Here is a 43,929-nt window from a genome sequence, read left to right as displayed (position 1 = left end):
AACGCATACCATGCTTTTCTTTCGCATCTGCAAAAACACGTTCGACCGTCTCTTTGCGTTTCGCATATATCTGTTTGATTTCATCGTGATGACGTAGATGTTCTGCCTCTTCTAAGTAAGCTTCCCAAATATGACGTTGTATAAGCTTTTGATGGTTTTTGCTTTCCGTACATTGCAATAGAAATGGACATTTCTTTTATGGTTTGGCGGATGGAACGTATGCCGAAGATGTATTGTATGAAGACCATCTTAAACAAAATTACGGGGTCGATACTTGGACGGCCGATCCCTGAATATAGGTTTTCAACCAAGGGATAGATGAACGAAAAATCAATGGCAGACTCTATCTTCCGCACTAAATGATCTTCAGGAACTAATTGATCAATTGTCAGCATTTCTAATTGTCCACGATCATTTGATTGTTTCTCGTCATCATGGTACGTCACCTCGAAAAGTATTTATCTTATACTATTTACTTATTTCTATTCTAAAAGAAAAAGACTGTCGACAAACTCGAAAATTTTCGAGTTTGTCGACAGTCTGAAATAACCCATTAAGGGTTATTTTTTTTGCATTAGGTTGAATAATTTTAAGAATCTCGAATATGTTGTATTAACAAGTGGACAACCACTAGTGAAGGGAGCAACCGAAATTGACGATACCTATTTGGATTTATGCAGTTGTGGTTGGCATAGTAATTAGTGCTCTGATGGCGATAAAAACGGGACGTGAAGAGCGACAAGTGGAATTGGAAAATATTGAGCAAGAAGGGGAAATCTATATAAAACGCCTTGAACGTGAGAAGGAAATGCGTGAAGACCTTAAGGCGACAGGGGAATAAGAAAAGAGGAAACACTCAAGTAGTGTTTCCTCTTCTTTATTATTCTTGTGCAGCTGTATCAGTGGTAGTGGTAAGAGCGTCCTTTAAGTCTTTATCGTTTACCTTTACTTTTGCTGCTTTTAATTCACGTTCCATTGCTTTATTGATTTCTTCACTTGTTAATTTTGAAGATTTAACTTCATACTCAAGGTCTTTCTTCATGTCATCAAAAGATTTTTTCTCTTTTTTCTCTGTCACTTGAATAATATGATAACCGAATTGTGTTTTAACAGGCGCACTAATTTCGTTAGCTTTAAGGGCATAGGCAGCTTTAATAAAATCTGCATCATATTGTCCTTTATTGGTATTGTTGATGGTGCCTAAATCGCCACCATTTTGTGCGGAAGCAGTATCTGTTGAATATTCTTTTGCCACATCTTCGAATTTTGCCCCGCCATCCAATTTAGCCTTTACTTCTTTTGCCTTTGCCTCATCAGCAACAAGAATATGCCGAGCCTTTATTTCAGGTTGATAACTGTCGTAGTAATCCTTTAATTCTTTATCAGTTACTTTAACATCTTTTAACGCTGCTTTTTCTTGCATCATTCCAAGCTTCATTGTCTTCTTTAAATCCGCTTCACTGGCATAGCCATATTGAGCAAGTGTTGATTCGAAGTTGGAACCAAGCTGTTCTTTTAATTCATTCACTTTTGCATCTAATTCTTCATCGGTAATTTTGTATTTCTTGGAAAGAACCTTCTCATAAACAAGTTGCTGAAGGGCTTGATTTCCATACTTGTCCTTCATTGTATTGTAAAGGTCTTCTTGTGTCACATCTCCAACAGAGCTTTCTGCTACTGTATCAGAACCACTTTGATTACATGCACTTAATGCAAGTACCCCGCCAGCTAATGAAAGGGCCAATATCCATTTTTTCATGATGAATCTCTCCTAAACAGTTAAATTCTTGTGGGTCTGTTTGTCCACAATGTTTACTATAACATAAATGGTGACCACTGCAAAAATAAAAGATGTGAGCATATATAGAAATTTCAAAAAATGTCTTTCGGACTTTTCCATAAAAAATAAGCTAAGTGCCTAAACGAAATGAAACCTTCGTGAATAGTATATCTTAGCAAATGAAAAAGGAGGTATTACGATGAGTGCAGGATATGGAGCAGGATTTGCTCTAATTGTAGTCCTTTTCATCCTATTGATAATTGTTGGGGCTTCTTGGGTTTATTAATGGAATAGAATCAAGCTTGAAAGGGGGGAAACATACATGTCTGGAGGAGCAGGTTACGGTGGAGGATTTGCTTTAGTGGTAGTTCTTTTCATTCTTTTGATTATCATTGGAGCATCTTGGATCTACTAATAAAAAATGAAAAAACTAAAAGCGATGAGATAAACTCATCGCTTCGCTTTTTTCATTTTGATCAACCATTTCGCATAATCTCTATAAAAGGATTATGTATATAAAATTTCCAGATATGATGAGATCAGTAATATCGTTATTAGGACATTAATGGTGCGAAATACCTTATGTTGTTTTTCTTCAGGTATTTCCTTTTGAATGCAGAGAGAATTGGTCATTTTATTTACATAAAACAAAATAAAAATAGCGAAGACAATAAAAACGGAGATCATCAATGATTCCCTCCCAGATGATTTACTATGATAACGAGCAATTAGAGTGGAGCTCGTTGTGGGTAAAAAAGTAGGTGTATCCACGTTTCTCTATACAATATCAAAAAAAGCAAAAAAAAGATAGTCAAAAAGGTTGGAAGAATGTTAGACTTTTTTTCTACCCGTCCAAATCTAAAACATGACTGTTGCGGATTTGGGATGAAAATGTTTAAAAAAGGTTTACCCTACACTTTAAAAGGTGAATAATGAAAATAGGGTAATGTAAAGGGTCGAAAAGAGGGCGATAACATGGTTGAACAGGATTTGCTGTTGCAAAGGATTAATCTTCTTGAGTATCATCAGAAACTGTTGGTGACTCTGCTTGGTAATCCTAAGCTAGAATTTTATAAGTTAATCATTGAAAACGGGGTATCTAAGCAAGAAATTGACAATTTCTACTGTTTATGTGACCAATTAAGCGTGAAATTAGCAGAACAAAAAGCGGAAGGATATGTATATTTTCATCCGCTTTTTGACGAATTATTAGCTTCCTTACCAGTTAACCTGAAGATGGAAGCAGTCATTAAGGCATGCCTTAAACAGAAATTGTATGAGCCTCTTTTTCAGGAGTTTAATAAATACTTATAATGATTCGTTACACTAGCTCTTGTTCCGTTTTTTTGACCTTTTTTAGAGTTCCATCTTTCTCTGTGAACTCACTTTCAATATTATGAAAAGAACGTTCGAAAATTTCCATAAAATCATCGCCGTAAATATTTCGAACAATTGCCATCATTTCAATAATATCGGGAAACTTACCATATAACTCCCGTAATGGTAAAGCACCAGAAAAGGCGGCATTCCCGCTTGGCTGATAGGATTCCATTGATTGGAGTAATATCTCTTCACCTTGATCTGTAAGCTGAATATACGTATTTCGCTTGTCATTTTCCCTTTTAGAAAATTTCAGCAAACCTCTTTCTTCTAATTTTTTTGAAAAATTAAAAGCTGTTGAGACATGCATGACTCCAAACTTTGCCACATCAGAGATGGAAGCGCCATTTAAATGATAGGCGATCCAAAGAATATGGTGTTCATTAATATTCAAATCAAAGGGTTTAATCCATTGTTGCCAGTCTTTCTCAATCGATTTCCATAATGCTTTGCTTAATTGTGTAATTCTCTGACTAAAAATCATTGCTTCCTTCATCGAATATTGTTTCTCTGTCATCCCCAATTTCACCTACTTTTATATTTCTCTAGTATCATTATGCCAATAAAATAAAAATTAATAAAGGTGTAAATTCACAAAATTTTTAGAAATTAGTAAAATCTTATATTGATTTTTAAATTTCTTTGTGAAAGTCGATGCGATTATCGAAATTTAGTGATGATGATATAAAAGCTCTAGTTACTATTTGACGTTTTCGAATAGCAATCTTCATTACTTAGATACTTGTTCATAGGAATGGACGGCAAATCATATAAATAGTTACAACGATTGTTCGTATTTTCAATTTTGTAGGGGGACAATAGTGATGAAGATGGTAACAGTGACATTTTTTATCTTAAGCGCAATCCTTTTTTTAGGAACCATTAAATTTTTGTTTGAATTAAAAAGGCCAGGTGTCTATCCGCCAAAACAAGTAGTCAAGAAAAGAGCAGCTGCTTTAGCTGGAGGCGGAGGGATTTGTTTACTTTTGGCTTTCCTGCTTTCGAATTTTTCCTAGAAATATTCGAATATGTTAATTTAAGAAAAGAACCCCTCGAGGTTCTTTTCTTAATAGATCCCGTGCATTATTTTTGAATGACGGAAGCTGATGATAATTTAGTTCTTTTCATGATCGATTGAGCTACTGGATACAAAATAACCATAATGACAGTGTTTAGTACAATGGCTGGTAAAACACCCACTGCAAATAGTGCAGCAAAAGGACCTGGCAACCCTACTAATAAGAAGGCTGATCCTAAAAAAACTGTACCTGAGACCAATGTTCCCACTGCTGTTAATACACTTGCAGAAATAATTGGTTTGGTGAATTTTCTTATTAGTAAAAATAAACCAAAAAAGAGTAATGCAGTGACGATTTTATCAATCATATTTGGAATCTGTCCGTTTGGAAACCCAGTTGTCAATGCTGACAATATTCCAGTCACAATGCCCATCAGTGTGACACTTTTTATTTCTGGTACAAGGATAATACCTAAAAACATCATGGCAAGCATCATATCCGGCTTGATTCCAAGAAAACTGGGCATGACCGTATGCAAGACTACACCAATCCCCGCTAAAAGTGCTAAAACTACTAAATTTTTTGTATTCAATTCTCATCTCTCCTCTGCTATCCTAAGCTATTTGTTCCTCCTGCAGTGCACTCATTGCCTGCAGCGAAAAACTTACCATCATTATAGCATATTACGATAATATTGATAAAGAAAAAATTTTCAGATAATTAACAAAAAACATAATAAAGTCAAGCTAAATCTGTTTATTAATATTTGCAGCCATGTCTTGTAAAGTTTGCGGCGTATAATCACTTTGATTGTTTTTCCAAACAGCACCAAAGCCGTCTCCTTTGCCGTAACGTGGAATCAGGTGCATGTGAAAATGAAATACGGATTGTCCAGCTAATTCACCATTATTATTGAGTGTGTTTAAACCAATTGGTTCGAATTCTTTCTTCAATGCCGTGGCAATAGAAGGAACCACTTCAAAAAGGTTTTGGGCGATTTCAGGTGTCAATTCATATATGTTTTCCTTATGTACCTTTGGAATGACGAGGGTATGCCCTTTTGTCACTTGACTAATATCTAAAAAGGCAAGAACATGTTCATTTTCAAAAACCTTTGCTGCTGGAATTTCACCATTAACAATCTTACAAAAAATACAATCACTCATTACCGAGACAACCCCTTTAAGAATAGTTTGTATTATTTTACCACATATCTTGGAATTAGAAAAAGGCAGGATCCGCATGGAATCCTGCCCTCTCGAAGGGGATTGCTTCAAATTTGCGTTCATTTTAGGAGTGTTCTTTGATAAACACCTCATTTTTCGTAGAGTGTTTTTTTATAAAGAGACATCATTGTTCAAGCTGACCATCCCCTATAGTGTTTTTATATGTTTTCCCAACTTATAAAAACAGGTAAGTGATCTGCGGTAAACACCTCATTTAAAGTTTATTTTTTAAATAAACAGTTGGTGTTACTAGAACTCAAAATGGTTACTATGCACTTTGTACAAAACAACCATCCCCTTTTCTGAAACGAATAGAAGCTCACTTGTTTGAAAGGAAATTGTCTTTAGCAGACACCTCATCTCAAATGTAGATGAATCTCTTCATCAAAGTAAGTTGTTTCCCCTTCGAATATTATGATGTCCGTTCCTCCAAGAAATATACAAAGAAATATACAAAAATTGTATCCCTATTTTTATCAATAGGAATTTGATAAAATGTTAACCATAATCTCCTATGGAGGAAGGACGTTGCAAATGGCTTTATTAACGATTGATCAACTTGTTGGAGGGTATACAAGGAACCCGGTATTAAAGGATGTTTCTTTTGAAGTAAACGAAAAAGAAATGGTCGGTTTAATTGGATTAAATGGTGCTGGAAAGAGTACAACCATTAAACATATTATTGGATTAATGGAACCGCATCGTGGGACGATTAAAATTAATGGACTATCATTTCTGGAAAATAAAGAGGCCTATCGAAAAATGTTTACGTTTGTTCCAGAAACACCTGTACTATATGAGGAACTAACACTTGATGAGCATTTAAAATTAACTGCCATGGCATATGGGCTTGATGAGTCGACCTATAAGGAACGAATTACCCCATTGTTATCGGAGTTTCGAATGGAAAAGCGGTTAAAATGGTTTCCTGCTCACTTTTCAAAAGGAATGAAACAAAAAGTGATGATTATGTGTGCATTCCTTGTTCAGCCTTCGCTTTATATCGTAGATGAACCATTTGTCGGTCTTGATCCGCTAGGGATCCAGTCGCTGCTCGACCTGATGAAGAAAATGAAACAAAATGGGGCAGGTATATTAATGTCGACACACATTCTGGCTACGGCTGAGAAATATTGTGATCGCTTTGTCATACTACATGAAGGAAAAATCCGTGCCAAAGGAACACTTGAAGAGTTAAGAGAACAATTCTCGATGCCAACAGCCTCTTTAGATGATTTGTATATTCAATTGACGAAGGAAGAAAATTATGTTTGATGAGAAGAAGCTTTGGAGGGACCGCGCGGGCGGTCGGATGAAAGACTTAGGCAGATATTTACGCTATATTTTTAATGGACATCTGGTCATTGTTTTATTATTTCTGATTGGAACAGCAGCCTTTTATTATCAACAATGGCTTGAAACGCTGCCAACAAATTTCCCAGCGGAGCTGATCTTGGCTGTGTTCATTGGTTTTTTCATTACGGTCAGTCCTACATATAATTTCCTTCTTGAGGCGGACAAAGTATTTTTATTACCTCTTGAGGATAAGTTAAAGGGATACTTACTTCGCTCAGGAGTAGTGAGCGTTGTTTTACAAGGCTACATATTATTAATGGTTCTTGCTGTATTCATGCCGATGTATGCACATGTTAGCAGGAGTGGGTTTGGCTCGTTTATCCCGTTTTTCATCGTGTTACTTATGGTTAAAGTATGGAATGTTGCCGTCACGTGGAAAATTCATTATTATGTTGATTTATCTGTACATAGATGGGACATGGTTGCCCGCTATTTCATGAATGCTGTATTTTCATATCTTTTGTTTAAACAAGCACACCTTTTAATCCTCTTGTGTATTGCTTTGATTATGGTTTTTTATTTTTACAGCTTTCACACAAGAACGAGGAAAATGGGCCTAAAATGGGATCAATTAATCGATCAAGAAGAAAAGAGAATGGCTTCCTTTTATCGTTTGGCAAATCTGTTTACAGATGTGCCGAAATTAAAGGAAACCGTCAAAAGAAGAAAGTGGCTTGATTGGTTGATCAGCAAGATTCCATTTATACAAGAGAAAACGTATTTATATTTGTTTTCACGAGCTTTTTTGCGCTCATCCGATTACTTAGGCTTATTTGTTCGGTTAACGGTTATTGGCGCACTTGCCATCTATTTTATTTCATTTGGTCTGGGACAAATTTTGCTGGGGGTTTTATTTTTATACCTAACAGGCTTTCAATTATTGCCGTTATGGAATCACCACCAAAATAAACTCTGGGTGGATTTATACCCTGTAGCACAAAAATTTAAGTCGGGCGCATTTCATTTTCTGTTGATGACGATATTATCGGTTCAAGCCTTTATTTTTACTATACTTGTCTTGATAAAAGGTGAATGGGGGACATCGATTCTGACATTACTTATAGGTCTTGTCTTTAGTTATATATTTGTCTTTTATTACAGTAAAAATCGATTAAAAGCATAAGCAAGGAATCCCCTTTTCGCCGAAGGGGATTTTTTTTGAAACTATTAGGCGGGTTTTATCGTATGAATGCATAAAATGAACTATGGGGGGGGTTGACCTTGAACGAGTATGAACTGAAAGTTTACGAAGAAATTGAAGAATGGAAAAGAAAATTAACAAGACGGTCCGGGATGGTGAATCGTATCTCAAAAAAAGCGCAAGGGAAGATCAATGAATGGATTCCTGAAAAAGTGCATGAGATGCTGACGGAAAGTATCAAAGCAATGGTAAAGACTACATTATTCGGCTCCCAGGCTACGACTAATAAAGATCAGGCACGAGGGTTAACACTTGCCGAACGAGATGAACTGGCCCGAAATAAAATTTCTATCTATCAAAAGACGGCTGTAGTGGAGGGAGCGGGGACAGGTGCAGGTGGAATATTACTGGGTCTTGCTGACTTTCCGTTACTTTTAACCATTAAAATGAAATTTTTGTTTGAAGCAGCGTCTATCTATGGATTTAATACAAAGGAGTATGAAGAAAGATTGTTTATTCTTCATGTTTTTCAGCTTGCTTTTTCGAGTGATGACATTCGTAAGAATACGTTAGCCGACATTGAAAATTGGGAAAGTCGCAAGCAAGAAATTGTAGAAATGGATTGGCGCAAGTTTCAACAAGAATATCGAGATTATATTGACCTCGCTAAACTCTTCCAGCTTGTGCCAGGTATTGGTGCGTTTGTTGGGGCATATGCCAATAACAATCTTCTCAAACATTTGGGCGACACAGCGATGAATGCCTACCGATTAAGATTACTACAAAAATCCCCTGAAATTTAGGATGACAGGGGATTTTTGCGTACTTATTGGTTATGGATGCTGATCGCAGCTGTTCCAAGTGTTTTGGCGGCAATTAACATCGCTTTTTCATCAATATCAAATTTTGGATGATGATGGGGGTACCCAGGATGATCTCCAACGGGTTTAGCACCAGTGAAAAAGAAGGTCCCTGGAATTTTTTCTAAATAATAGGAAAAGTCCTCACCGCCCATTTGCAGTTCGGTTTCTTCAATGGTATCAACTTCTGGGACATCCTGCGCACAATCAATGAGAAAGGCCGTTTCTTTTTCATGATTGACGACGGCTGGGTAACCTCTGAAGAAGGTATACTCATACGTGCTATCAGACAGATAGCATGTGCCATCTGTAATCCGTTTTATTTCTGCTTCGATAAATTGCCGAATTTCTTCTTTAAAGGTCCGAACCGTCCCAATAAGTTTCGCCTTGTCGGCAATGACATTAAAGGCATTTTCAGCTGTAAAAGAAGCAACTGTTACAACAGCGGATTCCACTGGATTGACTTTCCGACTGACAATTTGTTGGAGGTTTAGAACGAGCTGTGAAGCAGTAACAATGGCATCCTTTGTTTTATGAGGCTGGGCCCCGTGCCCACCTTGTCCTTGTATTTCGATTTCAAACCGATCAGCAGCGGCCATAAGGGGTCCTGTTCGATATTGGATTGTTCCGGTCGGTGCACTTGCCCATAAGTGGGTACCAAAAATCACATCTACCCCCTCTAAACAGCCGTCCGCAATCATCGGAGCAGCCCCACCTGGTGCATATTCTTCCGCATGTTGATGAATAAAAACATAGGTGCCTTCAAGTTCTTCCCGAAGTTCATATAATGTTTTCGCAAGGACGAGTAGAGTGGCAGTATGACCGTCATGTCCACAAGCATGCATGACCCCGGGAACTAATGACTTGTATGGAACATTCTTTTGATCCTGAATTGGTAACGCATCAAAGTCTGCTCGTAAGGCAACTGTTTTACCAGGCTGTTTACCATACACGGTAGCTATCACCCCATTGCCGCCGACATGACCCTTTACGTCAATCTGCAACTTTTCATAATAGGCTTGAATATACTTAGCGGTATTATATTCTTGAAAAGATAATTCTGGATGCTGGTGCAGGTAGCGGCGGATGGAGACCATTTCGTCATAATAACCTTCTAACTTAGTAAAAAGTTTATTTCTCATATGTAATCCCTCCGTGTATTGATATTGAAATTGTATTTTCAAACTATTTTAACACTTTAAATCTATTATATAGATTTTTATCGTGTTTTTCTTTATACTTTTAAAAGTATTTTATATAGACAGTGTGAAAGGAATAGGGGAATGATTGGTAAAAGCAAAGCAAATTATTTATTCGTTTTTTTGATACTCGCCGTGGTCATCGCGGGATTTACATCGATTAAGGTAGCAGCCCATAGTATTTTTTGGATGGATGATCAAGTAGCAGGCTTGTTAGCGCACACGCCAAATGTATTCGTTCCATTTTTTATTCTCATAACTGAAATGGGGGATAAGATCGGGATTGGCATCGTCGCACTACTGATGTTAGCTTGGTTATTAATAAGAAGGAGAAATTATCTTGGAGCAGCCGTTCTAGCCTTATCGATTGCCTTAGGGAATGAAGTTAGTAATTTACTAAAAGACCTTTTTGTCCGTCCAAGGCCGGAACTGGAGCATTTAGTTAAGGTTGAAAGCTACAGCTATCCTAGCGGACATGCGATGGTTGGTATGGTAGTTTATTTCATGATTGCCTATTTATTAATGGAGGGGAATCGTTCAAAAACGACTAAGATCATCATTGGGAGTTTTGCAACTATTTTACTGCTTCTCATTGGGGCAAGCCGAATTATTTTACATGTCCATTATCCTTCGGATGTATTAGGGGGCTATGCATTAGGATTTATATGGGTAACTATTTGGCTTTTCATTTACAAATACTTAAAGAAACGGATTAAATGAGTAGAGGCCGACATGTCGGCCTCTATTTAAATTAAGAACATAGCGACAATCGTGGTGACGATGAGCCCGATAAATACGGGGATCAGGTTCCGTCTAGCCAGTTCGAATGGATCCACGTTACAAATGGCGGCAGCGGGAATTAATGCCCATGGGACGAGAGTACCTCCCCCAACCCAGATCGCAGCAATTTGCCCAAGTGCTGTCAACGTTGCAACCCCTTTACCGATGGCGACAGCGAACAAACTAGCGATTGATCCGGCAAGAGAAATTCCCGAGAATCCCGAGCCATCTAATCCTGTGATTGCACCTACTGTGGTTAAGGTCACAGCCCCGACTGCCTTACTTAATGGGACAATATTCGCAAGGGCTATCCCCAAGTCATTTACGATACCTTGTGAAGCTTTCGGTAAATAATCCCCAATAATTTTTGTGAAACCGCTATCACCTAAATAGAAGAAAGCAGCAATCGGGATAACGGGACCGAAAACCTTAAAACCAAACTGGAAGCCCTCAATTAGGAATTGGGTTGTTTTTTCAAGCCCCTTGTTTTTATGACTTGTTAAAGTGATGAAAAGGAGAATTAGGATTGAGGTACCGCCAACCAAGGCTGTAGCATCACCACCGGTTAAATCAAGAATCGACATGGCTGCCACGTCTGCAGCAAATAAGAGTGGAACTAGGATTGCAAAGAAACGCCTTTGGGTGAGGGATAGGAGGGCAGGTGCTTCACTTTTCTTAGCAGTTGAATCCTCTATGCTTGTTGATGCTACTGTCAATTTCCCTCGTTTCATATCTCTCTTTAAAAAGTAGAAGGCCGTAACCGTTGTAACAAGACCCATAATAAACACTAACGGAATACTAGCATTTATGACTTCCTGGATGGGAATACCGGCTGCGTCCGCCGTAAGCTTAGGTGCGGCTTGAATAACAAAATCCCCTGATAATGCAATTCCATGTCCGAACAAATTCATTGCCATTGCCACACCGAGTGCTGGAAGACCTGCCCTTAATGCCACCGGCAGGAGGACCGCACCTAGTAAGGCTACTGCAGGGGATGGCCAAAAGAACCAAGAGATAACCATCATTAAGATTCCAATTGTCCAATAGGCAAGGGTAGGATTGCGAATTAATTTTCTAAAAGGTGAAATCATAACATCATTGATCCCAGTAGATGTCAGTGTGTGACTCATCGCCACAATAATCGAAATAACAAGAATCGTAGACAATAACTCTGTTATTGCATAACTAAAGCTGGTGAAAATACTGCTAACGGAATGACTTAAACTGCCTGTAGCGGTAAGAGCAATGAGGAAAATCCCTATGATACAAACAATCGTTGTATCCCTTCGCATGACCATAAATCCAATGATTAACACAATAAAGGTCACATATATCCAATGAAGAGCTGTAAGCTCGATTAGCATTCACATTCTCTCCTTTCTATCCAAGGGCTATAGCCCTGTTGGATGTAATACAGAATATGAAAATGGCAACAAGTGGTGAGAGTGAGAAAAAGAAATATTTTTAGGTAAATAAACAAAAAAGAATGGAACAAATAGTCCATTCTTAAAAATTTGTTATGTCGTTATGGTGAAATTACTTACATAGGGTGCGCTTGTGAAAATTTTTGGCTGTTCATCCATGCCTGCAAATTTATGCTTAGCTCCATCGAAGAATGAATCGGATTTCTGCCACTTTTGATAAAAGGCTTCATTCTCCCAACAGGTCAGGATGACATAGGTATTGGATGATAAAGGTCTAAGTAGTTTATAAACCATTAATCCAGGCTCGCATTTTATCTGCTTAGATTGGTTTTTAAATTGATGCTCGAATACCGGGCGCCCTTCATCTGTCACAGCGATGTTGTTCATGACAACAAAACCCTCGTTTTTTAGTTTTCCGTGTGATTCTATTACTTCATATCTACGTGCTTGTTTAAATACTGTTCCAGTATTAGTTTCGTGAAGTAATAATGCCCCATCTTCATTGACCATGGTCACCATTTCCTCATTCGGATAGTTGGATTCCATTCGTTTTAAAAAGTCGAGTGTCCCTACTGTCATATAGACATTCATTTTTTTACTCCCCCCATAATAATAATACTCTTCTACTAGTTTATACTTTGTCTATTTCGATATGCCTTGTGTTAATTAAAGCAAATTCTCCATTATAAAAACGACTTTTTTTTGACAGTTATTATCGTTAGCTATACACAAATAGGATTAATCGCTATAGTGAAGACAGTCTATGTAAAAAAAATTGGATTTCAACGTTTTTAAAATTAAGTTCAATATATTAAAATGGAAAACAGACATGTCTATGAAAGGTGGACTATAGTAATGACAAGAATTATGAATGAAACATTTTTAAAAGCAGCAAGAGGAGAAAAAACAGACCATGTTCCGGTTTGGTACATGCGCCAAGCAGGTCGTTCTCAACCGGAATACCGTGAGATTAAAGAAAAGTATTCCTTATTTGAAATCACACACCAACCAGAGCTTTGCGCGTATGTCACTCGCCTGCCTGTCGAGCAGTATAATGTCGATGCTGCCATTTTATATAAAGATATCATGACACCGCTTCCTGCTATTGGTATGGACGTTGAAATAAAGGGTGGGATTGGACCCGTAATTGATAATCCGATTCGTTCCTTAGCCGATGTTGAAAAACTGGGAGAGATTCATCCAGAAGAGGATGTCCCCTATGTATTAGATACAATCAAATTATTAACTCAAGAGCAATTGTCTGTACCGTTAATTGGTTTCTCTGGGGCACCGTTTACACTTGCCAGCTATATGATTGAGGGCGGTCCATCAAAGAACTACAATAAGACAAAAGCGTTCATGTATTCTGAGCCAAAGGCTTGGTTCGCCTTGATGGATAAGCTTGGCGATATGATCATTACATATGTGAAGTCCCAAATAAAGGCAGGAGCAACGGCCATCCAGATTTTTGATTCATGGGTTGGGGCATTAAATGTCGAGGACTACCGCTATTTCATCAAACCGATTATGAATCGAATCTTTGCATCATTAAAAGATGAAAATGTGCCATTAATTATGTTCGGGGTTGGAGCAAGTCATCTAGCTTTGGAATGGAATGACCTTCCGCTTGATGTGGTAGGACTAGATTGGCGTTTGCCGATTCATCAGGCAAGAGAAATGGGTATTCATAAAACTGTCCAAGGCAATCTTGATCCGGCCATTTTATTAGCACCATGGGAAGTTATTGAGGAAAAAGCAAAGGCCATCTTGGATCAAGGAATGGCGCAAGACGGATACATCTTTAACCTAGGTCATGGGGTATTCCCTTCTGTCAATCCAGAGACGTTAAAAAGATTGGCATCGTTTATTCATGAGTATTCGGCATCCAAATTAAGTCGTTAATCTTTCGTAGTTCTTAACATTGGTAAGACGTCCGATTTTTTGGCACAATAAGGTGATAATGTTTGGATAGATGATAAGAGACTTAAAATGAGGTGCGAAATATGACAAAAAAGAAAATGGGTCTGTTAGTAATGGCGTACGGTACCCCAAATTCAATAGAGGATATAGAAGGATATTATACGCATATCCGCCATGGTCGGAAACCAACTCCTGAAATGCTCGATGATCTCCGTACTCGTTATGAAGCGATCGGGGGAATTTCTCCATTGGCAAGAATCACACTTGATCAAGCAGAATTGCTGGAAGAACATCTAAATCAAATTCAAGATGAATTTGAATTCAGTATGTACCTTGGCTTAAAACATAATAAACCGTTTATTGAAGATGCCGTTAAGAAAATGTATGATGACGGAATTGAAGAGGCCGTAAGTATTGTGCTTGCTCCACATTTTTCTACCTTCAGTGTAAAATCCTATAATGGACGAGCTGAAGAAGAAGCAAAAAAATTAGGCGGACTGAAAATAAGGACGATCGACAGCTGGTACCAAGAACCGAAATTTATCGGCTATTGGGCTGATAAAATAAAGCAAGTGTTTGAACAAATGCCTCCAGTGGAAAGAGATCATGCAGTGTTAATTGTTTCGGCACATAGTTTACCAAAGAAAATTCTCCAATTTGGGGATCCATATCCGAGCCAACTTCAAGAAACTGCTGATTTAATTTCAGCGCAGGCTGGAGTGAAAAATGTAGAAATTGGATGGCAAAGCGCAGGGAATACTCCAGAGCCTTGGATAGGACCAGACGTCCAAGATCTTACCAGGGACCTTTTTGAGGCTCATCACTATACGGCCTTTGTGTATGCACCAGTGGGGTTTGTATGTGACCATTTAGAGGTTCTTTATGATAATGACATTGAATGTAAAACGGTTACAGATCAATTAGGGGTAAGTTATTATCGCCCTGAAATGCCCAATGCTAAGCCGGAATTTATTGATTGTTTAGCTACCGTTGTTCTAAAAAGATTAACGGAGTAAGTAAGTGGTCGGAAATTATATATGGAAGTAGGTGACATCCGTGGCGGAAGATAACCGGAAAGTTATCATTGTTGGAGGAGGTATTGCTGGACTTACAGCAGCTTATTATCTTCAAAAAACAATTCAAGAACATAAACTTCCAATTGAAATTCAACTTATCGAATCATCCCACCGTCTCGGCGGTAAAATGCAAACCGTTATTAGAGACGGATTTACGATTGAGAGGGGACCAGATTCATTTTTAGCAAGAAAAACAAGTATCATTCGCTTGGCAAAAGAAGTCGGCATGGATGACAAATTAGTTCCTAATTCCACGGGTAAATCATATGTTCTTGTTAATGAGAAACTTCATTCAATGCCCGGTGGTTCGATCATGGGAATTCCAACAGAAATAGGACCTTTTCTGACAACAGGTCTATTTTCAATTCCTGGTAAACTAAGAGCTGCAGCTGATTTGATTCTACCTCGTTCTGAAAGCGGAAAAGATCAATCATTAGGACAATTCTTTAGAAGAAGATTAGGCGATGAAGTGGTTGAAAATTTAATTGAACCATTATTATCGGGAATTTATGCTGGTGATATTGATCAATTAAGCCTAATGTCGACCTTCCCGCAATTTTATGAGGTGGAACAGAAATATCGAAGCCTGATCATGGGAATGAAAAAGACGGCGCCTGCTCCAGTCCAAAGGCCTGAGAATAATGACAGGAAAAAAGGTAGTTTCTTAACGTTTAAAACAGGGCTGCAATCCTTTGCCGAAGCAATTGAAGCAAAACTTGACCCCGATACGATTTTAAAAGGGCATCGCGTTGATAAAATAATTAAATCTACACACGGCTATGAGGTGTATCTCAATAATGGTGAAACGGTAAAAGCAGATAGTATTATTGCCGCAACACCGCATAAGGTAACGCAGTCGATGTTTTCCGATTACCCCCTTTTTGACCCATTTAAAACCGTTCCATCGACTTCTGTTGCTACCGTAACATTAGCTTTTCCAAAGGAAGCGATTAAAAGGGATATTGATGGAACAGGGTTTGTGGTTTCAAGAAATGGAGATTATTCTATTACTGCTTGCACGTGGACCCATAAAAAATGGGAGCACTCTACACCTGAAGGGAAAGCACTCCTTCGTTGTTATGTTGGAAGATCGGGCGATGAAACGATTGTGGATTTGTCTGATGATCAAATAATAAAAATTGTCCTGGATGATTTGAAAAAGACAATGGATATTACCATGGACCCTGAGTTTGCCATCGTGACAAGATGGAATAATTCGATGCCGCAATACACAGTTGGCCATAAGCAACGCCTAGCAACCATTCTAGACAGGATTAAAGCAGAATTGCCAGGAGTGTTTCTTGCAGGCTCATCCTATGGAGGAGTTGGGGTTCCTGATTGTATTGATCAAGGGGAAGCAGCCGTTCAGAGTGTGTTAGATTACTTGAAAATGGAAAATAATGCAGAAGAAGCTGTTCATTTCTAACAGCTTCTTCTTTTTTTAATTCATACTTGCCAATAAATATAAATGGTTGTATACTCTTAAAGTATTAACTGACCGAAATATTCATTTGGTCATTTTTTTTACAGGATTGTCTCATGAGATAATCCTAATTTCTAAAGATAAAATGACTAAATGAACAAATTAGTCAAAAATAAAAAGGAGGCATCTTAGGTGAAAAACATCTTGTTAAAGGAAGAGCTTTTTTCGATTTTAAAAAATAAAAAAGTCTTAATTCCGATTATCGCAGTTATGTTTGTCCCTGTCTTATATGCCGGTATGTTTTTGTGGGCATTCTGGGATCCGTATGACAAGCTTGACGAACTGCCTGTGGCGATTGTGAATGAAGATGCTGGTGCAACACTTGATGGAGATCACCTAAAGCTGGGTGATGACTTAGTTGCGAATCTAAAGAAAAGTAAAGATTTTGGTTTTGAATTCGTCGATAAAAATGAAGGCTATGAAGACCTAAAAGACCAAAAATATTACATGGTGATTGAAATTCCGAAAGATTTCTCTAAAAATGCAACTACATTACTGGATGAAAATCCGAAAAAGCTTGAACTAATTTATACGCCTAATGAGAGTTTTAATTTCTTGTCAGCACAAATAGGTGGTACAGCGATTGAAAAAATCAAAACAGCGGTTGCTGAAAAGGTAACAGAGACGTACGCTGAAACGATGTTTGATAAAGTTACGGAGCTGGCTGACGGAGTAGTGAAAGCGAGTGACGGGGCAGGACAATTAAGCGATGGTTCTGTGGACTTAAATAAAGGTGCAGGGGATATAAACGCAGGTTTAGCAACGCTTGCTGAAAAATCAATCGAGTTTAATGATGGAATGAAATCTGCAGCTTCTGGAGTAAATCAACTTGCTGAAGGTAATAAAACCTTAAACGATGGTCTTGGTCAATTATTGATTGGGCAAAAACAACTTCAAACTGCTTCTGTACAGCTTGAAAGTGGTAGCAAGGATTTACAAACCGGTATTAAAACAGCAAAAGAAGGTATTCAGATTGTAAATGGTAAAATGCCTGAGGTTGTTGGTGGAACAGCGCAGATTAAAGATGGTGCAAACACTCTTGTAACAAAGTTAAGTGAGTGGCAGCAAGGATCAAAAACAGCTGTGGCAGGTGCTGAGTCTTTAAATCAAGGGATAAAGGATTTAAAGGCGCAGTTAACTCCTTTCTTAAGTGCATTACCACCTGATCAAAAAGTAGCATTAGAACAGGGATTACAGGCCCTTGAAAATGGCAGCACTCAATTAAAGGATGGAACCAAAACTTTATCCGATTCAGCCGGCCAATTGTCTAATGGTGCAAGTGTCTTGACTGATAAGCTTGGTGTATTAAACAATGGTCAACTCCAATTGCAACAAGGCATCGCACAATTATCAGCTGGAAGTACTTTACTTGAAAATGGTGCGAATAAGTTAGTTGCGGGGCAACAGGATTTTAATGCGGGAATGAATCAGTTTGGTCAGAAATTTGTAGAAGCAAAAGCAGGAGCAGATAAACTTACAAGTGGATCTTCTTCTCTTATTAGTGGAATGAATCAATTAACTGATGGCTCAACCGCAATGACTTCAGGTGCTGGGCAACTGGCAGATGGTTCAGCCCAATTAAAAGACGGCACAACGACTCTTTCTTCAGGTGCTAAGGAACTAGCTGATAAGCTTTCAGCTGGTGCTGAAGAGGCTTCACAGGTACACGCAGATGATAAAACCTATAATATGATGGCGGATCCCGTTAAACTTGATAATGAAAAAATTAATCATGTACCGAATTATGGAACAGGCTTTGCCCCATATTTTCTTTCATTAGGTTTGTTTGTCGGGGCATTACTATTATCAATTGTCTTCCCGCTTCGTGACACAGCTGTTACACCTGCTAGTGGGTTTAACTGGTTTTGGAGTAAGTTTGCCATCATGGCGGGGATTGGAGTTTTTCAAGCAATTCTAGCGGACGTGATTCTTTTAGCGGGGTTAGGGCTTGACGTTCAAAGTATCCCAAGATTTATCCTATTTTCTATTATTACAAGTTTAACGTTTGTTGCGTTAATTCAATTGCTTGTGTCAGCACTGGCAGATGCAGGACGTTTTCTTGCTATTGTCATTTTAATTTTTCAATTAACAACAAGTGCTGGGACATTCCCACTTGAGTTAATTCCAAACTTCCTACAGCATTTTAACGTATTATTGCCAATGACCTATTCGGTTCAAGGCTTTAAAGCTGTTATTTCAAGTGGAGATTATGGTTTCATGTGGCAAAATAGTATGATTCTGTTGAGTTACCTTGTTGGATTTGCTCTAGTAACGATTGGCTATTTGACGATGAGACATAAACATCAAAGTAAGCATCAAACACAATTATTGAGTGAATAAACACAATTATTGAGTGAATAAACACAATTATTGAGTGAATAATTACTAACCAGCCGGCTGTGTTCGGCTGGTATTTTTCTTTTACATGAAATGCAGTTCATTTTTGCGTATATTAAAAGTAGACGTTTGATTTGGAGGGATACAGTTGAAATTAACAGTAATTGGTTGTTGGGGTGGTTACCCAAAACAGAATGAGGCCAGTTCAGGATATATACTTGAACACGAAGGATATCATTTATTAATAGATTGTGGAAGTGGGGTTTTGTCCAAACTGCAAAACATCATTCAGCCTGAACAATTGGATGCAGTGATCGTATCGCACTATCATCCAGACCACATTGCCGATATTGGTGTTCTACAGCATGCAAGACTCATTCAGGGCTTTCTAGGTATCGATATGCCGACCTTACCGATATATGCTCATGAATTTGATCAACACGAATTTGCTAAATTAACCTATAAACAGATTACAAAAGGGATCGCCTACGACCCAACTATAACAATGAAGTTAGGACCGTTCCAGGTTTCATTTTTAAAAACCAACCACCCTGTCCCTTGCTATGCGATGAGATTTGAGGCTGCTGGTAAGGTCTTGGTCTATACGGCTGACAGCTCCTTTAAAGAAGAATTTATCGAGTTCAGCCGCCATGCCGATGTGTTGCTTTGTGAATGTAATTTTTATGGACATCAGAATGGTCAATCAGCAGGGCATATGACTAGCATTGATGCCGGTCAATTAGCAGAACGGGCAGCTGTTAAACAATTAATTCTCACCCACTTGCCGCACTACGGAAACAAAGTGGATCTAATTACGGAAGCATCTGGAGAATTTACTGGTATAATAAAGCTTGCAAACGAATTTCTATCTATTTCACTATAAGAAGGGGCAGAAAATTATGTTATTTATTGATAATAAGGGCATCACTGATCCTCAAATTAATCTGGCGATTGAAGAATATGCATTAAAGAATCTTGATATAAATGAAAGTTATTTATTATTCTACATAAATGAACCATCGATCATCATTGGAAAAAATCAAAATACGATTGAAGAAATCAATACAGAGTATGTTGAGAGTAAGGGGATTCACGTTGTACGGAGGTTGTCTGGTGGAGGAGCGGTTTATCACGATCTTGGCAATTTAAATTTTAGTTTTATTACAAAAGATGATGGGGAAAGCTTTCATAATTTCCGTAAGTTCACTGAACCTGTCGTGACGGCATTAAAAAAGTTAGGAGTTAACGCTGAGTTAAGTGGCCGAAACGACCTGGAAGTTGAAGGAAGGAAAATCTCTGGTAATGCCCAATTCTCCACTAGAGGGAGAATGTTCAGCCATGGTACTCTTTTATTTGACTCGGAAATGGAGCATGTTGTCTCAGCCTTGAAGGTGAAAAAGGACAAGATTGAATCGAAAGGCATTAAATCGGTACGGAGTCGGGTTGCTAATATTTCTGAGTTTTTGACAGAGAAAATAACAATCCAAGCGTTTCGTTCCTTAATTTTAACATCAATCTTTGAAGGACAAGAAATCCAGGAATATGTTCTATCCGAAGAGGACTGGGAAAAGATTCACCAACTTTCAAAAGAGCGTTACCAAAACTGGGATTGGAACTATGGAAAATCTCCAAAGTTCAATCTGCAGCACTCACACAGATTTCCTGTTGGATCGATTGATGTCCGTTTAGAAGTAAATAAAGGGATGCTAGAGAACTGTAAAATATATGGTGACTTTTTCGGCGTTGGCGATGTAAGCGAGATTGAAAAAAAGTTAAGCGGTATTCGCTATGAAAAAAGTAAAATTGAAGAGGCCCTTTTAGAAGTGGATACAAAATATTACTTTGGAAATGTGTCCAAAGAGGAATTTATCAACTTAATTTATTAAAGGCGAATGTAGCGATGTCAATTCGACATCGCTTTTAATTTCCCTTTTTTTCATATATTGCTTGAATACTTAAAATTCAAGCAATATAATATATTTAGAAAATTTATACTAAATTTGTGAATGAGTATTCATTCACAAAAGGGAGGTAAACCATGAATCTTTCAGCAGAGCTTCATGAAACAGCAAAAAACTTTGCGGAAAAGCCAGCCTATTATTTTATGGGACAAGCAAGCACCTACGCAGAGTTGGATGGGGCCACTACAAAGTTTGCTTCAGGACTTGAAAAATTGGGTATTAAGCAAGGTGATCATATTGCCTTACTGCTTGGAAACTCACCGCACTTCGTCATCAGCTTATATGGAGCGTTACGGCTAGGGGTAACTGTAATTCCCATTAATCCAATTTACACGGCAGATGAAATCGGCTATATCCTTAATAATGGTGATGTTAAGGCAGTGATCGCACTTGATCAAGCACTGCCAGTAGCTGAAAAAATGCATCCATTACTGCCGAAAATAGACCATTATATCATGTGTGAAACACAACCGAATAGTTTAGTCCCATCAGAAATAGAGAAGCTAACTGTTTATCCTAAAATGAAATCGTTTACAAGTGTCGTTTCCTCAGGAGAGGGAAGCTTCCAGGGCCCTTTATTGAATGACGATGATGTTGCCATTATCCTCTATACGTCTGGAACGACTGGTAAACCAAAGGGTGCGATGCTCACTCACAAGAACTTATATAGTAATGCTAAGGATGTAGGCGACTATTTAAAAATGAATGATCAAGATCGCGTTGTGACTGTCTTGCCTATGTTTCATGTTTTTTGTTTAACTGTTGCCTTAAATGCCCCCTTATTAAATGGTGCTACCCTCTTGATTGCACCGAAATTTAGTCCAAAGGGAGTATTTGAGCTAATTAATCATTATCAGGCTACCGTGTTTGCCGGTGTACCGACCATGTATAATTTTCTTTATCAATATCCGGATGGGAGTCCAGAGCACTTGAAATCATTACGGCTATGCATATCGGGAGGGGCCTCACTTCCTGTAGCCTTATTAAAGAATTTTGAAAAGACATTTAATGTGCTGATATCGGAAGGATATGGGCTATCAGAGGCATCACCTGTAACCAGTTTTAACCCACTAGATCGACCTCGTAAGGCCGGATCTATTGGCACATCGATTCTCCATGTCGAGAACAAAGTGGTCGATGAACTTGGTGAGGAAGTGCCTGTCGGTGGAGTAGGCGAATTAATTGTTCGCGGACCGAATGTCATGAAGGGGTATTATAAAATGCCGGAAGAAACGGCTGCTGCAATTCGTAACGGGTGGCTTCATACCGGTGATATGGCGAGAATGGATGAAGAAGGGTACCTTTATATAGTGGACCGTAAAAAGGATCTAATTATTGTGGGTGGCTATAATGTATACCCACGTGAAGTGGAAGAAGTCATTTATAATCACTCAGATGTTGTTGAAGTAGCAGTTCTTGGGATACCGGATCCAAATCAAGGGGAGGCAGTAAGTGCCTACGTCGTTAGTAAAAACCCAGAACTAACAGCACAACAAGTCCGAGAATATTGTCAAGAGCATCTGGCTAAATATAAAGTTCCGACAATGGTGGAATTTATTGATGAGTTGCCCAAAAATACAACAGGGAAAATTTTAAGGCGGGCCCTTAAATCACAGGTTACTCAGTCTGCTGGTAGGTAAGACAGGCAGAAAGTTTGAAAGTCATTTAAAAATTTCACATGTAAGGCAGGCATTCCGCCTGCCTTTTTAGAATGTATTCTTAAAGGGGTGGAGATCATGGAACAAATAAGACTTGAGGTTAACCATCACGTAGCACTCGTGACCATCAATCGAGAGAAAGCACTTAATGCTTTTAACTATGAGACATTGCTAGAATTGCAAAGCAAGGTGGAAGAAATTCGGATTGATCGAGAAGTTAGGGCAGTCATATTCATCGGTACAGGAGAAAAGTCCTTTAGCGTCGGTGCAGATTTAAAAGAACGGAAAAACTTAACGGATGAGCAAGTGAAACGAAATTTATTTAAAATAAATGAGGTTTTTAATGCGATTGATCAGCTTCCACAGCCAACAATTGCAGCGATAAACGGCTTTGCCTTTGGGGGCGGTATCGAGCTGGCATTGGCATGTGATTTTCGCATAGCGGCAAAGGAAGCATTGATGGGCCTAACAGAAACAAGTCTTGGCATCATTCCAGGTGCAGGCGGCACACAGCGGCTACCAAGACTCATTGGCCAAGCGAAAGCGATGGAGCTTGTTTTAACTGCTCGACGACTAACAGCTGAAGAGGCCTTTGGTTATGGCCTCTTAACAAAAGTTGTGGCCCGCCTGGATTTATTAGAGGAAAGTCGTGCCCTTTGCGCGCAATTACTTGCTAATGGCCCGATCGCAGTTCAGCAGGCAAAATTTGCGATTAAGAATGGAATGAATACTGAGCTAAGCTCAGGTCTTCAAATTGAACGAAAAGCTTATGAAGTGACACTGCCGACTGAAGACCGGATTGAAGCCTTACAGGCTTTTGCCGAAAAAAGAAAACCTGTTTTTAAGGGGAAATAATGGAAGAAAGACATGGTGCCTGACACCGTGTTTTTTTGTGAAAAAAGCGAGGATTAGAAAGCCACATTTTCTTTTGTTTTAAAGATAAGTAAAATTTTTACTTTGAGAATTGTCCAGCTCTAGGCGCCTTGCGCTTTTCTAATTACAGAAAATTTGCTAAAATTTAACTTTATATGAACATGGAGAATAGGGGGATGGAGATGGCGGATTTAGCATTAGAAAGAGAGTCATCTGAATTTAGAAAAGGAGTTCAAGCGGGGGTTAGCATTGGGGTCGGCTATTTTCCCATTGCCCTGACATTTGGTCTCCTTGCTAAAACCTCCGGCTTGTCCATTTATGAAACGGTATTCATGAGTCTGGTTGTGTTTGCTGGGGCATCACAATATATTTCCTTAAGTCTCATCGCTTATGGGACAAGTGTTTATGAAATTATTTTGACGACCTTCATTGTCAATATTAGACATTTTTTGATGTCGACCACGTTAAACGAAAAAAGTGAAGAGGATCATTTACTAAATAAACTCTTCTACTCATTTGGGATTACTGACGAGACCTTTTCAGTTGCGGCTACAAAGGAAGGAACAATTTCAACGGGATTTATGTTGGGTCTCAATTCGGTAGCCTACTCAAGCTGGGTGGCTTTTTCAGGGGTGGGTCACTTGATTGGTGCTAGTTTACCGCAAACATTGCAGGAAAGCATGAGTGTTGCCCTATATGCCATGTTTATTGGACTCCTTGTCCCTTCGATGAAAAAAAGCGTAAAGGTGATTTTTTTGGCGGTACTCGGGGCAATGTTTAATATCATTTTTACCATCGCCGAAATAATGGCGCAGGGATGGGCCATTGTTACAGCAACATTATTAGCAGCTATCATTATTGAACTAGTTGAAGTGTTCAAACGGAGCCCGCGAGGTGGCAGAAATGAAGAGTGAAATCATTTGGATGATTATCGGCATGGGTTTGGTTACATATATTCCCCGCATGCTGCCATTTGTCTTATTTAAAGGAAAAGAACTACCGCCTTTTATACAAGGAGTATTAAAAAATGTCCCTTATGCTACGCTTGGTGCATTAATTTTTCCCGCTATTATCTTCATTCAAGAGGATGATATTTGGTATGGGGTTCTAGGGGCAGCGGCTGCCTTTATTGTCGCTTTTTTAGGGGCAAATGTCATCGCTGTTGTTCTAGGCTCTATCGTGGTCCTTGCCCTATACTCCTATCTCTCTTAAGCCAGCCCTTTCTCTGGCTTTTCTTAAGAGATAAGGATATAAATCGACTTCGAGAATTGTCCAGCTCCAGGCGCCTTGCGCTTTTCTTAATTCAGTAGTTCTAAAATGTCCATTTTTATCTAAACTATTTAGAGAGAGAGGTTGTACATAAAGGAGGACAGAATCATGGTAAGAAAAATGGGGGTCTATGCGGTTTTGGCCTTTTGTCTTTATGGACTGTTTATTTATTGGTATTTATTTTACTTGACGGATTCGTCCTTGCCATTTGAATATCAAGGATCTAAAGCAGATCCGGCTACTTTTTTAAATGGAAGGGAATTAAGCTTGAGCGAGGAGTATTCGAAAATCAGAAATCTACTGTTTTTCTTATCTACTCCGTTGGAATGGCTTTTCTATTTTCTCATTTTATTGTTTGGCTTTTCAAACGCCTTTAAACGATGGGCAGACCATTCTGCTAAGTACAAATTGCTGCAAACTGCCATCTATTTAATCTGGTTATCTTTTTTTGCATTTGTAGCCACATTTCCATTGAACTATATCAGCTACTCACTATCTAAAAGTTATCATATCTCCACACAAACCTTCACCTCATGGATGAAGGATGAGTTGATTGATTTTTGGATTAATTATGGAACGTGGTTGATTATTGTCCCGGTACTATACTGGTTGATGAAAAAAAGTCAAAAACGGTGGTGGCTCTATGGATGGCTGCTATCAATTCCATTTACGCTATTTATGATGTTCTTACAGCCAGTCGTCATTGACCCGTTATACAATGATTTTTATCCTTTAAAGAACAAAGAATTAGAAACGCAGATTTTAGCCCTTGCTGAAAAAGCTGAAATCCCTGCTCAGCATGTATTTGAAGTGAATATGGCCGACAAAACCAATTCAATGAACGCCTATGTTACTGGTATCGGGGCAAATGCTAGAATTGTACTTTGGGATACTACGCTGAGTAGATTAACTGATCAGCAAATTCTCTTTATCATGGCTCACGAAATGTGTCATTATGTGGAGAAACATATTTATTTCGGAATTGGCGGCTACCTGCTTTTATCTCTTCTTGGACTGTATTTGACCTATAGGATCATGAATTGGGCCATTAAACGTTGGGGAAAAGAAATAAAAGTAGCGGCTGTGGGAGATATTCGCTCCCTCCCATTATTTTTTCTGATCCTTTCAATCTTGCTATTTGCATCCAGTCCGATTACAAACCTTGCTTCACGTTATCAGGAAACAAGAGCTGATCAATATGCGATTGAAATGACCAATAACCCAGAGGCGGCAATTACCTCTTTTCAGGAATTAACCCGCTCTGGTCTAAGTCAAGTGAATCCGCCTTATTTGGTGAAGCTCTTCCGTTATACGCATCCTTCCATGCTTGATCGAATTTCTATGCTTGAGGAATATGAAATAAAACATCGAAACCAATGATAATTCATGGCTAAAGACTGCCCCATATGTCTTTAGCTTTTTTGGGGTCAAGGGCCCGAGTTAGAAAACAAAAAGCCGCCAATGTTTGGCGGCTAAATGGAGCATGCTATGTTCCAAAACGCTTGTTGATTTTATTGAGCTCATTTGATAAAAGATAAAATGTTTTTTTGTCTCGGCAATCAATGGCTGAGTCAATTTTCTGTAATAATTTTTCTTTTTCAACGGTTAATTGAATTTCTGATAAGAGCATGTCGATGTATAAATCTTGGACGAAGTTCTCTTTCATTCGAGCACGTTTCATGGCACCAAGTTTCATTAATTCTGTGTAGGATTTTTCCTTCAAGAAAATCACCTCTGATGCTTTTTTTAATTATATGGAGTTTTTTTTATATTATCAATAATTTTTATAATTTTCTGATAATAATTTTCTTGACAGATATTTTATGAATAAATTAGTAACATTTTTGAAATTTTGAGGAAAAAAATAATAAAAGTGGTAAGATATGGTCGTTGAATAAAATAATAAGGAGTTGAATGGATTGTCACGAAAACTTTTCGAAAACTATATGGTGAATTTCTTTACGATGTACATTCGTCCGTATGAATTTGGGGATAAACTATATTCCCTAGTTGGTGAAACGGATGGCGAATATCTGTCTACAGTTAATCCGCTGATGAATATCAAAAACGCCTGTACTTTTTATGGGGGAAATTTGGAAAGTAGGAGGAAGGGGACAAAACTTTTAATTAATTATTCACGAAAACTGCCAATTATAATAGAACCGGTTAGCGGGATCTACGCTTTTTGTACGACTTCCCATGATAACCCTAAAGGTATTTGGTTCTTCTACGAGCATATTAAAGATTATGAGCCAGTTTCTGGACGAGAAACATTGGTTATATTCCACAATGGTCAATCCATTATTTTTCCGGTTTCTTTTACTTCCTTTAAATCACTCATGCTAAGGACATCTTATTTACAAAGGGTCTATATGCAGAGAGTTAACTACAGTAAGAAACAGTCTTTTTATTTATTAAATAGACCGAATACAACAAAGGCGTCTGAGAGTAGTGAATTTTATTTGAAAAACCCCAAATAAATAGTAAACTAAAATTTACTTTCATCGGGATGGGTGTTTTTTTAAGAAGTAAGCCACCATTAATTCTTGGACTTTATTGCGAATCCTTGGATTAAAGTAATTATGATTTTCCTCGTAGCCCTTATAAATAAACATAAACATCGTAAAAGCATCATCCCGTTTTATTTCAATCACTTGAAGCTGATTTTTCTTCATATATTGTTTTACCTCAGCCAATTCCCTCTGGATTTCCCTCATCGTATCTTCAATTAAATCTAAATATGGTCTTTTTAATTTAAAAGTGCTATTATTTACAGCTTTTATATCCCGATTTAAGATAATCAGGACCATCGGTAAATAAATAGCTTTTTCCATAATATCATGGATATTCTCTGGAATTCTGGTCATCCTTTCATCTACTCCTTCGATAAAAAATAGAACAAATGTTCCTTTTTATTTTACAGAAAATGAATAATAAAAGCAATATCACGTTGAAGAGCTTTCTTAGTTGCTAAGTTTAGCCAATATATGAGAAAGTTTTTATTAATAGAAGGATATTTAATAGGGGAAAATGAATTAAATGAGGAAACCTAAATAAGAAAATTGCCGTCATATTAACATGATGGTTAAATATGGACGAATGGGTGATAAACAATGAGAGCAGACAAACATAAGAAGAAAAAGAAGAGATGGCCGTCCATTTTACTTATATTCTTACTTTTAATTGGTGCAGTAACAGGGTACGCTTATTTTCAATATAAACAAGGCGTTAATCAATCGTTAAAAAATATGAATACGGACAATCAAGAAGCAAATGAGGTTTACACATTTGAAGGGAAGAAGGATCAATATGGGGATACGAATATCCTATTGCTGGGAAGTGATGCCCGGGGAAAGGAAACTTCTCGTGCTGATACGATTATGATCGTTCATTTTAACGAGGATAAAGGGACATTTAAAATTACCTCCATCATGCGGGATAGCTACGTCGCCATTCCTGGTCATGGCAAGCATAAAATTAATTCAGCCTTTGCTCTTGGCGGCCCAGAGTTAATGAGACAAACGATTAAACAGAACTTTGACTTAGACCTGCAATATTATGCGATTGCTGATTTTCAGGGATTTGTCCAGTTAATCGACGAGGCCTTCCCTGAAGGCGTGGAAATTAATGTTGAAAAGAAAATGACAGCGAATGTTGAAGTACCCCTTGAGCCTGGTTTGCAAAAACTTGATGGTGCGCACTTGTTGAGTTATGTTCGCTTCCGTCATGATGCAGTTGGTGATTTTGGACGAGTAGAGCGACAACAAAAGACAGTAAAGGCCATTAAAGATCAATTAAGCGGAATTCAAACAATTGCAAAGCTCCCGAAATTAATTGGTGTCGTTTCACCCTATGTGAATACAAATATGGACACCTCAGATACACTATTTATGGCTAAAGACTTCCTTTCAAATGACAGAGGGGAGATTGAGGCTTTACGTATTCCAATAGAAGATAGCTTCACCGAGCCTCGTATTAAAGGCGAGGGTGCCGTATTAAGTATCGATGTCGAAAAAAATAAACAGGCACTACATGAATTTATTACAAAGTAAACAATCATAGAATGAAGCAATAAATAAGGAGAGCAGTGGGATGGACTTTGAATCACTAAAAGCTTGGTTTACACTTGAACATATTATGACCCTCATCCAAGAATATCGTGCTTTAGGACCGATTCCGGGTATATTGTTGATTATCATTGAAGCCTTTTTGCCATTCCTTCCCTTGTTTGTTTTTGTAATGGCAAATGCAAATGCATTTGGACTTTGGTTAGGTTTTTTATATTCATGGCTTGGTGCTTGCACTGGAGCCTTTCTTGTTTTTTTCCTGATCAGGGCTTATGGACAAAAACGATTATTAGCCTTTTTTCCTAAGCATCCAAAAGTTCGCAAGCTTATGGATTGGGTGGACCGTCATGGTTTTGGTCCCCTCTTTTTATTACTATGTTTTCCATTTACCCCCTCGGCGCTTGTCAATATTGTCGCAGGCCTTTCAAAAATAAGCTTGGCCCAATACATGCTAGCGGTATGTATTGGGAAAATGGTGATGATTTTTACCATTAGCTTTATTGGTTACGATCTCCATTCATTGATAACAAAGCCTCTTCGGACGGGTATTGTATTTCTTATCATTTTTATTCTTTGGTTTGTAGGGAAAAGAATTGAGGTAAGAATGAATAAGAGTACAGAAACTGACCATAATGGAGAAAAAGAGAGAAGTAGAGAGAAGGAGAAATGGAGGAGCTTCAATGAAGATTGAATGGAAAAAAGAGGGCCTAGAATGGGCCAAGGCAATTGCTATCGGTATTATGATCTTTACATTCATTCGGATTTTTTTCTTTGCAAATTACATTGTGGAGGGAGAATCGATGATGCCCACCCTCCAAGACGGTAACAAGCTTGTTGTGAATAAGCTTGGTGATCAGGTTGGCGAGTTGAACCGTTTTGATGTAATCGTTTTTCACGCTAATTCTAAAGAGGATTTTGTCAAACGCATTATCGGACTTCCAGGTGATGAAATTGAATATCGCGGGGATCAATTGTATGTGAATGGGCAGAAGTATGAGGAACCATTTTTAAAGGTTTATAAGGAGAAATCCCCAGGAGTTATGCTGACGGGTGACTTTAGTTTGCTGGAGATTACCGGTCAAAGTAAAGTGCCTAAAGGGAAATTATTTGTCCTCGGAGATAACCGTTTAGGAAGTTGGGACAGCCGTCAATTTGGGTTCATCAATGCAAGTCAAGTAGTTGGAAAAGTAGATTTGCGCTATTGGCCATTAAATGAAATGAACGTTAATTTCTAAATAAAAAGTCGACACGATTGAGTAAATCGTGTTTTTTTATGGATAATAACGCATCATTTCCCATTGTTGGGTTGAAGCCTTACGATGTAAATACAAACGTTTGTACTATTTTATGGTAAAATAAATTTAGAAATAGTGCAAAGAAGGCCATATTGATTTATGTGAAAGCGAGGGAACCCCATGTCAATAAGAATGGTAATCGGGCGGTCAGGAAGCGGGAAAACAGCAATGTTTCTCGATGAAATACAAAGTCGGTTAGTAGAAGCCCCAGAAGGCACCCCTATTATTTATATAGTTCCAGAGCAAATGACGTTTTTAACAGAATATCGCTTGGCAACAGACCCATGTATAGGGGGAATGATTCGTGCCCAGGTGTTCAGTTTTTCCCGGTTGGCGTGGCGAATCCTTCAGGAAACAGGCGGAATTAGCCGAATGCATTTAAGTAATGTTGGCATGAATATGCTTATTCGTAAAATCATTGATGATCAGAAAGAAAATCTGAAAATTTTCCAGCGTGCCGCTGATAAGAATGGATTTATCCAGCAGCTGGAGCAAATGATCACAGAATTTAAACGTTACTGTCTTAGGCCGGAGGAATTAATACAAGAATTTGTTCAGTTGGGGACAGAAGGGCCATCAAAAGCCTTACAAGACAAATTAGCAGATTTAGAATTGATCTATTCAAAATTTGAGGAAGAAACTTTTGGGAAATATATTGATTCAGAAGATTACTTCCGCCTTCTAGCAGAAAAAATATCTGAATCAGCTTACTTGAACGAGGCAGAAATCTATATTGATGGGTTTTATAGCTTTACACCGCAGGAATATCTTGTCATAGCAGAATTAATGAAGCGTTGTAAACGTGTTTCCATATCGATGACGGCTGATCGACTATATTTTGATACAGCACCAGATGAGCTTGATTTGTTCCGCTTAGCGGGAGAAACCTGTAATACTCTCCATGACCTAGCAAGGACAAGTAGTATTGAAATGGAGGAACCGGTGTTACTAAGCGAGCAAAAAAAATGGAAGCACCCATCCTTACGGCATTTAGAGGAGAAATTTGACGCACGCCCAGCTAGTGCATTTCATGGCAACACAGAAATTCAACTTAGCCAAGCTGTTAATCGTCGCGCAGAAATTGAAGGGATAGCAAGAGAAGTACGGCACCTTGTTCGAAAAAAGGGATACCGTTATCGCGACATCGCTCTGTTAATCCGAAATGGTGGAGACTATCATGAAATCGTTGAACCGGTATTTGAAGATTATCAAATTCCTTTTTTTATCGATCAGAAAAGGACGATGCAAAGTCACCCGCTGATTGAATTAATACGCTCGACACTTGAAGTGATTAATTCTTATTGGCGGTATGAGCCAGTCTTTAGAGTCATAAAAACAGAGCTCATTTTCCCATTTCAGGAATCCCCACACAAAATGCGGGAGAAGATGGACAGGCTTGAAAACTATTGCCTTGCCTATGGAATCAACGGGAGTAAATGGACGAAGAAGGACCGTTGGAGTTATCGGCGGATAAAAGGGTTAGAGTTTACGGGAAATACTCAAACCGAGGCCGAAAGAATGATTGAACAGGAATTAAATGAATTAAAACTGATGGTAACCGCGCCCATTTTGCGCTTGTCTAGAAGGTTGAAAAAAGCCGATACAGGTCGAAAACTGTGTGAGGCCATCTATTTATTTTTAGAAGAATTAGATATTCCTGAGAAACTAGAGCAATGGAAAATGGCAGCGGAAGAAAAAGGTCAGCTTGTAAGGATGCGGGAACATGAACAAGTCTGGAATGCCGTCGTTGAACTGCTTGATCAATACGTTGAAATACTTGGAGAAGAGCAGGTCCCGTTAAAGGAATTTGCGTCTATTCTAGAAGCAGGCTTCGAATCCTTACATTTTTCACTAATTCCTCCTGCACTTGATCAGGTTTTAATTGGTGATTTGGAAAAATCTAGGTTGAACGATAGCAAGATTGTTTTCGTTGTCGGTGTTAATGAAGGGGTTTTGCCAGCAAAAATAGCGGATGAGGGCATTCTCGCAGACGAAGATCGTGAGCGACTATTAGCAGCCGGAATCAGTGTAGCACCAAGTAGTCGGACACGTCTGCTTGATGAAAACTTTCTTGCCTATAAAGCTCTTACAGCACCATCGGACTATCTATATGTAAGCTATCCACTTGCCAATGACGAAGGGAGGGCATTGATTCCCTCATCCTATATCAAACGGCTCAAAGATATGTTTCCTGATGTTAACGATGCTTATTATGTGACAGATCCTGCTGACCAAGCAGAGGTGGAGCAATTAAGTTTTGTTTCAAATTATACATCAACCTTGTCCTACCTTAATGGTCAGTTGCAATGGAAAAAGCGAAAGTATCCCATCTCAAATTTATGGTGGGATGTATATAACTATTATTTGGAGAGCCCGTGGAAGAGTAAGGCTGAAAAAGTGTTTTCTAGTCTTTTTTATTCAAACACAGTGGTTCAACTTTCTAAAGAGGTTGCCGATGAATTGTACGGTGAGACGATTCAGGCAAGTGTTTCAAGAATGGAATTATACAACGGCTGTGCTTTTTCTCATTTTGCTCAGCATGGTCTAAAACTGCGGGAGCGGCAAATCTTCCGCTTAGAAGCTCCTGATATTGGCGAACTATTCCATGCTGCCTTAAAGCAGATTTCCGATATGGTCAATGAACAAAATATGTCGTGGGCCAAGTTAACACGGCAACAATGTGAAATCCTTTCTAAAGAAGCGGTTAAGGCATTAGCACCAAAGCTACAAAATGAAATATTACTAAGCTCAGAACGGCATCATTATATTCAACGTAAGTTGGAACAAATCATTACCCGTGCCTCAATTGTATTAAGCGAGCACGCAAAAGTGAGTGGGTTCTCGCCAATTGGATTAGAATTAGGCTTTGGTCCAAATGCGGAGTTGCCACCATTATCCTTTTCACTAAAAAATGGGAAAAGAATGGAATTGGCTGGACGGATTGATAGGGTCGATAAAGCGAATGCAGATGAGGATAGTGTCTTTTTAAGAGTAATTGATTATAAATCAAGTGAAAAGGATGTTAATCTAACTGAGGTGTATTATGGTCTTGCCCTACAAATGCTGACCTATCTTGATATTGTCATGACCCATTCCAATGAATTAGTAGAGATGAAAGCAAGTCCAGCAGGTGTTCTTTACTTCCATGTTCATAATCCATTTATTAATACAAAGAAAATGTTAAGTATTGATGAAATTGAAAAAGAAATGATGAAAAAGTTTAAAATGAATGGGTTAATGCTGAGCGACCAAAAAGTTATTCAATTGATGGATCAGACACTTGAGTCCGGCGATTCGCAAATAGTTGCAGCGGGCATTAAAAAAGATGGAAATTTATCGAAAAAGTCAAAGGTAGCTAGTTTAGCAGAATTTACACATTTAAGAAACTATGTCCGGAATGTCTACCAGCAAACAGGCAATGCCATTATTGATGGTCATATCGATATTGCCCCGTATAAACTGAAGGACAAAACACCGTGTACATTTTGCTCCTATAAATCTGTTTGTCAATTTGATGAATCCATTGAGGGTAATCAGTTTAGAATACTGACTCCACATTCGAAAGATACAATAGTAGATTTGATTAGTAAGGAGGTCACGCTAGATGAATAATCTCATGATTCCTGCAAAGCCAGAAGGGGTGACCTGGACAGACGATCAGTGGAAAGCGATTATGGCCAGAGATCAAGATATTCTAGTCGCGGCAGCTGCAGGTTCGGGGAAAACGGCAGTGCTGGTCGAAAGGATCATTCAAAAGATTTTATCTGATGAAGACCCGATTGATGTGGATGAGCTGCTGGTGGTGACATTTACGAATGCATCCGCAGCAGAGATGCGGCATCGAATTGGCGAGGCGTTGGAAAAGGCGATCGACCAGAATCCAGGTTCCAGGCATTTACGGAAGCAGCTCAGTTTATTAAATAAGGCATCCATTTCAACACTGCATTCCTTTTGCATGGAGGTCATTCGCAAGTATTATTATTTAATCGATATTGACCCTGGGTTCCGTATCGCCGATGAGACAGAAGCCCAATTAATGAGAGATGAAGTTTTAGATGAGCTGTTTGAAGAAGAATATGGAAAAAAAGAGAATCAGTCATTTTTCCATTTAGTCGATTCGTTCACGAGTGATCGAAGCGATGCTGCCCTGATGGATATTATCCGTTCCATTTATGATTTTGCACGTTCGAATCCACAGCCAGACTCCTATTTACGTTCGATCGTCTCCATGTACGATGTGGCGGATCTAACCAATTTAGAAGATCTTCCGTTTATTCAGGCACTTCTATTTGATATCGAACTGCAATTAGAGGCGGCAAAGGAAATGATTTTGCGAGGACTTGAGGTAACAAAGCTACCAAATGGACCGGCACCTAGAGCAGAAAACTTTATTGAAGATTTACAGGTTATTGATACCTTGATGGCAGCACAGAAGGACTCTTGGGCAGCACTCTATCAAGCAATGCAAACATGGTCTTTTTCTAGGGCGAAACAGGTTAAGGGGGATCACTACGATAAGACTCTAACTGAGAAGGCTCAGAAACTAAGGGATAAGGCGAAGAAAAAAATTCAAGATATAAACGAAGAGCTCTTTTCCCGAAAACCGGATAGCTTTTTACGTGATATGGTGGAAATGAAGCCATTGATTGAAACATTAGTATACCTTGTTAAGGAATTTTCAAGCCGATTTGAAAAAGCAAAACGGGAAAAGAGTCTTGTGGATTATGCCGATTTAGAGCACTATTGCCTAGGGATTTTGACAAATGGATGTTCAACTGATGGTAAATTTCTCCCATCAGACGCTGCTTTAACCTATCGCCAACATTTTAACGAGGTATATTGTGATGAGTACCAGGACACGAATATGGTCCAGGAAACGATATTAAAGCTTGTGACGAAGGATGGAGAGCAAACGGGGAACTTGTTTATGGTCGGCGATGTCAAACAGTCCATTTATCGGTTTCGATTAGCAGAACCCCATCTGTTTTTAAAAAAATATCATCGGTTCACTGTAGATGGCAGCGAAGCGGGACTCCGCATCGATCTAGCTCGTAATTTTAGAAGCAGGAACGAGGTACTTGATGCGACTAATTATTTATTCAAACAAATTATGGGAGTTAAAGTAGGAGAGATAGAATACGATGAGGCGGCAGAATTGCGAAATGGTGCACCATACCCAGTTGATGATCCTTTTCCAGTAGAAGTAATCCTTATTGATCAAAATGCTGATAGTGCGGAAGTAGCTGCAATAGACGCTGAATCTGAACCGGAAGCGAATGAATTTGATAAAGCAGACCTAGAACAATCACAGATTGAAGCAAGGGTAATCGCAGCGAAAATTAAAGAATTGGTATCAAGTGGTGCACCTGTTTATAATACGAAAACAAAATCGCAAAAACCGATAATGTATCGTGATATGGTCATTCTCCTGCGCTCGATGACGTGGGCGCCGCAAATCATCGAAGAGTTTAAATATCAGGGAATTCCCATTTATGCGAATTTATCGACCGGTTATTTTGAGGCGACAGAAGTATCGATTATGATGTCACTTCTCCAGGTAATTGATAATCCATATCAAGATATTTCGCTTGCTTCTGTGTTGCGGTCACCTATTGTTGGTTTAGATGAGGAAGAATTATCAAAAATTCGTATTCATAAGAAATCAGGTTCTTTTTGGGAGGCAGTTGCGGTTTTCTGTCAAAGCCAAACCGCTGAAAAGGCGGAGCCATTTTACGAGAAAGTCCGCGTTTTTTATGACGCCTTAATAAACTGGCGCTCAATGGCACGACAGGGATCGCTTTCAGAGCTGATTTGGCAATTATATCGTGATACACAATTATATGATTTTGTTGGTGGTTTACCTGGAGGGAAACAGCGTCAAGCAAACCTAAGAGCCTTATATGATAGGGCGCGTCAATATGAACAAACCTCTTTCCGAGGGTTATTTCGATTTTTACGGTTTATCGAGCGGATGATTGAAAGAGGCGATGACCTAGGGGCAGCAAGAGCACTTGGTGAACAAGAGGATGTTGTCCGCATTATGACCATTCATAGTAGTAAAGGTCTGGAATTTCCAGTTGTCTTTATGGCAGGCATGGCAAGACAATTTAATATGATGGATATCCGCAAGCCCTTTTTACTTGATAAAGAATATGGATTTGCCGCGAAATATGTGAATGCCGAAAAACGCATTTCATATCCATCACTGCCACAAATCGCTTTTAAGCGAAAAAAGAAAATGGAAATGCTCGCTGAAGAAATGCGGGTGTTATACGTAGCCATGACAAGGGCAAAAGAAAAGTTATACTTGACGGCAACATTAAAGGATGCACAGAAAAAAATTGACCAGTGGAATGATGCATCCTCACAGACCGAATGGCTATTAAAGGATTACGATCGTGCATCAGCAGTGAGTTATATCGATTGGATTGGTCCAGCGCTTGTCCGTCATCACCACTGTGGAGAATTAAGGTATAACGGTGAAGGAAATGCCCTTGTTCCAGCTGAAATTACTGATCATCCCTCGTCATGGAGGATGACATTCCTACATGCTGAAGAAATCAGAAAACAAGAATCTGAGCTCGAAATGGAAGAGGACCATTTTTTGGAAAAGGTTCAAAGGGCAGAAAAAGTCCCTCTATCCTCTCCGTTTGCTGAGGAAATCAAGGATCGGTTAGCTTGGGAATATCCCTACCAAAGTGCTTCCGTGCATCGTTCCAAGCAATCTGTTTCTGAAATAAAACGCTTCGCGGAAATAACTGATGAGCAAAGTGGGTCAGATTTAGTCCGGAAATTTAGAAAATCCATCGTGACCCGGCCGAAATTCATGCAAGAAAAATCCCTGAGTCCCGCGGAGCGAGGTACTGCTATGCATATGGTTATGCAACATGTGGATCTAACAAGCACAGTTAGTGAGGAATCTCTCCATGATCAATTAACCTGGATGATCAACCAGGAATTGTTAACGTCCGATCAAGCTGCCGTAATTAATAGTGAATTAATTGTTGAATTTTTCCATTCGGCGTTAGGGAAAAGATATTTTCAGGCAAAAGCCATTCATAGGGAAGTACCGTTTACCCTGTCATTACCTGCAAGTGAGGTATATCCAAACTGGAAGGAAGCAGATGAAGCTGTTTTTGTCCAAGGAATTATCGACTGTATCCTGGAAGATGAAGATGGTCTTGTGCTGATTGACTATAAATCAGACGGGATAAAAGACAGGTATAAAGGTGGCTTTCTTCAAGCAAAACCGATCCTCGAAAATCGCTATAGGTTGCAAATAGACCTTTATACAAAAGCGATTGAGCAAATTTGGAAAAGAAAAATAACGGAAAGATATTTATTTTTCTTCGATGGCGCTCATATTTTAAAAATGTAATAAATAAAAAATGACATAGACCAGTGATTGGTTTATGTCATTTTTAATTATTCCCGATAATAGGCTGGTCAACGGCATTTGTATCGAGCACATTTGTGCCATTCAATCCATTATTTGTTACGATCAATCCTCCGGTATTAAATCCTCCAGAACCAGCATTTGTTTTCGAGCTACTCTTTGGAGAGATATAAACAGCATCACCGAATTGCACAATACCGCCACCCACATTAACGATTTGGACGGGACCAATTATTGCTGGCATGACAAACATCCTTTTCAAAGTAAACTATAAAGTAACATATGCTCCGCTCATATTTCATGTTCATGCCTTTCTGGTAATAGCTGACGGATGTGTTTTATCCTAGCTTCTAATGAGATATGTTTACTATTTCCAATGTGTAAAATAGAAGATGACGAAAATCCGATGACATCTATCGTTTGCACTTTTATTATAGGCTTTGGGTTGTGGATCCTGAACGTAAATGGTTCTGTAATCGGCTGAAAGGGGATTGGCTCGGAAAATACGGGATATGTGGAAAAATTTCCCTCATTCCCATAAAAGATTTCGGCTTCCCTTTGAATAGCCATGGCACGAGAGAGTCCATTAATAAAACAAGAATCTCCAATTTGAAAAATAGAGGAAAAGGAAAGCACCTCTACATCGATTTTATCTACATAGGAAGTTCTTTGAAGCATGGTTTATCTCACTTCCGGTGCTAATGGAACAAACGGCCCAATAATTAATGATTCGGCTGGTGTATCAAAGGTGGATGCAAGTTGAATGGTTTCTGTATCGCCAACTAACACTAGGGACGAACTTGCTACTCCATTGATTTTGATAGATCCGACACAAAGATCGCGGTTATAGACTTCAAAGTTCATCAGTCTTCATTCCTTTCACATTTTCCGGCAAATGATTGAAAAAGACAGCTACTCCATTTTGAATCTCCTGTTTTAAGGCGGAAATGATTTGTTCCTCAATAACTGGGACATTTTCTGGCGCTTGATGTGGGGCTGGTTGACTATTTAGGTGATGTTCAATCCGACTAGGCAACTGCTTGATGATGTCTTCTTTTATGAAGGTTAAATAAGAGTCACTAGGTTCCATCCGGAGCATCCTTTGGGCATCCTCGACAATTTGCGGCAGATCGGTTTCTAAAAATCGATAAATCGCTTCTTCAATTTTCATTGACCTTTGCATTTGCGCCTTGGGGGAAAGGGGAGTATTTAATGACTGGTTTTGTACCGCGAAATCCTCGATGTCGGACAAGTCGTTAGGATTTAAGCCAATATTTAATGTCCCTTCAAGTGTCTCAACCTTCAATTGATCAAATTTATATTCAATTTTATCTACATGGATGGATTTTTTCTCATTTAATTGCTTGATTTCAGCACTCATTTTTTTGACGGCATCTTCCAATAAATTGATTCTTTTTTCTTGTGCTTGAATATACATCTGCAGCCATTGAAGGTATTGATTCATATCTTGATACACTTATATCACCTCATTACTTACTCTCCATCTCTCCAACGCAAGAGGCAGTAGGAGTGAAAATAGCTCTCATTTGACCATACCTAATCCCTATTTAATCGTTCTTACAGGTGCTTGTAATGGAACGGCTGGAGCTAATTGAGCATTTTGACCTGCATTTCCCCCCAATGTTGTCGCACCAGGGGCAGGCTGTGAAAATCCGCCGGTATTATACAAATTTGCTTGTGGTTTAATTATCCCGGCACTTCCAATTTGAAATACCGATGAATTAGTAATCCCACTAATTTTGATGAAATTAATTTGAATGGACTGCTGGATATAAAAATTCATAATGACCACCCGTTTATTACATATTAAGGAAATTTCCTTGATCGAGGACATCTGTATCATTGGTGTTGGTAGAACTTACGTTATTATGAACATTCAAACTCTCACCTGTATTAAAGGAACCTGCTCCAGAGAAAGTTTTCGCATTAGAAAAGGGCATAATTTTATAAACGTCTCCGATATGAAAAACGGAACTGTTACCAAGTGTAATGACTTGTGCAACTCCGACTATGGCTGGCATGAACAACACCCTTTTTAAGATTTTCTTTTACATCTTATGATTGGGCGCGGCTATTGTGAATCATTCGCCTAAATAATATTTGTTAGATTGTTCTGTTTATTTTATGATAGGAATAGATGAAAATATGAAATAGGGGTGATGAGATTGAGATTTGTTACGATACAGTTTAAGGATGAACAGTGTATTGGATTAGTAGATTCGGAAGGAGCCAAAATCCTTTTACTAAATAAGGTTGAAAAAGCCAGATCTGGCAATAATAGTTTTCCTGCTTCTATGATAGAATGTATGGCCTTAGGGAAGAGATTTATCGAACAAGTAAATGAGTTGCTTGTATGGATTCAAAATACGGATCAAACCGATCCATTTTATATCCCCCTTGAAGAGGCAAATTTGCTTGCACCCATTCCAATACCGCGTAAGAATATTTTTTGTGTTGGCAAGAATTACGCAGAGCATGCCATTGAGATGGGGAGTGCAGAGGATATCCCTAAACATGTGATGGTTTTTACGAAGGCGCCCACAACTGTCATTGGACCAGATGAAACCGTTCTTAACCACCGGGAGCTGACAGAGCAGCTTGATTATGAAGGGGAATTAGCGGTCATTATCGGCAAGAAGGGGAGAGCCATAAAGAAAGAAGAAGCCCTTGATTATGTATTTGGCTATACCATCTTAAATGATGTAACGGCACGAGACCTGCAATCACGTCATAACCAATTCTTTATTGGGAAAAGCCTGGATACTTCTTGCCCAATGGGGCCTTGGATCGTTCATAAAAGCTTAATTGAAAATCCTAACCATTTAAATATAGAAACAAGGATAAATGGAGAAGTAAGGCAAAGTTCAAATACTAAAAACTTTATTTTCCCAGTTGAAGAGGTTATTTCTGTTTTATCAGCAGGGATGACTCTCGAACCAGGGGATATTATTGCAACCGGTACGCCAGCAGGTGTTGGAAAGGGATTCAAACCAGCCAAATTTTTACGCCCGGGGGATCAGATGGAGATTATGATTGAAAAGATTGGGACACTTCAGAATAGAATTGAATAGAAATTAATTTGGGAGTTCTACATCTTGAGGATTCATGTCCATATTAGTAATGAGTAGATACTGGCTTTTTTTCGTATTTTGCCAGTTCCTATGGTATGATTGTTTCGATATGAAATTATACATAAGGAGGTTCTTTCATGATTCATGGACATATTACCGCATGGATTTTAGCTCTCATTTTATTCTTTGTTGCTCTATCATTATATAAGAGTGGAAAAGCAAAGGGAGCAAAGATTGTTCACATGATCATACGAGTACTATACTTGCTCATTATTGCAACAGGTATAGGACTACTTTTTAAGTTATCCAATATTGATGTTTGGTATATTTTAAAATCGATTGTGGGATTATGGGTGATTGGGACTCTTGAAATGATCCTAAGTCGCGTCGCAAATAACCGGAGAACGTCTGTTTTTTGGATTCAGTTTGTTGTTGCTTTTTTACTTGTCCTTTATTTAGGATTTGTTAAGTTACCGATGTCGTTTTTACATCCTTAGAGGTGAAGAAGAATAAGAAGGCTGTTGAGAATTCTCAGCAGCCTTCTTATTTTTTAGAGACGAATGATAAACCTTGTAACAAGACGTGCACTTGGTTCTAAATACATTAAGCTATATCTTATGATATCATTTTTTCGATGACCAGACGCTTGCCTGTATTTAAGGTGAACTCGAATCGATCATTGATTTTTTCAAAATAACAAAAATGATGCTGCACATTACAAATTTGTTCTTGGTTATCAAAAACCATAAAGTTTACTCCATCTTTTCGATGATCATCGGATAAGAAGGATAAATGATTATAACAGTAAATACAATCGTAAATAGAGAAATTAAGGGAATTCAAGGTCGTAACAAACTGGAAAAAGGCATCATCATTCACTCCGTCTAACAATCTTTCGAGGGAGTAGATTAAATGCTTCCTCATTCTAATGGTATCATGATCACGAAGCATAATGGCTTCCTTCCCACAATGAACTTTTCCTGGTTCATTCAATATCCCTTTTTTCCAGCGATTTAACCGAAAAATTTCAATTTCTTGATGAATAAATTCATCTAACATCGTAGCTTCTTCCGTTTCCTCATCGAAAAAAATCCATTGATCATTTATTTGTTCAACGGTTCCCTCGTTGTAGGCCCTTTGTTGGAAATCATATAGTTTTAGTCGTTGTTGTCGATTCATCATTAACCTCCATACACAGTTGCTTTCTTTTCCTTTTTAGACATCTTCCTGCCTTTTTATAACCTAGTTATTTTTAATAGTTAGGCTTTGTTAATTAATCATCGCGAAAATGACCACTATCGTGCACATGTACAATTGTGATATAGGACAATTAACCATTTTATCTGGGCTGAATACAATAGAGCATGAAATACATGTTCAGTATTTTTAAAATGTAAGGGAGTGAGATACGAATGTGTGGAATCTCGGGATGGGTTGATTTTGATAAAGCTATTAAAAATGAAACAGAAACCCTAACAAAAATGGTGAGAACTTTGTCAAAAAGAGGCCCCGATGAAACAAACATCTGGCATACTGCACATGCTGGCTTTGGTCATAAACGACTGATCGTAGTCGACCCTGAAGGGGGCAGACAGCCAATGACTAAACAAAAAGAGGGCTTTGACTACACCATTTGTTACAATGGGGAATTATATAACACGGAAGATATTCGCAAAATTCTCCTTACTAAAGGATATTCTTTTAATGGTCATTCTGATACAGAAGTACTGTTAACTGCCTATATAGAATGGGCGGAAGAGTGCGTAAATTATTTAAATGGTATCTTTGCCTTTGCTATTTGGGATTCAAAAAAAGAACAGCTCTACATTGGACGAGATCGACTGGGGGTAAAACCGTTATTCTTCACCGAACATCAGAAGGGTTTGATCTTTGCATCTGAAATTAAAGCCATTCTTGCTCACCCTGAAATAAAGCCGGAAATTGATCAGTACGGACTGGCTGAAATTTTTGGGGCAGGTCCCTCTCGATCACCGGGGTCTGGTATTTTTAAAGGGATGAAGGAACTAAGGCCAGCTCATGCCTTAACATTTTCAAAAAATGGGTTGAAAATTTGGCGTTACTGGAATGTGAAAAGTGAAGAGCATAAAGAAAGTGTGGAAGAAACAGCGGAAAAGGTTCGGTATTTAGTGACGGATGCTGTCACGAGGCAGCTTGTTTCTGATGTTCCGTTATGCACATTTTTATCTGGGGGTCTCGATTCTAGTATCATCACCGCGATTGCGGCAAAGGGCTTTGAGGACCAAGGGAAGGGGCAGCTTCATACGTATTCAATTGATTATGAAGGAAATGATCAATATTTTGCCTCAAATGAATTTCAGCCGGATGCTGACGGAAGATATATTCAAATGATGACAGATAGATTTGAAACGAGGCACCATAACAAGACCATATCACAAGCTCAATTAGTAAATGATTTGTTAGAAGCAACACATGTCAGAGATTTCCCTGGAATGGCGGATATTGATTCTTCCTTGCTTTGGTTTTGTAAAGAAATCAAAAAAGACTTTGTGGTAGGTTTATCTGGAGAATGTGCCGATGAAATTTTTGGCGGATATCCATGGTTTCATCGAAAGCAAGATCTAGAGCGGCCTGGCTTCCCATGGATGCGTTCTGTTCAAGAACGGCAAAATTTGTTGTCACCACATTGGCAGGATAAATTAAAACTGGATGAGTATTGTATGGAACAGTACCGGCAGGCGATTGCGGAAACCCCGAAACTTGATGGGGAAAGTATCGAAGAAGCGAAACGGAGAGAATTATTTTATATCAATATGACATGGTTCATGACAACCTTGTTAGATCGAAAAGATCGCATGAGTATGGGGGCAAGCTTAGAGGTCCGTGTTCCATTTGCTGACCATCGCCTTGTGGAATACGTCTGGAATATCCCGTGGGAAATGAAAATGTATCGCGGCAGGGAAAAAGGAATTCTTAGAAAGGCATTCGAAGGGACCCTACCGGAGGAGGTTTTATATCGGAAGAAAAGTCCATATCCGAAGACACATAATCCAGAGTATACTAGGGCGATTCAACAATGGATGGGAGCGATATTACAAGATAAATCCTCGGCTTTACACGAACTTTTTCAAAAAGACCAGTTGGAAAGCATCGTCAATTCGGGAGGAAAGTCCTTTCAAGAGCCATGGTTTGGCCAGTTAATGACAGGGCCACAATTGTTAGCATATCTTGTTCAGCTTCACACATGGTTTAAGGATTACAATATTAATATCGTAAATTAACCTATAAAATTTGGAATAAAATCATGATTTAGATTAAAATGAGTATTGGGAAGAGGGATCTTAGCCTCTTCCTTTTT

47 protein-coding genes and 1 pseudogene are annotated in these 43,929 nt (G+C 38.7%); 29 read left to right on the top strand and 19 right to left on the bottom strand.

The window, feature by feature from the left end; all coding sequences use genetic code 11:
* On the bottom strand, positions 1–178 hold a 178-nt coding region (locus tag TY15_RS24695), incomplete at its 3' end, for a transposase (RefSeq protein WP_187373553.1).
* Positions 174–395: pseudogene (locus TY15_RS24690) on the bottom strand (transposase); the annotation flags it as partial. The pseudogene TY15_RS24690 and the gene TY15_RS24695, both read right to left, overlap by 5 nt.
* Positions 396–652: 257 nt before the next feature.
* Here TY15_RS24690 and TY15_RS15315 point away from each other — a divergent pair.
* Entirely contained in the window at positions 653–841 is a 189-nt protein-coding gene (locus tag TY15_RS15315) for a sporulation YhaL family protein (protein ID WP_040204447.1), read from the top strand.
* Positions 842–880: 39 nt separating this feature from the next.
* On the opposite strand, the gene TY15_RS15310 is transcribed toward TY15_RS15315, so the two are convergent.
* On the bottom strand, positions 881–1,759 hold the full coding sequence (locus TY15_RS15310; RefSeq protein WP_040204448.1) for a peptidylprolyl isomerase: 879 nt from the start codon (positions 1,757–1,759) through the stop codon (positions 881–883).
* A gap of 220 nt (positions 1,760–1,979) precedes the next feature.
* Here TY15_RS15310 and TY15_RS15305 point away from each other — a divergent pair, with 220 nt between their 5' ends.
* A complete protein-coding gene (locus tag TY15_RS15305; RefSeq protein ID WP_074432824.1) occupies positions 1,980–2,066 on the top strand; it encodes a YjcZ family sporulation protein in 87 nt (28 codons plus the stop codon).
* 36 nt (positions 2,067–2,102) lie between these two features.
* Positions 2,103–2,195 (top strand): YjcZ family sporulation protein, encoded by a 93-nt coding sequence (locus TY15_RS15300; protein ID WP_040204450.1) that lies wholly within the window; start codon positions 2,103–2,105, stop codon positions 2,193–2,195.
* Positions 2,196–2,287: 92 nt separating this feature from the next.
* Here TY15_RS15300 and TY15_RS15295 read toward each other — a convergent pair whose 3' ends face one another.
* Positions 2,288–2,467, bottom strand: coding sequence for a hypothetical protein (locus TY15_RS15295; RefSeq protein ID WP_040204451.1), 180 nt, complete (start codon positions 2,465–2,467; stop codon positions 2,288–2,290).
* 288 nt (positions 2,468–2,755) lie between these two features.
* Between TY15_RS15295 and TY15_RS15290 the strand changes: the two genes are divergently transcribed.
* A complete protein-coding gene (locus tag TY15_RS15290) occupies positions 2,756–3,094 on the top strand; it encodes a DUF1878 family protein (protein ID WP_040204453.1) in 339 nt (112 codons plus the stop codon).
* 7 nt (positions 3,095–3,101) lie between these two features.
* Here the strand turns inward: TY15_RS15290 and TY15_RS15285 are convergent, their stop codons facing one another.
* Positions 3,102–3,677 (bottom strand): HTH-type transcriptional regulator Hpr, encoded by a 576-nt coding sequence (locus TY15_RS15285; protein WP_040204454.1) that lies wholly within the window; start codon positions 3,675–3,677, stop codon positions 3,102–3,104.
* Between the two features lie 307 nt (positions 3,678–3,984).
* Here TY15_RS15285 and yhzF point away from each other — a divergent pair, with 307 nt between their 5' ends.
* Complete coding sequence (yhzF, locus tag TY15_RS15280; protein ID WP_040204455.1) at positions 3,985–4,176, top strand: membrane protein YhzF; 192 nt, start codon at positions 3,985–3,987, stop codon at positions 4,174–4,176.
* A gap of 67 nt (positions 4,177–4,243) precedes the next feature.
* Here yhzF and TY15_RS15275 read toward each other — a convergent pair whose 3' ends face one another.
* Complete coding sequence (locus tag TY15_RS15275) at positions 4,244–4,771, bottom strand: tryptophan transporter (RefSeq protein ID WP_040204457.1); 528 nt, start codon at positions 4,769–4,771, stop codon at positions 4,244–4,246.
* Positions 4,772–4,925: 154 nt separating this feature from the next.
* The gene (locus tag TY15_RS15270) at positions 4,926–5,345 is read right to left on the bottom strand and encodes an HIT family protein (protein WP_040204458.1); all 420 of its coding nucleotides are present in this window, start codon (positions 5,343–5,345) and stop codon (positions 4,926–4,928) included.
* A gap of 594 nt (positions 5,346–5,939) precedes the next feature.
* Between TY15_RS15270 and TY15_RS15265 the strand changes: the two genes are divergently transcribed.
* The 3 genes from TY15_RS15265 (at position 5,940) to TY15_RS15255 (ending at position 8,705) form a co-directional block, all read left to right on the top strand.
* A complete protein-coding gene (locus TY15_RS15265; RefSeq protein ID WP_040204576.1) occupies positions 5,940–6,680 on the top strand; it encodes an ABC transporter ATP-binding protein in 741 nt (246 codons plus the stop codon).
* Positions 6,673–7,884 (top strand): ABC transporter permease, encoded by a 1,212-nt coding sequence (locus TY15_RS15260; RefSeq protein ID WP_040204459.1) that lies wholly within the window; start codon positions 6,673–6,675, stop codon positions 7,882–7,884. Before TY15_RS15265 ends, TY15_RS15260 begins: the two co-directional genes overlap by 8 nt.
* Positions 7,885–7,982: 98 nt before the next feature.
* The gene (locus tag TY15_RS15255; RefSeq protein ID WP_040204460.1) at positions 7,983–8,705 is read left to right on the top strand and encodes an EcsC family protein; all 723 of its coding nucleotides are present in this window, start codon (positions 7,983–7,985) and stop codon (positions 8,703–8,705) included.
* 23 nt (positions 8,706–8,728) lie between these two features.
* On the opposite strand, the gene TY15_RS15250 is transcribed toward TY15_RS15255, so the two are convergent.
* Positions 8,729–9,904, bottom strand: a complete 1,176-nt coding sequence (locus TY15_RS15250) for a M20 family metallopeptidase (RefSeq protein ID WP_040204461.1) — start codon at positions 9,902–9,904, stop codon at positions 8,729–8,731.
* A gap of 141 nt (positions 9,905–10,045) precedes the next feature.
* On the opposite strand from TY15_RS15250, the gene TY15_RS15245 reads away from it, so the two are divergent.
* Entirely contained in the window at positions 10,046–10,681 is a 636-nt protein-coding gene (locus TY15_RS15245; RefSeq protein WP_052353805.1) for a phosphatase PAP2 family protein, read from the top strand.
* 26 nt (positions 10,682–10,707) lie between these two features.
* Here TY15_RS15245 and TY15_RS15240 read toward each other — a convergent pair whose 3' ends face one another.
* Positions 10,708–12,105, bottom strand: coding sequence for a hypothetical protein (locus tag TY15_RS15240; protein WP_040204462.1), 1,398 nt, complete (start codon positions 12,103–12,105; stop codon positions 10,708–10,710).
* A gap of 153 nt (positions 12,106–12,258) precedes the next feature.
* Positions 12,259–12,756, bottom strand: a complete 498-nt coding sequence (locus TY15_RS15235) for an antibiotic biosynthesis monooxygenase family protein (protein ID WP_040204463.1) — start codon at positions 12,754–12,756, stop codon at positions 12,259–12,261.
* Between the two features lie 264 nt (positions 12,757–13,020).
* Here TY15_RS15235 and hemE point away from each other — a divergent pair, with 264 nt between their 5' ends.
* From hemE to TY15_RS15180, 11 genes are all read left to right on the top strand, one after another.
* A complete protein-coding gene (gene hemE, locus TY15_RS15230) occupies positions 13,021–14,067 on the top strand; it encodes a uroporphyrinogen decarboxylase (protein WP_040204465.1) in 1,047 nt (348 codons plus the stop codon).
* A 101-nt stretch (positions 14,068–14,168) separates the two neighbouring features.
* A complete protein-coding gene (gene hemH, locus TY15_RS15225) occupies positions 14,169–15,101 on the top strand; it encodes a ferrochelatase (RefSeq protein ID WP_040204466.1) in 933 nt (310 codons plus the stop codon).
* Between the two features lie 40 nt (positions 15,102–15,141).
* Positions 15,142–16,587: a protoporphyrinogen oxidase gene (hemY, locus tag TY15_RS15220; protein WP_040204467.1), complete on the top strand. Its 1,446-nt coding sequence runs from the start codon at positions 15,142–15,144 to the stop codon at positions 16,585–16,587.
* A gap of 189 nt (positions 16,588–16,776) precedes the next feature.
* Positions 16,777–18,984, top strand: coding sequence for a YhgE/Pip family protein (locus tag TY15_RS15215; RefSeq protein WP_040204468.1), 2,208 nt, complete (start codon positions 16,777–16,779; stop codon positions 18,982–18,984).
* Positions 18,985–19,129: 145 nt separating this feature from the next.
* Positions 19,130–19,864 (top strand): MBL fold metallo-hydrolase, encoded by a 735-nt coding sequence (locus TY15_RS15210; RefSeq protein ID WP_040204469.1) that lies wholly within the window; start codon positions 19,130–19,132, stop codon positions 19,862–19,864.
* Positions 19,865–19,880: 16 nt separating this feature from the next.
* The gene (locus tag TY15_RS15205; protein ID WP_040204471.1) at positions 19,881–20,867 is read left to right on the top strand and encodes a lipoate--protein ligase; all 987 of its coding nucleotides are present in this window, start codon (positions 19,881–19,883) and stop codon (positions 20,865–20,867) included.
* Between the two features lie 152 nt (positions 20,868–21,019).
* Entirely contained in the window at positions 21,020–22,582 is a 1,563-nt protein-coding gene (locus TY15_RS15200; protein WP_040204472.1) for a fatty acid--CoA ligase family protein, read from the top strand.
* A 96-nt stretch (positions 22,583–22,678) separates the two neighbouring features.
* Positions 22,679–23,455 carry an enoyl-CoA hydratase-related protein gene (locus tag TY15_RS15195; RefSeq protein WP_040204473.1) on the top strand — a complete coding sequence of 259 codons (777 nt, stop codon included), beginning with the start codon at positions 22,679–22,681 and terminating at the stop codon, positions 23,453–23,455.
* Between the two features lie 200 nt (positions 23,456–23,655).
* Positions 23,656–24,387, top strand: a complete 732-nt coding sequence (locus TY15_RS15190; RefSeq protein ID WP_040204474.1) for an AzlC family ABC transporter permease — start codon at positions 23,656–23,658, stop codon at positions 24,385–24,387.
* On the top strand, positions 24,377–24,685 hold the full coding sequence (locus tag TY15_RS15185; RefSeq protein WP_040204475.1) for an AzlD domain-containing protein: 309 nt from the start codon (positions 24,377–24,379) through the stop codon (positions 24,683–24,685). Before TY15_RS15190 ends, TY15_RS15185 begins: the two co-directional genes overlap by 11 nt.
* Before the next feature lie 165 nt (positions 24,686–24,850).
* Entirely contained in the window at positions 24,851–26,122 is a 1,272-nt protein-coding gene (locus TY15_RS15180; protein WP_040204476.1) for a M48 family metallopeptidase, read from the top strand.
* Positions 26,123–26,228: 106 nt separating this feature from the next.
* On the opposite strand, the gene TY15_RS15175 is transcribed toward TY15_RS15180, so the two are convergent.
* Positions 26,229–26,465, bottom strand: a complete 237-nt coding sequence (locus tag TY15_RS15175; protein WP_040204478.1) for an IDEAL domain-containing protein — start codon at positions 26,463–26,465, stop codon at positions 26,229–26,231.
* 196 nt (positions 26,466–26,661) lie between these two features.
* Between TY15_RS15175 and TY15_RS15170 the strand changes: the two genes are divergently transcribed.
* Entirely contained in the window at positions 26,662–27,222 is a 561-nt protein-coding gene (locus TY15_RS15170; RefSeq protein ID WP_040204480.1) for a competence protein ComK, read from the top strand.
* A 21-nt stretch (positions 27,223–27,243) separates the two neighbouring features.
* Here the strand turns inward: TY15_RS15170 and TY15_RS15165 are convergent, their stop codons facing one another.
* Entirely contained in the window at positions 27,244–27,609 is a 366-nt protein-coding gene (locus TY15_RS15165) for a YhjD family protein (RefSeq protein WP_040204481.1), read from the bottom strand.
* Between the two features lie 246 nt (positions 27,610–27,855).
* Here TY15_RS15165 and TY15_RS15160 point away from each other — a divergent pair, with 246 nt between their 5' ends.
* From TY15_RS15160 to addA, 5 genes are all read left to right on the top strand, one after another.
* On the top strand, positions 27,856–28,794 hold the full coding sequence (locus TY15_RS15160; protein WP_040204482.1) for an LCP family protein: 939 nt from the start codon (positions 27,856–27,858) through the stop codon (positions 28,792–28,794).
* A gap of 40 nt (positions 28,795–28,834) precedes the next feature.
* Complete coding sequence (locus TY15_RS15155; RefSeq protein WP_040204483.1) at positions 28,835–29,500, top strand: TVP38/TMEM64 family protein; 666 nt, start codon at positions 28,835–28,837, stop codon at positions 29,498–29,500.
* Complete coding sequence (lepB, locus tag TY15_RS15150) at positions 29,490–30,044, top strand: signal peptidase I (protein ID WP_040204484.1); 555 nt, start codon at positions 29,490–29,492, stop codon at positions 30,042–30,044. Before TY15_RS15155 ends, lepB begins: the two co-directional genes overlap by 11 nt.
* 180 nt (positions 30,045–30,224) lie before the next feature.
* Complete coding sequence (gene addB, locus TY15_RS15145; protein ID WP_040204485.1) at positions 30,225–33,716, top strand: helicase-exonuclease AddAB subunit AddB; 3,492 nt, start codon at positions 30,225–30,227, stop codon at positions 33,714–33,716.
* Complete coding sequence (gene addA / locus TY15_RS15140; protein WP_040204486.1) at positions 33,709–37,482, top strand: helicase-exonuclease AddAB subunit AddA; 3,774 nt, start codon at positions 33,709–33,711, stop codon at positions 37,480–37,482. Before addB ends, addA begins: the two co-directional genes overlap by 8 nt.
* Before the next feature lie 43 nt (positions 37,483–37,525).
* Here the strand turns inward: addA and TY15_RS15135 are convergent, their stop codons facing one another.
* The 6 genes from TY15_RS15135 to TY15_RS15110 form a co-directional block, all read right to left on the bottom strand.
* Positions 37,526–37,744, bottom strand: coding sequence for a spore germination protein (locus TY15_RS15135; RefSeq protein ID WP_040204487.1), 219 nt, complete (start codon positions 37,742–37,744; stop codon positions 37,526–37,528).
* A gap of 47 nt (positions 37,745–37,791) precedes the next feature.
* Entirely contained in the window at positions 37,792–38,178 is a 387-nt protein-coding gene (locus TY15_RS15130; protein WP_040204488.1) for a spore germination protein GerPE, read from the bottom strand.
* A 3-nt stretch (positions 38,179–38,181) separates the two neighbouring features.
* Positions 38,182–38,364 (bottom strand): spore gernimation protein GerPD, encoded by a 183-nt coding sequence (locus tag TY15_RS15125; protein ID WP_040204489.1) that lies wholly within the window; start codon positions 38,362–38,364, stop codon positions 38,182–38,184.
* Positions 38,354–38,977, bottom strand: coding sequence for a spore germination protein GerPC (gerPC, locus tag TY15_RS15120; protein ID WP_040204490.1), 624 nt, complete (start codon positions 38,975–38,977; stop codon positions 38,354–38,356). The genes TY15_RS15125 and gerPC overlap by 11 nt, the downstream gene beginning before the upstream one ends.
* 87 nt (positions 38,978–39,064) lie before the next feature.
* A complete protein-coding gene (locus tag TY15_RS15115) occupies positions 39,065–39,304 on the bottom strand; it encodes a spore germination protein GerPB (RefSeq protein WP_040204491.1) in 240 nt (79 codons plus the stop codon).
* A gap of 16 nt (positions 39,305–39,320) precedes the next feature.
* The gene (locus TY15_RS15110) at positions 39,321–39,542 is read right to left on the bottom strand and encodes a spore germination protein (protein WP_040204493.1); all 222 of its coding nucleotides are present in this window, start codon (positions 39,540–39,542) and stop codon (positions 39,321–39,323) included.
* 144 nt (positions 39,543–39,686) lie between these two features.
* Between TY15_RS15110 and TY15_RS15105 the strand changes: the two genes are divergently transcribed.
* Positions 39,687–40,592, top strand: a complete 906-nt coding sequence (locus TY15_RS15105; protein ID WP_040204494.1) for a fumarylacetoacetate hydrolase family protein — start codon at positions 39,687–39,689, stop codon at positions 40,590–40,592.
* Positions 40,593–40,729: 137 nt separating this feature from the next.
* The gene (locus TY15_RS15100) at positions 40,730–41,089 is read left to right on the top strand and encodes a YisL family protein (RefSeq protein ID WP_040204495.1); all 360 of its coding nucleotides are present in this window, start codon (positions 40,730–40,732) and stop codon (positions 41,087–41,089) included.
* A 118-nt stretch (positions 41,090–41,207) separates the two neighbouring features.
* Here TY15_RS15100 and TY15_RS15095 read toward each other — a convergent pair whose 3' ends face one another.
* The gene (locus TY15_RS15095; RefSeq protein ID WP_040204496.1) at positions 41,208–41,771 is read right to left on the bottom strand and encodes a DUF2777 domain-containing protein; all 564 of its coding nucleotides are present in this window, start codon (positions 41,769–41,771) and stop codon (positions 41,208–41,210) included.
* Between the two features lie 233 nt (positions 41,772–42,004).
* Between TY15_RS15095 and asnB the strand changes: the two genes are divergently transcribed.
* Positions 42,005–43,852, top strand: a complete 1,848-nt coding sequence (gene asnB / locus TY15_RS15090; protein WP_040204497.1) for an asparagine synthase (glutamine-hydrolyzing) — start codon at positions 42,005–42,007, stop codon at positions 43,850–43,852.
* Positions 43,853–43,929: the final 77 nt, after the last annotated feature.

Source organism: Neobacillus jeddahensis (genome assembly GCF_000612625.1).
Classification (GTDB): Bacteria; Bacillota; Bacilli; order Bacillales; family Cytobacillaceae; genus Neobacillus; species Neobacillus jeddahensis.
Note: the sequence above shows the minus strand (reverse complement) of the source record. Positions and strands in the feature narration are given on the sequence as shown.

Coding starts and splice junctions, on each gene's coding strand:
- TY15_RS15310 (WP_040204448.1), bottom strand. CDS start 1,759: ATGAAAAAATGGATATTGGCCCTTTCATTAGCTGGCGGGGTACTTGCA.
- TY15_RS15305 (WP_074432824.1), top strand. CDS start 1,980: ATGAGTGCAGGATATGGAGCAGGATTTGCTCTAATTGTAGTCCTTTTC.
- TY15_RS15300 (WP_040204450.1), top strand. CDS start 2,103: ATGTCTGGAGGAGCAGGTTACGGTGGAGGATTTGCTTTAGTGGTAGTT.
- TY15_RS15295 (WP_040204451.1), bottom strand. CDS start 2,467: ATGATCTCCGTTTTTATTGTCTTCGCTATTTTTATTTTGTTTTATGTA.
- TY15_RS15290 (WP_040204453.1), top strand. CDS start 2,756: ATGGTTGAACAGGATTTGCTGTTGCAAAGGATTAATCTTCTTGAGTAT.
- TY15_RS15285 (WP_040204454.1), bottom strand. CDS start 3,677: ATGACAGAGAAACAATATTCGATGAAGGAAGCAATGATTTTTAGTCAG.
- yhzF (WP_040204455.1), top strand. CDS start 3,985: ATGAAGATGGTAACAGTGACATTTTTTATCTTAAGCGCAATCCTTTTT.
- TY15_RS15270 (WP_040204458.1), bottom strand. CDS start 5,345: ATGAGTGATTGTATTTTTTGTAAGATTGTTAATGGTGAAATTCCAGCA.
- TY15_RS15265 (WP_040204576.1), top strand. CDS start 5,940: ATGGCTTTATTAACGATTGATCAACTTGTTGGAGGGTATACAAGGAAC.
- TY15_RS15260 (WP_040204459.1), top strand. CDS start 6,673: ATGTTTGATGAGAAGAAGCTTTGGAGGGACCGCGCGGGCGGTCGGATG.
- TY15_RS15250 (WP_040204461.1), bottom strand. CDS start 9,904: ATGAGAAATAAACTTTTTACTAAGTTAGAAGGTTATTATGACGAAATG.
- TY15_RS15245 (WP_052353805.1), top strand. CDS start 10,046: ATGATTGGTAAAAGCAAAGCAAATTATTTATTCGTTTTTTTGATACTC.
- TY15_RS15240 (WP_040204462.1), bottom strand. CDS start 12,105: ATGCTAATCGAGCTTACAGCTCTTCATTGGATATATGTGACCTTTATT.
- TY15_RS15235 (WP_040204463.1), bottom strand. CDS start 12,756: ATGAATGTCTATATGACAGTAGGGACACTCGACTTTTTAAAACGAATG.
- hemE (WP_040204465.1), top strand. CDS start 13,021: ATGACAAGAATTATGAATGAAACATTTTTAAAAGCAGCAAGAGGAGAA.
- hemH (WP_040204466.1), top strand. CDS start 14,169: ATGACAAAAAAGAAAATGGGTCTGTTAGTAATGGCGTACGGTACCCCA.
- TY15_RS15205 (WP_040204471.1), top strand. CDS start 19,881: ATGTTATTTATTGATAATAAGGGCATCACTGATCCTCAAATTAATCTG.
- TY15_RS15200 (WP_040204472.1), top strand. CDS start 21,020: ATGAATCTTTCAGCAGAGCTTCATGAAACAGCAAAAAACTTTGCGGAA.
- TY15_RS15195 (WP_040204473.1), top strand. CDS start 22,679: ATGGAACAAATAAGACTTGAGGTTAACCATCACGTAGCACTCGTGACC.
- TY15_RS15190 (WP_040204474.1), top strand. CDS start 23,656: ATGGCGGATTTAGCATTAGAAAGAGAGTCATCTGAATTTAGAAAAGGA.
- TY15_RS15185 (WP_040204475.1), top strand. CDS start 24,377: ATGAAGAGTGAAATCATTTGGATGATTATCGGCATGGGTTTGGTTACA.
- TY15_RS15180 (WP_040204476.1), top strand. CDS start 24,851: ATGGTAAGAAAAATGGGGGTCTATGCGGTTTTGGCCTTTTGTCTTTAT.
- TY15_RS15165 (WP_040204481.1), bottom strand. CDS start 27,609: ATGACCAGAATTCCAGAGAATATCCATGATATTATGGAAAAAGCTATT.
- TY15_RS15160 (WP_040204482.1), top strand. CDS start 27,856: ATGAGAGCAGACAAACATAAGAAGAAAAAGAAGAGATGGCCGTCCATT.
- TY15_RS15155 (WP_040204483.1), top strand. CDS start 28,835: ATGGACTTTGAATCACTAAAAGCTTGGTTTACACTTGAACATATTATG.
- lepB (WP_040204484.1), top strand. CDS start 29,490: ATGAAGATTGAATGGAAAAAAGAGGGCCTAGAATGGGCCAAGGCAATT.
- addB (WP_040204485.1), top strand. CDS start 30,225: ATGTCAATAAGAATGGTAATCGGGCGGTCAGGAAGCGGGAAAACAGCA.
- addA (WP_040204486.1), top strand. CDS start 33,709: ATGAATAATCTCATGATTCCTGCAAAGCCAGAAGGGGTGACCTGGACA.
- TY15_RS15135 (WP_040204487.1), bottom strand. CDS start 37,744: ATGCCAGCAATAATTGGTCCCGTCCAAATCGTTAATGTGGGTGGCGGT.
- TY15_RS15130 (WP_040204488.1), bottom strand. CDS start 38,178: ATGCTTCAAAGAACTTCCTATGTAGATAAAATCGATGTAGAGGTGCTT.
- TY15_RS15125 (WP_040204489.1), bottom strand. CDS start 38,364: ATGAACTTTGAAGTCTATAACCGCGATCTTTGTGTCGGATCTATCAAA.
- TY15_RS15115 (WP_040204491.1), bottom strand. CDS start 39,304: ATGAATTTTTATATCCAGCAGTCCATTCAAATTAATTTCATCAAAATT.
- TY15_RS15110 (WP_040204493.1), bottom strand. CDS start 39,542: ATGCCAGCCATAGTCGGAGTTGCACAAGTCATTACACTTGGTAACAGT.
- TY15_RS15100 (WP_040204495.1), top strand. CDS start 40,730: ATGATTCATGGACATATTACCGCATGGATTTTAGCTCTCATTTTATTC.
- TY15_RS15095 (WP_040204496.1), bottom strand. CDS start 41,771: ATGAATCGACAACAACGACTAAAACTATATGATTTCCAACAAAGGGCC.
- asnB (WP_040204497.1), top strand. CDS start 42,005: ATGTGTGGAATCTCGGGATGGGTTGATTTTGATAAAGCTATTAAAAAT.